Origin of the sequence: Ilumatobacter fluminis (assembly GCF_004364865.1) — a bacterium.
Lineage (GTDB): Bacteria > Actinomycetota > Acidimicrobiia > Acidimicrobiales > Ilumatobacteraceae > Ilumatobacter > Ilumatobacter fluminis.
In genome coordinates this window covers 227,590-285,260 of record NZ_SOAU01000001.1, presented here as the reverse complement: position 1 = coordinate 285,260, position 57,671 = coordinate 227,590, and the positions used below count along the sequence as shown (strand labels likewise).

At 69.5% G+C, this 57,671-nt stretch carries 55 protein-coding genes (2 of these 55 only partly in view); 22 read left to right on the top strand and 33 right to left on the bottom strand.

Features of this window, described 5'->3' with window-relative positions; all coding sequences use genetic code 11:
• From BDK89_RS01240 to BDK89_RS01195, 11 genes are all read right to left on the bottom strand, one after another.
• Positions 1 to 755 carry the 5' end (the start) of a LysM peptidoglycan-binding domain-containing protein gene (locus BDK89_RS01240; protein WP_133867225.1) on the bottom strand. The gene continues 2,491 nt to the left of window position 1, outside the view, so 755 of the gene's 3,246 nt are visible here — the first part of the coding sequence; its start codon is at positions 753 to 755; its stop codon lies beyond the left edge, outside the window.
• Between the two features lie 70 nt (positions 756 to 825).
• Positions 826 to 1,281 (bottom strand): hypothetical protein, encoded by a 456-nt coding sequence (locus BDK89_RS01235; protein ID WP_133867224.1) that lies wholly within the window; start codon positions 1,279 to 1,281, stop codon positions 826 to 828.
• Positions 1,278 to 1,700: a hypothetical protein gene (locus tag BDK89_RS01230; RefSeq protein WP_133867223.1), complete on the bottom strand. Its 423-nt coding sequence runs from the start codon at positions 1,698 to 1,700 to the stop codon at positions 1,278 to 1,280. Before BDK89_RS01230 ends, BDK89_RS01235 begins: the two co-directional genes overlap by 4 nt.
• Positions 1,697 to 2,191 (bottom strand): TadE/TadG family type IV pilus assembly protein, encoded by a 495-nt coding sequence (locus BDK89_RS21540; RefSeq protein ID WP_279586759.1) that lies wholly within the window; start codon positions 2,189 to 2,191, stop codon positions 1,697 to 1,699. The genes BDK89_RS01230 and BDK89_RS21540 overlap by 4 nt, the downstream gene beginning before the upstream one ends.
• Positions 2,080 to 2,316, bottom strand: coding sequence for a hypothetical protein (locus tag BDK89_RS21535; RefSeq protein WP_166657296.1), 237 nt, complete (start codon positions 2,314 to 2,316; stop codon positions 2,080 to 2,082). The genes BDK89_RS21540 and BDK89_RS21535 overlap by 112 nt, the downstream gene beginning before the upstream one ends.
• A 64-nt stretch (positions 2,317 to 2,380) precedes the next feature.
• Positions 2,381 to 3,256, bottom strand: coding sequence for a type II secretion system F family protein (locus BDK89_RS01220; RefSeq protein ID WP_133867221.1), 876 nt, complete (start codon positions 3,254 to 3,256; stop codon positions 2,381 to 2,383).
• Complete coding sequence (locus tag BDK89_RS01215) at positions 3,253 to 4,098, bottom strand: type II secretion system F family protein (RefSeq protein ID WP_133867220.1); 846 nt, start codon at positions 4,096 to 4,098, stop codon at positions 3,253 to 3,255. Before BDK89_RS01215 ends, BDK89_RS01220 begins: the two co-directional genes overlap by 4 nt.
• Positions 4,095 to 5,492: a TadA family conjugal transfer-associated ATPase gene (locus tag BDK89_RS01210; protein WP_133867219.1), complete on the bottom strand. Its 1,398-nt coding sequence runs from the start codon at positions 5,490 to 5,492 to the stop codon at positions 4,095 to 4,097. Before BDK89_RS01210 ends, BDK89_RS01215 begins: the two co-directional genes overlap by 4 nt.
• Positions 5,489 to 6,250, bottom strand: coding sequence for a CpaE/TadZ family protein (locus BDK89_RS01205; RefSeq protein WP_133867218.1), 762 nt, complete (start codon positions 6,248 to 6,250; stop codon positions 5,489 to 5,491). The genes BDK89_RS01210 and BDK89_RS01205 overlap by 4 nt, the downstream gene beginning before the upstream one ends.
• Positions 6,250 to 6,879 carry an SAF domain-containing protein gene (locus BDK89_RS01200; RefSeq protein WP_133867217.1) on the bottom strand — a complete coding sequence of 210 codons (630 nt, stop codon included), beginning with the start codon at positions 6,877 to 6,879 and terminating at the stop codon, positions 6,250 to 6,252. Before BDK89_RS01200 ends, BDK89_RS01205 begins: the two co-directional genes overlap by 1 nt.
• Positions 6,876 to 7,475, bottom strand: a complete 600-nt coding sequence (locus BDK89_RS01195; protein ID WP_166657295.1) for a prepilin peptidase — start codon at positions 7,473 to 7,475, stop codon at positions 6,876 to 6,878. Before BDK89_RS01195 ends, BDK89_RS01200 begins: the two co-directional genes overlap by 4 nt.
• Before the next feature lie 257 nt (positions 7,476 to 7,732).
• Between BDK89_RS01195 and msrB the strand changes: the two genes are divergently transcribed.
• The 3 genes from msrB to BDK89_RS01180 all read left to right on the top strand — a co-directional run bounded on the left by msrB (position 7,733) and on the right by BDK89_RS01180 (position 10,170).
• Complete coding sequence (msrB, locus tag BDK89_RS01190; protein WP_133867215.1) at positions 7,733 to 8,137, top strand: peptide-methionine (R)-S-oxide reductase MsrB; 405 nt, start codon at positions 7,733 to 7,735, stop codon at positions 8,135 to 8,137.
• A gap of 75 nt (positions 8,138 to 8,212) precedes the next feature.
• Complete coding sequence (locus tag BDK89_RS01185; RefSeq protein WP_133867214.1) at positions 8,213 to 9,322, top strand: alpha/beta hydrolase family protein; 1,110 nt, start codon at positions 8,213 to 8,215, stop codon at positions 9,320 to 9,322.
• Between the two features lie 65 nt (positions 9,323 to 9,387).
• Positions 9,388 to 10,170: a hypothetical protein gene (locus BDK89_RS01180; protein ID WP_133867213.1), complete on the top strand. Its 783-nt coding sequence runs from the start codon at positions 9,388 to 9,390 to the stop codon at positions 10,168 to 10,170.
• Between the two features lie 360 nt (positions 10,171 to 10,530).
• Here the strand turns inward: BDK89_RS01180 and BDK89_RS01175 are convergent, their stop codons facing one another.
• Entirely contained in the window at positions 10,531 to 12,747 is a 2,217-nt protein-coding gene (locus BDK89_RS01175) for an Hsp70 family protein (protein WP_166657294.1), read from the bottom strand.
• Between the two features lie 62 nt (positions 12,748 to 12,809).
• Positions 12,810 to 13,289, bottom strand: coding sequence for a hypothetical protein (locus tag BDK89_RS01170; protein ID WP_133867211.1), 480 nt, complete (start codon positions 13,287 to 13,289; stop codon positions 12,810 to 12,812).
• 161 nt (positions 13,290 to 13,450) lie between these two features.
• Here BDK89_RS01170 and BDK89_RS01165 point away from each other — a divergent pair, with 161 nt between their 5' ends.
• The 5 genes from BDK89_RS01165 to BDK89_RS01145 are packed head-to-tail and all read left to right on the top strand — an operon-like array spanning position 13,451 to position 19,828.
• On the top strand, positions 13,451 to 14,743 hold the full coding sequence (locus BDK89_RS01165) for a hypothetical protein (protein ID WP_133867210.1): 1,293 nt from the start codon (positions 13,451 to 13,453) through the stop codon (positions 14,741 to 14,743).
• A gap of 2 nt (positions 14,744 to 14,745) precedes the next feature.
• Complete coding sequence (locus BDK89_RS01160) at positions 14,746 to 15,852, top strand: class I SAM-dependent DNA methyltransferase (RefSeq protein WP_133867209.1); 1,107 nt, start codon at positions 14,746 to 14,748, stop codon at positions 15,850 to 15,852.
• Between the two features lie 54 nt (positions 15,853 to 15,906).
• Complete coding sequence (locus tag BDK89_RS01155; RefSeq protein WP_133867208.1) at positions 15,907 to 16,584, top strand: hypothetical protein; 678 nt, start codon at positions 15,907 to 15,909, stop codon at positions 16,582 to 16,584.
• On the top strand, positions 16,581 to 18,398 hold the full coding sequence (locus BDK89_RS01150) for a dynamin family protein (RefSeq protein WP_133867207.1): 1,818 nt from the start codon (positions 16,581 to 16,583) through the stop codon (positions 18,396 to 18,398). Before BDK89_RS01155 ends, BDK89_RS01150 begins: the two co-directional genes overlap by 4 nt.
• Entirely contained in the window at positions 18,395 to 19,828 is a 1,434-nt protein-coding gene (locus BDK89_RS01145; RefSeq protein ID WP_133867206.1) for a dynamin family protein, read from the top strand. The genes BDK89_RS01150 and BDK89_RS01145 overlap by 4 nt, the downstream gene beginning before the upstream one ends.
• Positions 19,829 to 19,838: 10 nt before the next feature.
• On the opposite strand, the gene BDK89_RS01140 is transcribed toward BDK89_RS01145, so the two are convergent.
• A complete protein-coding gene (locus BDK89_RS01140; protein WP_133867205.1) occupies positions 19,839 to 20,147 on the bottom strand; it encodes a hypothetical protein in 309 nt (102 codons plus the stop codon).
• Positions 20,144 to 21,544: a helix-turn-helix transcriptional regulator gene (locus tag BDK89_RS01135; RefSeq protein ID WP_133867204.1), complete on the bottom strand. Its 1,401-nt coding sequence runs from the start codon at positions 21,542 to 21,544 to the stop codon at positions 20,144 to 20,146. Before BDK89_RS01135 ends, BDK89_RS01140 begins: the two co-directional genes overlap by 4 nt.
• 287 nt (positions 21,545 to 21,831) lie before the next feature.
• Between BDK89_RS01135 and BDK89_RS01130 the strand changes: the two genes are divergently transcribed.
• The 8 genes from BDK89_RS01130 to BDK89_RS01095 all read left to right on the top strand — a co-directional run bounded on the left by BDK89_RS01130 (position 21,832) and on the right by BDK89_RS01095 (position 33,847).
• Complete coding sequence (locus tag BDK89_RS01130; protein ID WP_133867203.1) at positions 21,832 to 22,290, top strand: hypothetical protein; 459 nt, start codon at positions 21,832 to 21,834, stop codon at positions 22,288 to 22,290.
• Positions 22,291 to 22,363: 73 nt separating this feature from the next.
• Positions 22,364 to 24,277 (top strand): hypothetical protein, encoded by a 1,914-nt coding sequence (locus tag BDK89_RS21530; RefSeq protein WP_166657257.1) that lies wholly within the window; start codon positions 22,364 to 22,366, stop codon positions 24,275 to 24,277.
• 89 nt (positions 24,278 to 24,366) lie between these two features.
• Positions 24,367 to 24,876 carry a hypothetical protein gene (locus BDK89_RS01120; RefSeq protein WP_133867202.1) on the top strand — a complete coding sequence of 170 codons (510 nt, stop codon included), beginning with the start codon at positions 24,367 to 24,369 and terminating at the stop codon, positions 24,874 to 24,876.
• Between the two features lies 1 nt (position 24,877).
• Positions 24,878 to 28,648 (top strand): hypothetical protein, encoded by a 3,771-nt coding sequence (locus BDK89_RS01115; RefSeq protein WP_133867201.1) that lies wholly within the window; start codon positions 24,878 to 24,880, stop codon positions 28,646 to 28,648.
• Positions 28,649 to 28,771: 123 nt separating this feature from the next.
• A complete protein-coding gene (locus BDK89_RS01110) occupies positions 28,772 to 31,447 on the top strand; it encodes a hypothetical protein (RefSeq protein WP_133867200.1) in 2,676 nt (891 codons plus the stop codon).
• Between the two features lie 10 nt (positions 31,448 to 31,457).
• Positions 31,458 to 31,970 carry a hypothetical protein gene (locus BDK89_RS01105; protein WP_133867199.1) on the top strand — a complete coding sequence of 171 codons (513 nt, stop codon included), beginning with the start codon at positions 31,458 to 31,460 and terminating at the stop codon, positions 31,968 to 31,970.
• A gap of 110 nt (positions 31,971 to 32,080) precedes the next feature.
• Positions 32,081 to 32,992: an MBL fold metallo-hydrolase gene (locus BDK89_RS01100; RefSeq protein WP_133867198.1), complete on the top strand. Its 912-nt coding sequence runs from the start codon at positions 32,081 to 32,083 to the stop codon at positions 32,990 to 32,992.
• Between the two features lie 390 nt (positions 32,993 to 33,382).
• Entirely contained in the window at positions 33,383 to 33,847 is a 465-nt protein-coding gene (locus tag BDK89_RS01095; protein WP_166657293.1) for a pyridoxamine 5'-phosphate oxidase family protein, read from the top strand.
• A 129-nt stretch (positions 33,848 to 33,976) separates the two neighbouring features.
• On the opposite strand, the gene BDK89_RS01090 is transcribed toward BDK89_RS01095, so the two are convergent.
• The 4 genes from BDK89_RS01090 to BDK89_RS01075 form a co-directional block, all read right to left on the bottom strand.
• Entirely contained in the window at positions 33,977 to 34,840 is an 864-nt protein-coding gene (locus BDK89_RS01090; protein WP_133867196.1) for an LLM class F420-dependent oxidoreductase, read from the bottom strand.
• Positions 34,841 to 34,908: 68 nt separating this feature from the next.
• Positions 34,909 to 36,696: a DUF2207 family protein gene (locus tag BDK89_RS01085; RefSeq protein WP_133867195.1), complete on the bottom strand. Its 1,788-nt coding sequence runs from the start codon at positions 36,694 to 36,696 to the stop codon at positions 34,909 to 34,911.
• A gap of 18 nt (positions 36,697 to 36,714) precedes the next feature.
• Positions 36,715 to 37,140 (bottom strand): cupin domain-containing protein, encoded by a 426-nt coding sequence (locus BDK89_RS01080; RefSeq protein WP_243839064.1) that lies wholly within the window; start codon positions 37,138 to 37,140, stop codon positions 36,715 to 36,717.
• A gap of 588 nt (positions 37,141 to 37,728) precedes the next feature.
• A complete protein-coding gene (locus BDK89_RS01075) occupies positions 37,729 to 38,328 on the bottom strand; it encodes a class I SAM-dependent methyltransferase (RefSeq protein WP_133867193.1) in 600 nt (199 codons plus the stop codon).
• 75 nt (positions 38,329 to 38,403) lie between these two features.
• Here BDK89_RS01075 and BDK89_RS01070 point away from each other — a divergent pair, with 75 nt between their 5' ends.
• The 4 genes from BDK89_RS01070 (at position 38,404) to BDK89_RS01055 (ending at position 42,464) form a co-directional block, all read left to right on the top strand.
• Positions 38,404 to 39,198, top strand: coding sequence for an esterase/lipase family protein (locus BDK89_RS01070; RefSeq protein WP_133867192.1), 795 nt, complete (start codon positions 38,404 to 38,406; stop codon positions 39,196 to 39,198).
• 105 nt (positions 39,199 to 39,303) lie between these two features.
• Positions 39,304 to 40,707 carry an NAD-dependent malic enzyme gene (locus tag BDK89_RS01065; RefSeq protein WP_133867191.1) on the top strand — a complete coding sequence of 468 codons (1,404 nt, stop codon included), beginning with the start codon at positions 39,304 to 39,306 and terminating at the stop codon, positions 40,705 to 40,707.
• Positions 40,708 to 40,857: 150 nt separating this feature from the next.
• Positions 40,858 to 41,559 (top strand): hypothetical protein, encoded by a 702-nt coding sequence (locus BDK89_RS01060; RefSeq protein ID WP_133867190.1) that lies wholly within the window; start codon positions 40,858 to 40,860, stop codon positions 41,557 to 41,559.
• Between the two features lie 407 nt (positions 41,560 to 41,966).
• Positions 41,967 to 42,464 (top strand): hypothetical protein, encoded by a 498-nt coding sequence (locus BDK89_RS01055; RefSeq protein WP_133867189.1) that lies wholly within the window; start codon positions 41,967 to 41,969, stop codon positions 42,462 to 42,464.
• 131 nt (positions 42,465 to 42,595) lie between these two features.
• On the opposite strand, the gene BDK89_RS01050 is transcribed toward BDK89_RS01055, so the two are convergent.
• The 11 genes from BDK89_RS01050 to BDK89_RS01000 form a co-directional block, all read right to left on the bottom strand.
• Positions 42,596 to 46,843 carry a beta strand repeat-containing protein gene (locus BDK89_RS01050; protein ID WP_133867188.1) on the bottom strand — a complete coding sequence of 1,416 codons (4,248 nt, stop codon included), beginning with the start codon at positions 46,841 to 46,843 and terminating at the stop codon, positions 42,596 to 42,598.
• Positions 46,844 to 46,854: 11 nt separating this feature from the next.
• Entirely contained in the window at positions 46,855 to 47,367 is a 513-nt protein-coding gene (locus BDK89_RS01045) for a phage tail protein (protein WP_133867187.1), read from the bottom strand.
• A 9-nt stretch (positions 47,368 to 47,376) separates the two neighbouring features.
• The gene (locus BDK89_RS01040; RefSeq protein ID WP_133867186.1) at positions 47,377 to 47,901 is read right to left on the bottom strand and encodes a phage tail protein; all 525 of its coding nucleotides are present in this window, start codon (positions 47,899 to 47,901) and stop codon (positions 47,377 to 47,379) included.
• 7 nt (positions 47,902 to 47,908) lie between these two features.
• Positions 47,909 to 48,433, bottom strand: a complete 525-nt coding sequence (locus BDK89_RS01035; RefSeq protein ID WP_133867185.1) for a phage tail protein — start codon at positions 48,431 to 48,433, stop codon at positions 47,909 to 47,911.
• Positions 48,430 to 48,879 carry a DUF6916 family protein gene (locus tag BDK89_RS01030; protein WP_133867184.1) on the bottom strand — a complete coding sequence of 150 codons (450 nt, stop codon included), beginning with the start codon at positions 48,877 to 48,879 and terminating at the stop codon, positions 48,430 to 48,432. The genes BDK89_RS01035 and BDK89_RS01030 overlap by 4 nt, the downstream gene beginning before the upstream one ends.
• Positions 48,876 to 49,385, bottom strand: a complete 510-nt coding sequence (locus BDK89_RS01025; RefSeq protein ID WP_133867183.1) for a GNAT family N-acetyltransferase — start codon at positions 49,383 to 49,385, stop codon at positions 48,876 to 48,878. Before BDK89_RS01025 ends, BDK89_RS01030 begins: the two co-directional genes overlap by 4 nt.
• On the bottom strand, positions 49,382 to 49,714 hold the full coding sequence (locus BDK89_RS01020) for a DUF6916 family protein (RefSeq protein ID WP_424955272.1): 333 nt from the start codon (positions 49,712 to 49,714) through the stop codon (positions 49,382 to 49,384). Before BDK89_RS01020 ends, BDK89_RS01025 begins: the two co-directional genes overlap by 4 nt.
• A 239-nt stretch (positions 49,715 to 49,953) precedes the next feature.
• Positions 49,954 to 51,108 (bottom strand): glycogen synthase, encoded by a 1,155-nt coding sequence (glgA, locus tag BDK89_RS01015; RefSeq protein ID WP_133867181.1) that lies wholly within the window; start codon positions 51,106 to 51,108, stop codon positions 49,954 to 49,956.
• Between the two features lie 92 nt (positions 51,109 to 51,200).
• A complete protein-coding gene (locus tag BDK89_RS01010; protein WP_133867180.1) occupies positions 51,201 to 51,947 on the bottom strand; it encodes an amino acid ABC transporter ATP-binding protein in 747 nt (248 codons plus the stop codon).
• A 24-nt stretch (positions 51,948 to 51,971) separates the two neighbouring features.
• Positions 51,972 to 52,856, bottom strand: a complete 885-nt coding sequence (locus tag BDK89_RS01005) for an amino acid ABC transporter permease (protein ID WP_208293915.1) — start codon at positions 52,854 to 52,856, stop codon at positions 51,972 to 51,974.
• 41 nt (positions 52,857 to 52,897) lie between these two features.
• Positions 52,898 to 53,863: an ABC transporter substrate-binding protein gene (locus BDK89_RS01000; RefSeq protein ID WP_166657292.1), complete on the bottom strand. Its 966-nt coding sequence runs from the start codon at positions 53,861 to 53,863 to the stop codon at positions 52,898 to 52,900.
• A 116-nt stretch (positions 53,864 to 53,979) separates the two neighbouring features.
• Here BDK89_RS01000 and BDK89_RS00985 point away from each other — a divergent pair, with 116 nt between their 5' ends.
• Positions 53,980 to 55,788, top strand: a complete 1,809-nt coding sequence (locus BDK89_RS00985) for a DUF4185 domain-containing protein (RefSeq protein ID WP_166657291.1) — start codon at positions 53,980 to 53,982, stop codon at positions 55,786 to 55,788.
• A 56-nt stretch (positions 55,789 to 55,844) separates the two neighbouring features.
• Positions 55,845 to 56,501: an O-methyltransferase gene (locus tag BDK89_RS00980; RefSeq protein ID WP_133867175.1), complete on the top strand. Its 657-nt coding sequence runs from the start codon at positions 55,845 to 55,847 to the stop codon at positions 56,499 to 56,501.
• 20 nt (positions 56,502 to 56,521) lie between these two features.
• On the opposite strand, the gene BDK89_RS00975 is transcribed toward BDK89_RS00980, so the two are convergent.
• The 3 genes in view from BDK89_RS00975 to BDK89_RS00965 are tightly spaced (at most 44 nt apart) and all read right to left on the bottom strand, a layout consistent with a single transcriptional unit that may run on beyond the window.
• Positions 56,522 to 56,869, bottom strand: coding sequence for a type II toxin-antitoxin system PemK/MazF family toxin (locus BDK89_RS00975; protein ID WP_133867174.1), 348 nt, complete (start codon positions 56,867 to 56,869; stop codon positions 56,522 to 56,524).
• The gene (locus tag BDK89_RS00970; RefSeq protein WP_133867173.1) at positions 56,863 to 57,096 is read right to left on the bottom strand and encodes a ChpI protein; all 234 of its coding nucleotides are present in this window, start codon (positions 57,094 to 57,096) and stop codon (positions 56,863 to 56,865) included. The genes BDK89_RS00975 and BDK89_RS00970 overlap by 7 nt, the downstream gene beginning before the upstream one ends.
• 44 nt (positions 57,097 to 57,140) lie before the next feature.
• A protein-coding gene (locus BDK89_RS00965) for a hypothetical protein (RefSeq protein ID WP_133867172.1) crosses the window boundary here: on the bottom strand, positions 57,141 to 57,671 show its 3' portion. Its footprint extends 66 nt past the window's final position; the window shows 531 of its 597 coding nt (coding positions 67–597); the start codon falls outside the window, past its right edge; the stop codon is at positions 57,141 to 57,143.

Here is a 57,671-nt window from a genome sequence, read left to right as displayed (position 1 = left end):
GCGTTCGAGAACATCTGGCCGTCGACCATCCGTTGCCCGAGGTTGAGGTCGAGGATGCTGTTCGCCAACGCCGAGATCGACGCCTGATCGGGGCCTGCCAGTCGCTCGGCGATGCCGTACACCGAGTCGCCCGGCCGGACCGTGTACGACCCGGTGGCGTCGGAAGCCGGTGCCGACCGTCCCGGTGCAGGCGCTGCCTCGACGTTGCCACCCACCGCCGGCGCAGCAGCGACGGTCGGCGGAACGGCCGAGTCGATCCATGCGTTGTCCGGACGCGCCTCGACCGTTGCCGGCGCACGCCCCTCGGGCAGGCGCAGCGGCGAGTCGTCGGCGATCGCCGTCGACGACGAGAGCATCGGCACGACGACCAACAACCCGGCGGCGATGATCCGGGCCAGGTCTTGTGATGGGCCGAGACCGCGCACCCGCGGCATGGCGATACCGGCGTGGCGCACCATGTGCACCAGTTCGGCGACCACGGTGACGAGCAACACGATCACGACGAGCCACACGACGGTCAGCGACGAACGGATCACGATGTCGGCGATCGTCGACTCCGACAGCCGCTCGGTGAGCGCATCGCCGATCGTCGATGCGCTCCAGTCGCCGACCGGCGGCATCGCCGACCACGGCGCCGGCCCACCGAAGCGCCGGTTCGCCGCCCAGATCAGCAGCCACGGCACGACGACCGCCACGAGTACGAGCAGGACGAGGGCGCGGAGGAACGAGGAGAGCTTCGAGGTCGTCGAGTTCATCCCATGGCACCTCGCGGAGTCGGTCGTTCACCCACAGGAAGGTGATGAGGAACCCGAAACGGAAAACGAATCATCCGCCGACCTCGGCGTGAGCGACCCCGGTGACCGACAGCGACCCGTCGGTGTTGTCGCCCGGGTCGGCGTTGAGCGCCAGCGTGACCGCCCAGGTGTCGGCGCGACCGTTGTCGTAGCCCTGCGCGATGATGCGCGCCTCGAGGCCGTATTGCGATGCGAGCAACTCGGCCGTCTCGCTCGCCGCTTCCCGAGCGGCACCCTCGTCGATCACCAGCGCCTCACCGGTACCACCGCGGAGCCCGCCGACGTCGATCTGTTGTGCGCCCGACCGTGCCGCTTGGAAGGCGACCGATTGCAGCGCCGATCGGTCGGACACCCGCTGGTTCACGTCGCGAGCGAGCCAGATCGCCGCTGCCCCGGTGAAGGTGAACATCACGACCAGCGCCACCACGAACGCCTGGCCGCGGTCGCCGCGAAGTCGGCGGTCATCCGACGGAGCGACGGCGCTCATCCGCCGGACCTGAATCGATCGACCGTGGCGTGCGCCACGACGGGATCGCTGAGTTCGCCGTCGCCCCCGCCCGGGCACCCGACGATGACCGTGACCACTCCTCCGGACATCGCACCGGCGTCGACCGGCACACCGCTGTCGTTCGCATACGACGTGTCGGCACGCGGTCGGTCGGGCTTGCAGATCGAGTCGTCGGCGAACATGTCGTCGACGAGCCGTTGCGCGGCCGCTCCCGCCGAGGAGACGTCACGCTCCAGCGCAGCGGCTTGCGCGGCGGCCTCGGCAGCGGTGCGGAGTTGAGCGTCGGTGTCGACGGCTCGGCCCAGTGTGACCACGAGCAGGGCGAGGCCGATCGACGCCGGCGCGATCAGGACGAGTCCCAGGGCGTTGGCAACGCCGCGGTCACGCCGGACGTTCACGGCCGGTATTCCTCCACCGGCACGGCCTCGGTCACCTCGAAATCGGACGACGTGCCGGTGATGATGCCGTGGGCCGTCGCAGCGATGGTCACACGGACCGTGCCGGACGCCTCGACGATCGTGACCTCCCTCAGCTCGAGCACCGACTTGTCGTCGAGCGACTCGCTCGTCGAGCGTCGGACGTCTGCGGGTTCGGCGCCGAAGCGGCCGACCAGGACCGCCGCATCGCGCGCTGCGGCTCGTGCCTCGGTGCGGGCGTGGGTCCACATCGCTGCCTGGAACGCCATGAACGCGACCACCGTGAAGATGGGCGTCAGGAGCACCAAGGTCAGTGAGGTCGAGCCGCGGTCGCGACCCGACGCTGACAGCGGGGGCTCGGTCAGGGGGCGACCGGCTGGTCGATGTTGTCGGTCTCGTTGGCCGTGTCGATGATCTGCGTCCAGAGGATGGCCGCCACCACCGCGACGCTCACGCCGACGGCGACGAACCACAGCACCTGCTCGAGCGAGACGGCGCCGCGGTCGCGTCGCTCCAGCGCCTCGTCGGTCGGGTCGGCGTCGTCGGGGACGAGGCGCAGCAGGTTCGAGTAGAGCTGCTGGGTCGCAGCCTGCATCATCAATCGCATGGTGGTTGCTCCTTGTGGTGACTGGGATCGGGACGTGCGCTCGGCTGCTCATCGGTCAGGTGAGGCTGAGCGCCGGGTAGATGACGAGCGACATGAAAATCAGCGCCATACCCACGATGGGTGTGGTGAGGCGGCTCGTGCGGAGGCGGGCCTCGGACTCCTGCTCCGTCGCGAGGGCGGAGCGGAGGGTGGCGCACTTGGCGGCGAGGGTGCGGGCAACGGGGGCGCCCTCGGCGGCGCTGAGCGCGGCCGTGCTCGCCACTTGCTGGAGCTCGTCGAGTCCGAGTTCGTCGCCGGTGCGATCGAGTGCATCGGTGAGGCTGGCGCCGCGAGCGCCCGACTCCCGCATCCGTCGTCGGAGCTCGACGAAGAGGCGACCGTCGCCTGCGGCGGCAGCCTGCTCGAGCGCTCCCTCGTAGCCGGTGTTGCCGGCGAGCAGCATCGTGACGACGTCGAGGTAGGCCGACACCTGATAGCGGAGATCGCTACGGATCCGTTCCGCCTCCTCGACGGTCGCCGTGTGGACGACGAACGGTCCGACCGCGGCACCGGCGAGCGACAAGAGCAACGGCGCGTACCAGCCGAGACCGATCACACCGGCGGATTGCAGGAGCAACACCACGAGCCCCGGCAGGACGAAGCCGACGAGGGCCGCCGTGAGCAAGAACACCGCGTGCTGTTCGACGGGTCGACCGACGAGAGCGAGTTCGGCGTCGGTCGGGAACAGACGAGGATGGCGACGTGCGGCGTCGGACAGGGGACCGGTCCAGCGGTCGCTGCTGCGGGTGTCGGTGCGCCCGGTGGCCGGGCGTTGGAGGTGAGCGACGACGCGTTCGAGCGACGGCGCCGGCTGCAGGTAGCCGCTCGCGGCGAGTAACAGCCCGCCGACGCCGACGAGCGTCACGACCACGATCACACCGACGCCGCTCATCGCCCTCCTCCCGCCGGTTGGGTGGCGACACCGGTCAGGAAGCGGCCGGGCCGAGGGAACCGTGCCAGGTGCTGAACCCGGACGATGAGCCCGACGTAGCCGGCAAGGGCGAGCCCGAGGAAGATCTGACCGCCCGTCGTGTCGTAAGCGGCGAGGTACTCGCTGCGACCGAAGACGAGCAGGAGGAGCACGAGCGTCGCCATGATGGCGGTGAGCGCCTGCACCTCACGCCGCGTCGGCGCACGCTCGGCTTCGACGAGTCGACGGCGGTCGACCTGCTCGCGGGTCTGCTCGGCGAGCGAGGTGAGGACCGGCACCGTTCGGGCGCCACGACGGATCGCGATCGCCAGCCCGGCGGCGACGAGGTCGGCGAGCGGATCGTCGAGATCGTCGGCGAACCGCCGGAACGCGACCTCGGGATCCTGCTGACCCAGGCCCACTGCGAGGCGGCGGACGTGCGGTCGGATGACGGGCGAGCACGCTCCCACGGTCGACGTGATGGCGCCGATCGGTTGCTCACCGGCCATGAGGACGTCGCGGACGTTCTCGACCCAGCTGGCGAGTGCGTCGAGGCGCTGGATCTCGGCGTCACTGGATCGCTGGCGTTGCTGCCAGCCGCCGATTGCCCACGCCGCACCGACGCCGAGGACAGCGCCCGGCACGATCCATCCCGACACCAGTGCGACGGTCGTACCGATCGCCAGCCCGCCGAGCGCACGAATGGCGAGACGACGCGTGCGGCGCGGGTCGGACGGCACCGACGGCGCATCGCTCGGTGGGATGACCGCGATCGCCACCCCGACGACGAACACCACGGTGGTGAGCACGACGAGCGCGATCACGACGGTCCGCTCCCGGGTGCGAACGAGCGCGGGTCGTAACCCGCGAGCCGAAGTCGTTGGAGGTGACGCGTAGACAGCGGGGCGACCTGAGTGAGTCGCCCGCTGTCGCCGATCGACCACACCTCGGTCGTGGCGAGGCCGCCCCGTTCGCCGAGTCCACCGATCTCGATGATGGAGGTGACACGCCGCTGCGGCACGGCGTCGTCGTCGGCTTCGTTGCGGACGAGGTCGATGTGGACGATGAAGTCGACGGTCTGGGCGATCAGGCTCCACACCGCGAACTCCGGCAGGCTCGTGTTCGACTTCGACACGTAGTAGGCCAGCCGCTGCACCACGACGTCGGAGGTGTGCGCGTGGATCGTGGCGAGCGAGCCGCGCTTGCACATCGACGCCACGTCGAGCATGTCGAGTGCCTCGTCCTCCACCAGCTCGCCGACGACCACGCGGTCGGGATTCAGGCGACGGGTGAGTTCGACCAGCTGGCGGGTCGTGATCTCGCCCTCCCCTTCCGCGTTCGCGTGGCGGGTGTAGAGCGCCGGCGCGTCGGGGTGCCGGGGGTCGTCTTCGAGCTTGAGCTCGAGCAGGTTCTTCTCGACGGTGATGATGCGCTCGCGTGGCGACACGGCACCGAGCAGCTCGGTGAGCAGCGTCGTCTTGCCCGCGCCGGGAGGTCCGCTGACGAGGATGGTGAAGCCGCATCGGACCATCGCCTCGAGCTGGCTCACCATGCCGGTCGGGAACATGCCGCGGCTGGCCAGCCCGCCGAGTCCCTCACGCTGCAGGACGAAGCGTCGAATGGCGATCCGGGGGTGCGTCGACACGCCGTGCTCACTACGGCCGCCGAGCACCATGACCACGCGAGAGCCGTCGTCGGCCTGGAACGTGAGCATCGGCGACTGGGTGTCGAGGCGGCCCTCACCCGTGCCGGTCATCCGCCTCGCCAACCGCTTCTGATACGCGGTGAGCGATGCGGGCGACTCCCAGAGCGCACCGACGTCGACCTTGCGGCCGTCGGTGTAGGTGACCCACGTCGACGTGTGCGAGTTGACGTCGATCTCCTCGACGGACGGATCGGTCATGTACGGCTCGAGCGGACCGGTGCCGGTCAGTTCGGCGACGACACGGGCACGAATGTCGCGGTCGGCCATCTCCGACAGCGGCGAGGCGCCGCGACGAAGACGGTCCTGGTTGACCTGGGCGATCTCCTCGCTCAGCCACGAACCGACGAGCAACTGCTGACGGCGGGCGTCGCCCGACAGCGCCGGCGTCGAGCCGTTGCGCTCGGCGCCGTCGTGCTCGTCCGCCTCGATCGCCTCCACCAATCTGCCGGCGACCCGGTCGGTGACGAACCGGACGAGCGCCGCGCGTTCCTCGGCCGAGTCGATGGTGGTCATCGCGCCGTCTTCCAAAGTGGGTCGGCGGTCGCCTGGAGCGACCGATCGACACTGACGGCCAGGTCGCGTGCGGCCCGGATCAGCGGGAGCCGACCGAGCCGCTTGGCCGACACGCCGGTCCGGCCGGCGAGCACCGCAGCCGCCAACTCGTCGACGGGGAGACCGACCACCGGTGTCGCGCCGACGCCATCCGCGAGGAAGCGCTCGATCTCGGCGATCGAGAACGGCTCGGCGCCGATCACGGCGACGACGACCGACGACGTGGATCGTCCGGCACGGTCGACGTGCTCGATGAGGCGCTGCAATCGAACGGCCGCCGCTCGCGCCGACTGGGTCGACTGCCGGTGGACGACCACGGTGATGGCCGCTGCCCCGAGGAACGGGTTCGGGAGCGGGGCGTGACGACCGACGTCGACGATCGCGACCGGCGTACGCATGGCGGAGAGGACGGGCACGACGGTGCGGGCCGCCTCGTCGACCGCCTGGGTCGCCTCGGCCAGCGACGACGGTGCCGGCAGGACGCGCAGTCCGTTGCCGGCCAGGCGGGTCAGCCGCTCGATGTCGGGCCAGGCCCCGTCGAGCACCCGGGTCACGACGCTCGAGAGCGACGGTTCGACGGGCATGTCGAACCAGGCAGCGGCGTCACCACCGGAGGGGTCCGCCTCCACGAGGACGAGATCGTCACCCGAGGCCCAGGCCGCCGCCAGCGCGACCGACGTCGTCGTCGACGCATCCCCGGTCACGGCGACGATCGACATCAGCTGCCGTTCGCCTCGGTTGCGGGGTCGACCTGCGGATCGAGCAGGGCGACGAGAAAGTCGTCTCCACCGGCGACGATGGCTGCGTCGGCTTCGGCGACCTCGACCGACAGCGAGTCCGCTCCCCCGACGTCGTTGCGGGCGATCGAGACGACACGCCCCTCGATACCGCCACCGTCCGGCAGGACGAGCCGGACGCGGGACCGCTCGGTGATGCCGGTCGGGACGAGCCCGTCGGCGGGCGCCACCGCCACGACCGCCGTTCCGGCCGTCACGAGTGGATCCGGTTGGACGACATAGATGGAGGCCAGCGAGCCGGACGGGATGAAGGTGCGTGCGTACTGGTTGACGATGCTGCCGAGCTGGTCGGCGGTGACGAGATCGGCGCCGGCGACGTCACCGTCGATCTCGACGAGTCGCACGTCGGCGCTGCCGATCCGCTCCCCGGCTCGCACGTTGTCGACGAACTGGACGACCTCGGTCGAGTCGCTGAGCGAGGTGTAGATGAGGACGTTCGCCAGGACAGCGGCCGCAGCGATCGCCACACCGGCGGCGATGCGGGCACGCCGTCGCGAGCCGGGACGGAAGCCGCGGGCCTCACCGTCGACGTGGGCGGAGTCGTTGGTCATGCGAGGGGGCTCCTGGTGGCGACGGCGAACACGAGGGTGACGCAGGTGCCGAGGAACAACGACGGGCCGAACGGCACCTGCCGGCTGCGGACGGCGACGGCGCCGAGCACCGCAGCGGCGCTGGCGACCGTGAGGGCCGTCATGGCGAGGAAGAGCCGGTCGCCGACGTCGATCCCGACGATGCCGAGCAACCCGCCGATCGCTGCTGCGTACTTCACGTCGCCGAACGCCATCGAGCAGGGCGAGGCGAGATGGAACGCGAGCAGCGGGGCGCCCAGCGCGAGTGCGCCGGTGAGGAATGCGATCGCACCGCCGGCGCCGTCGATGATGACTGCCGCGGTCAAGCCGAGCACTGCGATGAGCGCGACCAGTCGATCGGGCAACCGGCCGCGGCGGAGGTCGTCGCCGGCGGCAGCTCCGGCAGCGACGAGGGCCGACGCGAACCAGAGCGCCGTCGTGCCGCCGAACGATGTGAGGAGTCCGGCGGCGGCAAGCCCGGCAACGGCGCCGAGCATCGGGGCGCGCCGGATCGGCTTCCCGCCATCGCCGAACGAGTCGACGATCCGGACGTCATCGCGCGAGGTCGTGGTGGACATAGGACTGAACGTCGATCGGATCGGGGTCATGGTAGACGGTCGGTGAGACGTCGGTCACAGGCCGTGAAGGACACCTCGTCGACCACAGGAAGGTGACGGGAACGCACGAACGGAAACGAGGTCGCGAATTTCCCGATCGTGACGCAGAGTTCCCGACGCCGACTCCATCCGGATGTTGTCGCCGGAACGTCCGAAACAGTTCGCGAACTCGCGTGCCCGACGGTTTGGTGGGCCTCCGGATGCGGCATCCTGGGTGCATGGCTGATCGACCGGACGTTCCCACCACCGAGGAGCTGAAGCTCAAGCTGACGCCGATGCAGTTCCACGTCACGCAGGAAGCGGGCACCGAACGTGCCTTCACCGGCGAGTACTGGGACACGAAAGACCCGGGCACCTACGAGTGCATCGTGTGCGGCATCGACCTGTTCGACTCCGACACCAAGTACGACTCGCACTGCGGCTGGCCGAGCTTCTTCGACGCGCTCGACTCCGACAAGATCGAGTACATCGAAGACCGCAGCCACGGCATGGTGCGCACCGAGGTCCGCTGCAACAACTGCGGCGCCCACCTCGGCCACATCTTCCCCGACGGCCCCGAGCCGACCGGCCAGCGCTACTGCATCAACTCGGCGAGCATCAACCTCCAGAAGCGCGACGCCTGACGCCGTCATCGCCGCTGTCGCGAACCGGGAATCTTCCCGATGTTCCGGGATCCGGGCATCGGGTTCGATCTGGGTATGCGTACGAGCGGCGGTTCCCGATCATCCATCCTGACCACCCGGCTGTCGGCCGGGCTGGCCGTCGGCCTGTTGGCGGTCGGCTGCCAGCCCGGCCTGCGGGGTGAGGCCACCGAGGCGACGGCGACGACGGCCGGTCTGGCCGTCTCCACCACGGCGTCGGTTGCCGACGTGACGGCGCCGGCGCACCGCAGCGCCGGGCGCAACGGTGTGGTCGAGCTGTTCTACGAAGACGTGACCGGGGCCGACCGGGCGGTCCGGTTCGAGGTGCGGATGCCGGCCGCCGTCGGCGACGCCGTGGACGCCGACGGCGAGGTGCCGGTGGTGGTCTGGTCGCACGGCGGGAGCCGCGGCAAGGACGACCCCGGCCGGGTCGGCGAGACGTGGGGCAAGGCGTTCAACGAGGCCGGTTACGCCTTCGTCGCCGTCGCCCACCCCGGCCGTTCCGCCGAGGAACGCGAGGCCGTGTGCGACGCCGTCGGAGCGTCGCCGTGCGAGCTGTACAACACGCTCTACTGGGATCGACCGCACGACGTGCAGCAGGTGTTCGACTGGATCGACGAACGCGGCGCCGAAGCGGGCATCGACGCCGACCGGATCGTCTACGGCGGACACTCGGCCGGAGCGATCAGCACGATGGTGGTCGCCGGTGTCGACTGGGTGTTCGACGACGAGCTGGCACCGCCGAGCGACGACCGCCCGATCGCGTTCGTGACCGCCTCCCCGCCCGGTGTGGAGGCCCGTTCGCTGACCGAGGACCGGTTCGACGAGCTCGACCGGCCGATGCTGTTCCTGACGGGTAAAGGCGACTCCACCGGGTCGACCCAGGCGACCGATCGGCGTGCCACGTTCTCGCTGCTCCCGGACGACCCGACCAGCTTCATGCTCTGGGTCGACCACGGCGCCGCCCGCCACGACGCGTTCAACCTGAGCCGGAGCGGGTGTCAGCGGGCCGGCGGCAGCGCAGAACAGTGCCGCACGATGGTGCGCACGATCGCCCGGGTCGGCACCGAGTTCGTCGACACCGTCACCACCGACGGCGACCCCAGCACCTACTTCGACCTCGTCGACCAGAACCTCTCCGGCCCCTTCGACTGGCACCACACCTGAGCCGATCCGGCCGGGACGAGTCGACGGTGTCCGACGAGGCGGACGTCATCTGACATCCTGACTCGATGATCGAGCTGCGGGTCGGTGACCTCCCGGCGGAGGTATGGCCATCTCCCAAGGACAACATCCCGGAGCGTCGGCGCGCCGATCTCCACGACGACCTCTGGGAGCTGGTCCGCGACGGGTTCGCGCCGATCGCAGACGTCGTCGACGACGCCGATGTCGAGAAGTTCCTCCTCGGTGCCGAGGTCGGCATCTACCTGTTCGAACAGGGTCGCTGCCGTGCCGTGTTCATGGTCGATGCGATCGAGCTGGCTGCCGGGCGAGTGCTCTATCTGGCGCTCGCCGCCGTGCACTCGAGCCTGCGCGGCAGCGGCTTCTACCTACCGATGGTCCTGCTCCGCATGGCGCTCGGGCGGGCCTGGCACTGCACGTGGTGGGCCACTCGCACCGCCAACCCGATCGTGGCCGAGACGTTCGGCCGCTTCGACCCGTACCCGTGGCGGGACGACCGAGCGTCGCAGGCCGCCGCGGCCGAGCTCGGGGCGGAGCTCCGTGCGCGATTCAGCGTTGGAGACACACCCGCGCCTCACGAGTTCGACGTGCGAACCGGCGTGCTGACCGCCGCCTACCCGATCGCTCTGTACGACTCGTTGCCGGCAGGCGGCGGACCCCGGGTGCGGGACCACTTCGCTCGCCACCTCGAGCTCGAGCGGGGCGACGCACTCCTGCTCCTCGGTCCGCTCGATGACGCGATCGACCAACTCGCGCCGCGCTGCGACGAGCTGCTCGGCCGCCCGTTCCCGTCGCTCCTCGATTCGCTCGCGTCCCTGCACCCCGAACCCTGACCTGGCCCGATCGCAGGTCGGGTCAGGTGCCACAGGTGACGGGTGAGGCACAGCCGAACCCGTTACCGACGGTCACCCGACCCGGGGTCCTGTGGGTCGCACCGACGGCTTGAGCTCTTCGGTTCGCACACCGTTCCCGGGTCAGGTGATCTCCGGTAACGGCTCGTTCCTCGCCGTCACCTGCGACACCTGACCCGCACGCTCTCCGACACCCGGGCCGCTGACTCTCGACCGACACGGGTCAGGTGCCACAGGTGACGGGTGAGGCACAGCCGAACCCGTTACCGACGGTCACCTGACCCGGGGTCCTGTGGGTCGCACCGACGGCTCGAGCGTTCGGTTTCGCGCACCGTTCCCGGCTCAGGGGGCGGTGAGGGTGATGATGTTGGTGTCGGTGGAGACGATGGCGGGGCCGTTGCCGGTGGGGCTGGTCGCCAGGATCGACGAGACACCCTCGAGTGGGGTGCCGGCGATCGGTGCGGCACCGGTGTAGGTGCCGTCGATCTCGACGACGTGGACGAGCTGATCGGTGAGGTCGATCACGCACCAGCGGCCGTTGCACGAGGCGACGCCATCAACCGAGCCGAAGCCGTCGACCACGTTCCGGTTGTCGACCCGGTCGTACACCCAGAGCTGCACGGCGCCATCGGCCGTGCCGCCGACGGCGAGCTGCTCGGTCGAGCCGGCGGCAATCGCCGTGGCGAGGAGGCCCTCGAAGGTGCTGTTGTCCCGCTCGGAGCAACCGTCGGCCTCGGCACGCAGGCGCAGCACCGTGCCGTCGACGATCGGGAACGACACACCGTCGCTGTTGACCGTGAGCGGCCCCGTGAGCAGATCGCACTGCACGACGTTGCCGGTGGAGCCGTTCACGATGACGCCGCCGGCCGGTGTGGCCACCGCCATCGCGTCGCCCGCCGCGGCGGCGCCGTTCGGCGAGTCGAGCAGGGTGACACCGGTCGGGATGCGAGCAGTCAGGTCGAGCGAGCACGGGTCGACCGTCGCGCCGTCGAGGTTCGACACGCCGTCGTCACCGACGGCGACCAGGGCGCCCGACTGGAACACGACGCCGAGGATCGACGAGTCGGCCGGGCCGCACTCCTGGATCGCCACGTCGACGACGGGCACGTCGGGAGCCGTGGTGGCGGGAGCGTCGGTCGACGGGGTCGTGGTGGCGGGCGGTTCCGTCGTCGGCGGTTCGGTGGTGGGTGGGTCGGTCGCCGGCACCGTCGTCGCTCCGGGCACGGTGGTGGCCGGCACGGTGGTGGCACCGGGCACGGTCGTGGCCGGCGCGGTCGTCTCGACCGACGCTTCCTCGTCGTCGTCGCCACCGCCGGCGAACGCGAAGTACCCGCCGATGGCGGCGAGCACGAGCACGACGATGCCGACCGGCAGCAGCCAGCCCGGACGACCCGACCCCGACGACGCATCGTCGCCGGCGGCCCGGGCGGCGGCAGTCGCCGCTCCCGCTGCCACCGGGGCGGCGGCCACCGGCGCGGGCTCGAGCCCGCCGGCAGCGACCATCGCCGTACCCATCGAGATCGCCAGGTGGGGCGATGTCGCCGTGACGACGGGGCGCCCCGTGTGCTCGCTCACCGCCTGGGCGACGGCGGGGATGTTCGACGATCCGCCGACCAGGAGCACCGACGAGATCGCCTCCCAGCCACCGGCGGAGGCGACCACCCGGTCGAGCACGGCGAGCGAGTCGGCAAGGCGAGGGCGCACCATCGCCTCGAACTCGGCGCGGGTGATGCGCACGGTCGTCTGCAACGACGGGAGCGAGACGTTGACGTCGGCGTCGCTGTCCTGGCTCAGATGCTCCTTGGCGGCCTGACACTCGGCCCGCAGCCGCATCAGCGCGGAACGGGCCTCGGGGTCGGACGAGTCGAGGGCGAACACCTGCCCGTCGAGCACCGAGTCGACGTGGGCCATGATCGCCTGGTCGAAGTCGATGCCGCCAAGACGCTCGACGCCTTCGGGCGTGCCGACCACCGACACCTCGGCGCCCGCTGTGGCTCCCATCTGGACGACGGCGGCATCGAACGTTCCCCCGCCGAGGTCGTACACGGCCACCCGTGAATCGGCCTCGACCCGGTCACGGTTTGCGACGGCGGCGGCGACGGGCTCGGGCACCAGCACGACCTCGTCGAGGCCGGCGTGCCGTCCGGCGTCGCGCAACAGATCGAGTCGGAACGGACCCCACGACGCGGGGTGCGCCAGACCGACGACGGCGGGGCTGCCGCCCTCGTTGCGCTCGACCCGCTGCAACACCTCACCGAGCAGATGCCCGGTCAGCACCTCGGCGCCGTAGGTCTCGGAGCCGAGCACGATCGGTGTCGCATCGCCCAGTCGGCGCTTGAACTCGCGGGCCGTCGTCTGCGGGTGCGACACGAGTCGACGCTCGGCGGCTTCGCCCGCGACGACGCCCTCGTCGGTGATCGACACGACGGAGGGGATCGTCTGCGACGTGCCGGTGAGCTGCACCACACGGGCGCGTTCACCCGGCGGTTCGCTGACGGCGGCGCAGGTGTACGTGGTTCCGAGGTCGACTCCGACGGCGAAGCGTGGTCCGGCTGGCATGGCGCCCATCATGGCCGACCGGCTTCGGCCGGGCTTCAACCACGTCGCCAGAGGCGCCGCCGTCAGGGCTCCGAGGTGGCGGCGGCGAGGATCACCTCGACGAACCCACGGATCGACGGCGCGACCTGAGTGATCGCCACGGGACCCGGCTCGTAGTGGCCGTTGCGAATCGTCGACGGCGGCAGCATCCAGACCGAACCGTCGGCGGACAGGACGAACCAGTCACCACCGCCGCTCGACCCGAACGGTGTGCACGGCCCGAATCCGTCGATCTCCGTCGGGACGTCGGACCTGGGCCGTCGACGGTCGGCCGGATGGACGAACCAGCCGTTGCCGACATCGGCCGCCCGGATCTCGCTGCACTGGCGGTCGAACCGCGCGACGTCGCCGAGGTCGTCGTCGACATCGTTGCCTGCATCGGCAGCGCCGGTTGCCCAGACGACTCGGTTCGCCGACCGCTCGGCCCACGGCACTGCCTCGGCGATCGCAGCGAGCGCCGCGTCGAGTCGATCGAGCAACTCTCGATCGACCGGCGCACCCATCGCCTCATCGTCGCACGACCGGAGGTGGCCGGGCACCGAAAGAGTTCCCGAAGGTCGTCTGATTGTGTGGATCGGGAGGATTCCCGATGCCGCATCCCGCGTGGCTCGGGATGATGTCTTCACACACGGAGCGGACGCTCCGACGAGGAGAGGAGCCCACCATGCCCGAACTGCCCGACGACGACATCCAACGCATGCCCGACGCCGACCGGATCCGCCACCGCATCCGCGAACGTCGTGAGTCGGAGCAGACGGAGCAGACCGGCGACGGTGTGAAGTTCGAGGCGCCGAGTGACGATCCGACCTCGACGAATCTGAAGTGGAACAACATCGTCGATGGCGGCGACACGACCGCCATGAAGCTCGACGGCGCCGAGCATCTCGATCCGAACGACCCGGCGTCGTGGAAGGTCGACCAGGTCAAGACGGCCGACATCGTCGACGACGGCAGTCCCACCTCGTGGAAGAGCGGCGACATCGTCGATGACGGCGACGGCACCGCGTGGAAGAGCGGCGACATCATCGACCCGCTCGATCGCGACTGGAAGGTCGAGGAAGGCGAGAGCCTGCGCGACGCCGCAGCCACCGGACAGGTCAAGACCGGCGAGTTCATCGACACCGACACCGACAGCGTCGTCGACCACAAAGCCGACGACGTCGCGATGAAGCTCGACCGGCCCGAGACCAACTTCGAGGAGATCAAGGTCACCTTCGACGGCCCGATCTCCCCCGCCCACAAGGCCGGCGAGATCACCGATCCCATCGACCCGACCTGGAAGGTCGAGGAAGGCGAGAGCCTGACCGACACCGCAGCCACCGGACAGGTCAAGACCGGCGAGTTCATCGACACCGACACCGACAGCGTCGTCGACCACAAAGCCGACGACATCGACGGACCCGTCACCAACGATCCCCTCGCCTACGAGGAGATCAAGGTCACCCTCACCGACCCCCTGCCCGACGGAGTCGTCGATCACAAGGCCGACGACGTCGTCGATCACAAGGCCGATGACGTGGACGGCCCGATCAGCAACGACCCGTTCAACTACGAAGAGATCAAGGTCACCTTCGACGATCCGATCACCGAGAACGGGCTCGTCGACAAGGCCTCGCCGCAGCTCGACAAGTCGTCGCCGAAGGGTCTTCCCGTCGACGAGACCGCCGACGTCACCAACTCCGACGGCAACAGTGTCATCGACGGCACCTTCAAATTCGCCGTGCCGACCGATGTGCCCCGCGAGGGCGAGTCGTTCAAGGATGTGTCCGGCATGGACGAGGCGATCGTGCCGACCGGTGAAACGGCGATGCAGCAGACGGCCGACCCCGTCGGCGATGCGCTGGCGCCGCTCGACGGTGGGGATCAGCTCGTTGACCCGGCACCCGATTCGGCCGACCTCATCGCCCAGATCGACGGAGTGCACGACGACGGACTCGACGACTCGTTCGGAGCCTGATCGTGACCGCGACGACCACGACGAGGGCGACTGCGACGCCCGTCGTCGCAGCGGATGGGCGGCGGACCCTGCGGAGCTGGCACGACGAGGTGCGAGCCCTGCATGCGGCGGGCCGCACCGGCGAGGCGATCGATCTGCTCGGTCGCCTCACCGAGGCGGTGCCCTCCGAGCCCCGCCTCCGTCACGGCCTCGTCGCGCTCCTCCGAGCCGACGGGCGCGCGGTCGACGCCGATCGGCTCGCCGTCGAGCTCGACCCGAACGACGCCGGCGCGTGGTGCCGGCTGTCGAGACACGCCCGCTGCACCCAGGATCTCGACCTGTTCGTCGAGGCGTCGCTCGGTTGGGAGGCGGCCCGACCGGGCGACCCGACCGTCGCCCACTTCGCGGCGATCGCCCGTCAGATCCGGGACGGTCACACCCACGCCCGCCCCGAAGCCGGATACATCGCCGAGCTGTTCGACCACTACGCCGACCGGTTCGAGGGCCACCTTGCGAAGCTCGGCTACCGAGGCCCCGACGTCATGGCAGACCTCGTCGCCGACCTGATCGGCGACGGCGAGCTCCGCGCCGACTCGACGCTCGCCGACCTCGGTTGCGGAACCGGCCTGGTCGGCGACCGCCTGCGCGATGCGACGCCCTGGAACGGGCATCTCACGGGCGTCGACCTGTCGCCCCGCATGCTCGATCACGCTGCAGCCCGAACGTTCGACAGTCGCCCCGTCTACGACGCCGTTGCCGAAGCCGACTTCGTCGACTACCTCGACACGGTCCCGACTGGGCTCGACGCGGTCGTCGCCGCTGACGCGTTCATCTACGTCGGCGACCTCCGCCCCGTGTTCGCGGCGACCGCACGGGCACTCCGTCCCGGTGGCTGGCTCGTCGCCACCCTCGAACGGCTCGCGCCGGGGGACACGGCGGCGACCACGGCGAACGGCTTCCGAGCCGATCTCTCGGGTCGCTACCTGCACGACGACGACTGGGTCGAGCGAGAGCTGCTCACCGCCGGCTTCGACGTGGTCGTGGTCGAACCGATGTCGGTCCGCCGCGAAGGACACCGCCCGACACCCGGCAGCGTCGTGGTCGCCCACCTCCCCCGCCACGCCCCATGAGATCGGGGATGTTCCCGATGTCGACCCCGAGACCGATCGTCTAGCTTCCGAACCATGGACCACGCTCCCGCCCCGAGCTGGCTCGACCGCCACCTCGACCACCGCCCCGGCTGGGCCGACGCGCCCGCCGACGGCGTCGAGATCGACCCGAGTACGGACGCCGCCGCCGCTGCCGCACTCGACGAGTCGCCCGCTCCCGCAGGCGACTCGTGGCTCGGCGACGCGATGATCACAGGCCTCACCGACGACGTCGACCAGATCGAGATCACCGAGGACGACCTCGCAGCTCGCGACGACGTCGACACCGAGTTCGCCGTCCCCACCGCTTCCGACACGGTGTCGGACACCGACTCCGAGCCGAGCCTGGTCGACCCGTTCGACGAGTTCGTCGCCGAGACGGAAGCACAGACCGAGGAACTCCCCGACCCGACCGTCGACACGGACGACACCGACGATGTGGTCGTCGACGACATCGCACCCGCACCCGCCGACCCATCGACGGCGACGCCCCCACCCGCTGACAGTGACGACGCCGGCCCGGCTGACACCGGGGTCGGCCCGTACGACGCGTTCGACTCGTTCGACGTCGCCGAGGATGCACCTGGCGGCGACGCCGTGGCCGATGGCGTCGGGGCCACCGACCCGTCGTGGACGTCGGAGCCGTCCGGCGACGACGCGGCCGACTCCGGCTACGACGCGTTCGACGACCTCGACGAGGGCACCGACGGATGAGCGTGGCCGATCTCGACCAGTCGCTCGCCGCAGCCGGTGAGCTGCTCCGCTCGGCTGGCCGCGCCGATCTCGCCGATCGCGCCCAGGCTGCACGTGTGCGGGCCGCTCGGCCGAACACGGTGGTGTGCATCGTCGGCGAGTTCAAGCAGGGCAAGAGCTCACTCCTGAACGCACTGATCGGCCAAGAGCTCTGCCCGGTCGACGACGACATCGCGACCGCGACCCTGACCCTCGTCCGCCACGGCGAGCAGGCCGACGCCGTCGTCCGCTACGTCGGTGACGACGAGCCGAAGGCCGAACGGATCGCCGTCGACGAGGTGGCCACGTACGTCACCGAACACGGGTCGACCAGCGACCGCCGGATCGAGCGCGTCGACGTGCTCGTCCCGAGCCCGCTCCTCGCCGACGGCCTCGCCCTGGTCGACTCGCCCGGCATGGGCGGCCTCGGTGCCGGTCACGCCAGCGCCACCCTCTCGTTCCTGCCGTTCGCCGACGGGCTGGTGTTCGTCAGCGACGCCACCTCCGAGTTGACGGCACCCGAGCTCGACTTCCTGGCCATCGCCCGCGAACGGTGCCCCGACGTCGTCATCGCCCTCACCAAGACCGACATCGCACCCGAATGGCGACGCATCCTCGATCTCGACCGGGCGCACCTCGACCGTCGCGACCTCGACATCCCGATCGTCCCGGTGAGTTCGGCGCTGCGCCAGGCGGCGTTCACCGCCCGCGACCGCGAACTCAACGAACGGAGCGGCATCCCCGAGCTGATCCAGGTGCTCGCGAAGCGGGTCATCGGACCGGCCAAGGCGAACGCGGCGACGCGTGCCGCCGGCGAGACCGCCGCCATGATCCGATCGACGGAGTCGGTGCTGCGCGCCGAACTCGAGGCACTCACCGATCCGGCTGCCGCCGAGCGACTCCGGGAGCAGGCAGACGCGGCGACACAGCGGCTCGAGACCTTGCGCGGCGGGTCGGCGCGTTGGCAGACCGTGCTCGGCGATCGCATCACCGACCTGTCGAGCGAGGTGACGCACCGGCTCCGCGGCCGGGTTCGCGAGACGACCCGGATCATCGAGGAACAGATCGAGACGCTGAAGACGGCCGAGCAGTGGGACGGGCTCGCCGCCACGTTGCAGAGCGACGTCGCCGACACGGTGACCGAGGCGTTCGTGTCGATCGAGACCGGCCGCGGTTCGATCCGGGCCGAACTCGCCGAGCTGCTCGCAGCCGACGACGTGATCGGGCCGAGCGAGTCACGCCAGTTCGACGTGCTCGACACGGCGTCGATGTGGCGGGCGCGCGACATCGATCCGTCGGAGTCGTCGGGCGGCCGTGCGTTCCGCACCGGCATCACGGGTCTGCGCGGCGCTCAGGGCGGCGTGCTCATGCTCGGTGTCAGCAGCCAGTTCCTCCCGCAGGCGGCGGCGCTGTTCATCGCGTCGAACCCGGTGCTGCTCGGCGCCGGCGCCCTGTTCGGTGGGTTCCAGCTGATGGACGACCGGAAACGGAAGCTGCAGCAACGGCGTCAGGGCGCGCGCACCCAGCTGCGCTCCTTCACCGACGAGGTCCAGTTCGAGGTGATGAACGAGATCACCCAGTTCCTCCGATCGGTGCAGCGCGAGCTGCGTGACGAGTTCATCGCACTGATCGGCGATCTGCAGACGAGCTGGACGGCCGCCGCCCAGCAGGCGCAACAAACCCTCGCGGCCGGCGAGCAGGCCGCAACCGAACGCGCTGCTGGGATCAGGGCAATGCTCGAACGGGGCGACACCCTCGCCGCCGGGCTCGACGAGTTGGCCGGAGGTGCGGCATGAGCGATCGGCCGAATCTCGACGTGGTCACCACCGTCGGCGAACTGTGCGACACCGCCGAGCGCCTGACGGCCGGCAGCCCACACGCCGACCGGGCGACGGCGATCGCCGAGCGCTTCCGCGGACCCCTGCGGATCGCGATCGCCGGACGCGTGAAGGCGGGCAAGTCGACCCTGCTCAACGCGCTGGTCGGCGAACGACTGGCGGCGACCGATGCGGGCGAGTGCACCCATCTGGTCACCCTGTACCACCACGCCGACGGCTACGAGGTGGCCGCCGATCTCGCCGACGGGCGCCGCGTCCCGCTCACGTTCAAGCGCGACGAGGGTGCGCTTGCGATCGACCTCGGTCGACACGCCGACGAGATCGACCGGCTCGACGTCGGCTGGCCGAGCCGCTCCCTCACCGAGATCACCCTCATCGACACGCCCGGTCTGGCGTCGCTCAACGACGAGAACAGCCAGCGAACCCAAGCGTTCCTCGACCACGATCGCACCAACCCGGCGAACGCCGACGCCGTCATCTACCTGATGCGGCACCTCCACAAGGCCGACGCCGACTTCCTCGGCTCGTTCATGGACCGATCGGTCGCCGGCGCCTCACCGGTGAACGCCGTCGCCGTGCTGTCACGGTCGGACGAGATCGGGGCGTGTCGCCCGAACGCGATGGAGTCGGCGCACCGGATCGCAAAACGCTACGCCGGCGACCCCGACGTGCGGACGTTGGTGTCTGACGTGGTCGCGGTGGCGGGTCTGCTGGCCGAGACCGGGCTGACCCTCCGGGAGTCTGAGTACGCACAGCTCGCACAACTGGCGGCGATGCCGGACGGCGAGCGAGTGCGGCTGCTGCTGTCGGTCGACGACTTCTGCGACGTGAACGCCAGCCCGCTCACCGCCGAGATCCGCCGCGACCTGCTCGACCGGCTCGGCATCTTCGGGGTCCGGGCGGCGATCGATGCGATCGTGACCGGAACGGTTGGTTCCGCCCGCGAGCTGTCCGACCATCTCGTCGACCTGTCGGGGCTGTCGGCACTCCGACGGCTGATCGCCGACCAGTTCATGCCGCGAGCACGGCTGCTGAAGGCGAGGACGACGCTCGTCGCGCTGCGAGGCCTGGTGGCCGAGTTGACCGCCGTCGGCCATCCGGATGCAGCGACCCTCGCCGCCGAGGTCGACCGGGCCGACGCCAGCGCGGCGGAGTTCGCGCTGCTCAATGCGGCGCACCTGGTGCTGTCGGGTGCGGTGAGGCTCCCGGCCGACCTCGCCACCGACGTCGAGCAGGCGATGTCGGGACCGGCGAACGCCGACCGTGATGCTGCACTGGCGGCGATGACCCGCTGGCGTGAGGTGGCGACCGATCCCCTCGCCGGCCCGCTCGAGATCACCGTCGCCGACACCATGACAAGACACCACGAACGCCGCTACACCACCTGACCCCTTCTGGTCAGTCGTCGAGGTCGATGATCTGGTCGGCGTCGGCGAGGGCGTCGGGGTCGAGGCCGGAGAAGGGGTCGCTGCCGTCGAGGAGTTGAGCGGGCAGGCCGCCGCTCAGGTCGGGGCTCGTGGCGTCGAGGTAGTCGCGCTGGCCCTCGTCGAGCCCGACGACCGGCGCCGCATCGGCCCACGGGTCGGGTGCGCCCGAGTCGCCGGAGGCCCCGAGTTCGTCGGCGGCGCGACCGGTCAGCGCGGCGTCGGGATCGGGGTCGAAGCCGGCATCGAGCAGCCAGCGGTCGACCCGACTCGTGTCGCTCATCCGGCCCTCCCCGCCCCGGCCAGTCCGGCTTGCGTGACGAGCACCGCGAGCTCGGCTCGCGACGAGATGGCGAGCTTGCGGTAGATCGACTGGAGGTGCGCGTCGACCGTCTTGACGCTCACGTACAACGTCTCGGCGGTTGCCTTGTTGGTGGCGCCACTGCCGACCACGGCCGCCACCCGTCGCTCGGCCTTCGTGAGGGCGGCGAGCGGATCGCCGTCGAGCGAACCGGCAGCGTCGGCGCGATGACGACGTCGCTCGGCGTCGGCGGCGTCGGGCGACAGGCGCGATGCGGCGAGCCACCACCGCCGCGCCTCGAGCGCGTCACGTCGGCGCTCGGCCGCCTCGGCGGCGAACTCGAGGTCGGATGCGAGCGACTCGTTCGGCTCGATCACACCGGCGACGAGGTGGGCGAGACGACGCTCCGCGTCCTGCGGCGCGTCGAGTGCCGCGGCGAGCGCCCGGTGGGCGCCACGCCTGCTGGCGGGGGCGAGTTGGTGGTAGGCGACGCTGCGGCGGATCGGGTGGTCGAACACGACCTCGCCGTCGGCGATGGTGATGATGCCGACGTCCTCAGCGGGTTCGAGGGCGGCGAGGTCGTCACCGAGGGAACGCAGTGCGGCGGCGATCACACGGACCTCGCCGGTGGGTTCGGCGGCGGCCAGGCACAGCGCCCGGCGCGTGTCGTCGGGGAGCCCTTCGACGCCGTGCGCGAACGCATGCCGGATCGGCGCGGCGACGGCGGCGAACGACGGCAACGGTTCGGTGCCGCGCCGCTGCGCATCGTCGAGGGAACGGGCGACCTCGACGGCGACGAGCGGCGATCCCTCGGCCAGCTGGGCGATTGCCCGTGCGACCGACGGGTCGATCGACCCGACGCGTCGTTCGAGCACACCGATCAGGTCGTCGGCCGACAGTGCAGTGAGCTCGATCGTCGTGACACCGTCGAGCCCGGCTGCGTCGTGTGTGCCGATGACGAGGGTCACCGAGGTCAGTTCGGCGCGTCGGGCGAGGTGGGTGATCGCATCGCCCGACGGGCCGTCGGCGAGATGGAGGTCATCGACGATCAAGGCGACGGGTCGGCCCGCCGACGCCCACTCGAACACGGCGATCGCGTAGCCGCCGTCGTCGTCGCCGGCGACGCCGCGGAGGACGGTGGCCAGTGCCTCGTCGCCGGTCGCCAACTCGCGCAGCAGCGCCGCCGGCACGTGCTGTTCGGCCGGTCGACCGGCGCCGGTGACGAGCGGTCGGCCGATGGCGTGGGCTTCGTCGGCGACAGCAGCGAGCACCGCGCTGACACCCGAACCGGCCGGGCCGACGACCGCGAGGGCGCCGGCACCGCCTGCGAGCAGGGCTCGTGCCTCGCCGATCACCTCGTCGCGACCCACCACGTCCATCGCCGCTCGACGCTAGCCAGTTCGACGCAGCCCGAACGGAAGGGGTCAGGCACCTTCTGTTCCACGAGTGGACGGTCATCAGAGTTCCTGAACAGAAGGTGCCTGACCCCTTCTGTTCCACGAGTGGACGGTCATCGGAGTTCCTGAACAGCAGGTGCCTGACCCCTTCTGTTCATTTCGAAAGATCACCTGAAGGGTCGTCACTACTGTTGTCGAGGTGCCGGCAACCACGGTCGGCACGTGATCACGAGTGTGTGCAGAGGCTGGCGATGGTGGACAAGCAGACGGTGCGAATTCCTTCGGGCGATGTCCCGGCGGTGCCGACGTTCGACGTCGACGTCGCCGACGGGTGGGTCGCGGTGACGGCACCCGGTGCAGTCGCCCGACTGAGCGACGAGCGTCACCCGACTCGTTCGATCACCGTCACCTCGCTGCGTGTCGACGACGAGACCGGGTTGCGCGACGTCGCCGTCCGGTCGTTCGCTCGCCAACGACAGGCTCACCCGTCGGCGGAGATCCGGGCGCAGCGGACGGGTCGCTTCGGCGACCGACTGGTGTACCTCCGCGAGGTCGCGATCGGCGGCACGACCCCGGTGGCGCAGCTGCAGGCGATGTTCCTCATCGAGTCGGGTCCGGCTCGCGATGCGTTCTCGTTCGTCGGCACCGCCCCCGTGGGCGAGCTCGACGAGTTCGGGCCCGTCTTCGTCGACGTGGTCGCCTCGTTCCGAGAGGCCGACCCGGCGTGAACCGCATCGATCTGGCCACCGATCGGGAGTTCTCCCGATGTGACCACAGCCGGTCCGGCGGGACGATGGCCACATGATGTCGACATCCGCGCCCCGACGGCTCGCCGCCTCGCTCGCAGCCCTCGCCCTGTTCGCCGCGGCGTGCGCAGGCGGCGACGACGAGACGGCGACCACGACCGCATCGACCGATGCGTCGACGACGACCGCCGCATCCACCACCACGACCGAGGCGGCGACCACGACCACGTCGTCGACCTCGACGACCAGCACGACCCTGCCCCTGGTCGAGGTGCTCGCGGCGACCGCCCGCGCCGGCGATCTGGAACTGCACGTCGAGTCGGACCAGGCGTTCATCTGGGCCACGACCGACCGCGACGACATCTGCAGCCCGGCCGAACCGGCGGTGGCCGTGTTCTCCGCCGAACTCGATGGCGTCGACCCGGACGACGTGCTCGGCGTTCGTGCGTTCTTCGAACGGGTCGACCCGGACGCCGACACCTCGACGAGCACGACGACCAGCTCGACGACCACCAGTACGACCACGACGACGGCGGAGGACGATCCCGTCGTGACGACCACGACCGAGCCGGACGGCGACGCCGGTCGGCGTCGCAGCCTCGATTTCGCCGTCGGCGACGACGGGGTGTGGCGGGCGATCGTGGGCCCGATCGAGGCGACGAACCGGCGCGATCGGGCCATGGCCGTCACCGTCGTCGCCCGCACCGTCGACGGCGACGAGGTCGTAGCCGACCTCGGCCTCACCGTTCGAGCACCCGAGCCGTGCGACGGCACGAACGAGAACCGGAGGCGGAGCCTGCCCGGGCCGGTGTCGCTCCAGGTCACCACCAACCCGGCCGACGGCGTGATCGTCGGCAAGGAAGTGGCCGACTGCTTCGATCGTCCGACGCAGGTCGGCATCCGGGTGCAGGCGTCGGGCGCCGTCGTCGGGATGACCGCCACGGGCACGCTGCCCGACGGATCGACCGTGTCGCGCTCGATGCAGGCCCGGGGCGAACGCGACTTCAGTGTGCAGCTCGGACCGTTCGGCTCCCCGCCCGCCGGCGAACAGGTCGTCGTGACGTTCACCGTCACCGCCACCGACGTCTACGGCACAACCGCCATCAAGACCGTGTCGGTGACCCTCGTGCGGCCGTGCGTCGACCCTGCCGACACAGTGCCCACCGACCCGGACGGCTCGATCCCGGACGACACGACGCCCGACGAGCCGACCGATCAGGAGTTCACCGTCACGGCGACGCCGAACCCGCTCGAGATCTGGGCGACCGGTTCGGGCTTCTGCCCGGGCGGCGCCACCACGTTCACCATCGCCGCGACCGCCCCGCAACGGGCGTCGTCGGTGGTCGTCACCGCCCGCACCGCCAACGGCCAACAAGTCGAACGTGCCCTCGGCTACGCGAACGGTGCATGGCGCGGCACGCTCGGCCCGTTCGACGGCTGGGCCGGCATGCCCGACCGATCGACGCTCGGCGTGCAGATCCGAGCCACCGTCGACGGCCAGACACGCACCCTGCAGCAGGAGGGCCGACTCCGCCGCCCGTCCGCGTGCGACCCGGGTGTCACGACGACGACGCAGGCTCCGACCGACACGACGACGACGCAGCCGCCCGCGAACACGACCACGACCCACGCCCCCACGACGACCGCGGCGCCCACCACCACGGCGGCACCGACCACCACGACGACGCAACCGCCCGCCCCGCCGACGATCACGAATGCAGCCGCCAACCCGAATCCGGCCAAGTGCGGGCAGTCGGTGGCGATCGGAGCGCAGACGACGGGCGTCGTCGATCAGGTCGGCGCACAACTCGGCGGCAGCCAGATCGCACTCGGGCGGAGTGGCAGCAACTGGCGGATCGACACGACGGCGCCGGCCAACCCCGGCGACTACGCCATCCAGATCGTCGCCCGCAACTCGGCCACCGGACAGACCGACACCACTCGCATCACACTCCGAGTCGGCTGCTGACCGAGGCGGATCGGGGATCTTCCCGATGTGCCCCGGGCGGTGGTCGTTCACGATCGACACATGAGCCAACCACCCGAAGGACCAGCACGATGACCGACACCGCTCTCCCCACCATGACCCCGCTCGTCGTCCCGAGCGCCCAGTTCTGGACGATCACGCCGTTCACCATGACGGTGCCGGAGACCTGGACCGCGAAGCAGACCGTCGACCACCTGGTGTACGCGACGTCGCCCGACGGCGGATCGACGATCGCCGTGCGGTGGCAGCGAGTGCCCGCCGGGCTCGGCCTCCTGGCCAGCGCCGACGTCCACGTCGCCAACATCCGCCGCGCCGACGGCGACGCCAAGCTGATCGAGGCGAAGCCCGGAAAGCTCAACGGCGTCAAGTCGCTGATGCGCGTCACCGAGTTCTCCACGTCGGAGCGTCCGGTGGCCCAGCTCTACATCGCCCTCCACGGACCGAAGTTCGGCGACGACCAGCCGGTCGAGCTGTTCGAGCTCGTCGCCCATCTCCCCCAGGGCGACCGTGCAGCCTTCCGTGAGGCCCTCGCCATCTGCGCCTCGTTCCAGTTCAGCCTCCAGCGCAGCGAGGAGGCGTGACATGAGCGGGAACACCACGACCGACCGCCTCGCCACCCGTGGCGAGCGCGAGAGCGAGATCGTCTCGCTGATCCAGCAGAGCAGCGGCCCCGAACACGTCGAGGTCGTCGAACCGATCCAGACCACCGAAGCGGGTGAACCCGCCACGTCGCAGTCGGGTGACTCACCCCACATGGCAGACGCGTTCGAGACGGTCATGGCGCAGCCGGCCGGCGACCGGACGCCGGACCAGGTCGCCCAAGTCGAGACCGCCATCCCGGGCGTCTCGCAACCCGAGGCCGACCCGTACCTCACCATCACGATGGAGAACGTGGTCGATCAGCCCGTGGCCGGCGGTGCCCGGGACGCAGTCGGAGCGACGGGCAACAGTGGTCCGGCCGGCTCGCAACCCGAGGCCGACCCGTACCTCACCATCACGATGGAGAATGTCCACGCCGTCGACCAGCCCCGAGCCGCCGGAGCGGGCGCGGCCGTCGCCCGCGAGGCGATGGGTAGCGACGAGGGCGACCGCCAGATCGACACGAGCCGCATGGAGCTCGTCGGCGACGGCACCATGTCCGAGGTCCGCGACAGCGACCTGGCGGTCGACACGGGCGTCGTGCGTGCCGACATGGACGCGATCGCCGAGCGACAGGAGCGCCGGGAGGCGATCGAGGAAGCGCACGCGAACGGCGACGCCTACTACGACGGCACGACGACGGTCGACGGTGTCGAGGTGCAGATCTGGTTGATGCCCGACGGCAGCACCGTCTACTTCGATCCCGAGACCGAGACCGTCGTCGACCTGAAGTGGGAGTCGAAGGACGCCAAGGACGACGCCCGCGACGCAGCGCACGACGCCGGCGACCCGTTCTTCGAGGGCACGACCGAGGTCGACGGCGAGCTCGTCGAGGTCTGGGAGATGCCCGACGGCAGCATCGCCTACGTGGCGGTCGACGATCGTGAGGTCGTCGGGTTCGAGTGGCCCGAGGGTGAAGAACCCGAGTACCAGGGCCAGGTGAGCGTCGACGGTGAGTCGTGCTCGCTGATCGAGCTGCCGAACGGCGACATGGTGATCGTCGACGGTGACGGCGACTTCGTCGGCTACCTCGACGACGTCGAACTCGACACGTACTACGCCCCGGTCCCCCCGCACGGCAACATCGAGGAGGTGTACGCGGTCCCCAAGGGACCCCCGAGCTACGACAGCGTCGTCTACGCCGCCGACAGCGACGAGGTCGTGGTCGGCTCGGACACCGGATCCACCGACCCGGCCGGAATGTTCACGTACTACGCGCCTCCCGGCGAGGATTATGTGCTCGTCATCGACAGCGACGGCAACATCGTCGACGCGTTCGAGTTGCCGCCCGACGAGGAGTGGTCGGTGCTCGGCATCGTGACCTACTACGAGGACGGTTCGGTCACGGTCGACCTGGGCGCCGGTGAGGTCACGGTGGATCTCGGCGCCGACGGCGGCATCTGGTTCTCGAGCGACGGGCTCGGCGAGCTGATCGAGGGCGCCGACTGGGTCGGCTCGGTCGAAGCCGGCGTCGCCTGGGACGAGGAAGGCATCGACGTCGACGTCAATGCCGACGTGGCCGGTGTCGGCGAGCTCGGCTACGGCCTGTCGATCGGCGAGGACGGGTTCGACGTCTACGTCGACGCTTCGCTCGACCTCGAGGTCGGCGGCCAGGGTGTCGCGTTCGACATCCACGGCGAGGCCGGCCTCACCTCGGACGGCACGCTGTACGCCGGCGCCGACGTGGAGATGGACATGACGGTGCCGGCCGGTTTCGACATCGACCTCGACGTCGAGGGCTACGTGGAAGTAGGACCCGACGGCTTCGAGGGCACCTACGGCTGGGACGGCAAGGTCGGCATGCTCGGCGCCTACGTGTCCGGTGGCGAGCAGTACTCGATCGACGTCGACAGCGATGGCGTGACCGCCACCTACGAGTACTACCGCGGCGCCGGCGCCCAAGGTATCGGCGAGGTGCGAGCGGGCGCCGAGGCGCAGGTCCACACCGACGGCACGATCGGCGGCTCGTCGGTGACCGGCGGCATCTACGGTTCGACCAACGACAAGGACGGCGACGAGACCGGCATGACCGGCGTCTACTCGACGCTCGACCAGGACGGCATCTCGAACCCAGAGGTGCGAAACGAACACCTCGACACCGGCGTCACCAAGGAGGACTACGACCGCCACGGCGACCCGGATCTCCCCGAGGACGACGTCGACGGCTCGACCGGCGTCGAGTGGCGCGAGGACGGCACGGCCGGCATCGGTGAAGCACCCGCCGACGAGTCGGACGATGACGAGTCGGACGATGATGACTCGGGCGATGAAGCTGCCGTCGGGATGCATCCGGGCCTGGAGGGTGTCCGGAAGGACTCGGGTGAAGCCCGCATCGGTGACGACGAGCGCGGGCCCACGATCGAAGGTGTCCGAAGGGACTCGGGCGACGACGCCCAGACTGCGTCGATGCCGGCGCCGCCTCCGCCGGCCGAGGAAGACGACGACGGCGACACCGGCGGCGGCGGGCCCGGCTCGGGCAGGCCCAAGATCTGGCAGCGACGAGACGGCGACGCGACCGACCCCGCCGACGAACCGGCACCGGACCCCGAACCCGACCCCGACCCCAACGGGCCACGCCCACCCCTGTTCGGCGTCGACCCCGACGACGAACCCGCACCCGAACCACCCGCCGACGGCCCCACCAACAAGCCGCCGATCTTCACCGAACGCCTCATGGACATCGACGAAGACGGCGACGGACGCCCCGACGGACTCGGACGCGACCCCATCCTCGGCGACGGCGACGGTGACCTCGGCGACATCGCCGACGGACCACCCATCCTCCGCGGCCAAGCCCAAACCGCCTCCAACCCCGCGCCGCCACCGCCGGCCGAGGAAGACGACGACACCGACACCGGCGGCGGCGGGCCCGGCTCGGGCAGGCCCAAGATCTGGCAGCGACGAGACGGCGACGCGACCAACCCCGCCGACGAACCGGCACCGGACCCCGAACCCGACCCCGACCCGAACGGGCCCCGACGCCCCCTGTTCGGCGTCGACCCCGACGACGAGCCCGCACCAGAACCACCCGCCGACGGCCCCACCAACAAGCCGCCGATCTTCACCGAACGCCTCATGGACATCGACGAAGACGGCGACGGACGCCCCGACGGACTCGGACGCGACCCCATCCTCGGCGACGGCGACGGTGGCCTCGGCGACATCGCCGACGGCCCACCCATCCTCCGCGGCCAAGCCCAGACGGCCTCGAACCCGGCACCGCCTCCCCCGTCGGACCCGGTGAACGACGTCGACCCGGTGACGACGGTTGCAACCCCTGACCAGTCGCCCGGTGGCATCGAGCGACCCGACACCGAGCCGGTGACGGCCGACGCCGGCGTCGACCAGGCGCCGAGAGGGATCGATCGTCCCGACATCGCGCCCGACTCGGTCGTGGCGTCGGGCGACAATGCGCCGGCACGCGACGGCCTGCTCGACGACGACATCACGGCGGTCCGAGCGGCGAGCCCGGCTGCGCCGGAACCGCAGGCCGCTGCGACGGTCCAGCCCGTCGAGCCGACACCGACGCCCGAGCCGGTGCTGGAACAGCCGGCCGAACCGATCGTCCAGCCGGCCGAACCGGCGATCGAACCGGTCGTGGTCGACGAGCCGATCATCGAACCGGTGGTCGAGATCGAACCCGAGCCGATCGTTCCCGTCGAGGCCGAAGCCGACCTCGAGCCCGAACCCGACCTGATGGACGAGCAGGCCTGACATGTCCAGCGTGACGAGCCGCCGGGAGTCGCGATCGGGGATCCTCCCGATGCAGCGCCGCCCGGCGGCCGTCACCATGGGCACCATGAACGGCCCGTCCCGCACCGGCACGAGGAGCACACCGTGAGCAACATCGACCCACCCGTCACCGGATCACTCGAGGGGAACGAGGCCACCCAGTACGACGGCCCGGACACGATCGGTACCGACGGTGGCAGCGGCTTCGAACGCGACCCGTTCTCCGGACTCGACAACGACGGTGACGGCGACCCCGAGATCGACGCTCCCGTCCAGACGTGGGAGGACATCCAGGCTCGTGAGCAGGGCCGCCACGAGGTGCGGGCCGAGGAGATCGCCGAGGCGCAAGCCGCTCGCGAAGCGGAGGAAGCCGAGGCGGCTGCCCGAGCGGAGGCCGCTGCGAACGGGGATCCGTACTACCTCGGCTCCGACACCCACGACGGCGAACCGGTCGACATCTACCTGATGCCCGACGGTGCTACCTACATGGTGAATGCCGACGGCGAGGTCGTCGCGGTGGCCTTCCCCGAAGATCCGGTCTACGTCGGACAGGTGTACAGCGACGACGGTGCGCTCGAGGTGTTCGAGCTCTACAACGGGGAGCAGGTCGTCGTGGCCGACGGGGAACTGGTGGGCACGCTCGACGAGGTCGACCATTCGACCTTCACGGTCGGCGGTCCCATGACCGTCGCGATGGGGCTCCCTCCCGACACCGAGGCGTTCGAGGCCTACACCGTCCCGATGGGGCCGCCGACGTACGACACCCAGGTCGTCAACGCCGAGACCGGCGAGGTCGTCTACCAACTGGACACGGGCAACGTCGCACCGTTCCAGCCCGAGGGCGAGGCGCTCGCCACCTACGACCCACCGGGCGCCGACTACACGATGTGGATCGACGACGGTGAGGTCATCAACGTCGTTCCCAACCCGGAAGAGCCGGAGTGGTCGCTACTCGGGATCATCGAGTACTACGAGGACGGCACGGTGTCGGTCGATCTGGCGATCGTCGAGGTCGACGTCGATCTGATCGGACCCGAGAAGGGGATCTCGGCATCGGTCGATCTCGTCTTCATCGAGGTCGGCGCCGGGGTCAACTGGGACAGCGACGGCAACTGGTCGTTCGAGGCCGACGCCGAGATCGACCTCGGCTTCGCCGAGGCCGGCGGCAGTCTCGACGTCGAGTGGGAGGACGGCGAGTTCTCGGCCGACGTGGATGCGTTCGTCGAGATGCAGCTCGGCCTGGTCACGGTGCAGGGCGAGGGCAGCCTCGGGATCGACGTCGGGTCCGACGGCGTCGAGATCACCGCCGACGGCGAGGTCACGCTGAACGCCTTCGGTGCCTACGTCGGTGCGGCCGGTGAGGCGGCGGTCGACGTCGGGCCCGGCGGCTTCGAGATGTCGGGCGAGGCCGGATTCGTCGCCGGCCACGCCTGGGTCGGCGACTGGGGTCTCCACGTCGGCGGCGACTTCCGCACCGACGGTACGGCCGACGGCACCGGAGCCGGCGTCGAACTCGGCGGCACGATGGAGACGCCCGACAGCGGACCGCTCGCCGATCCGTGGTCGTCGTCGATGGAGATCGGCGTGCGCGCCGACACCGATGAGGGCGTCGGCACCTACGGCGAGTACCACCACGAGGAGCGCACCGAACCGGAGTCGCAGCTCGACCTGAGCTGGCACGACGACATGGGTGTCGGTGACGAGATCGACACGCCCGACGACTCCTCTGTCGACGAGAGCGACGACGTTCGGCGCCGCGATCTGGCCGACGAGACCCGCATGCGAGAACGCCGGCTCCGCACCGACGACGACACCGCGGACGCAACGACCGCCGACCTCCCGGGTCGGGTGTCGGAGGAAGCGACGAGGGCCAGCGACCTCCCGACCCACGCGGCCGACGACACGACAACCGGCAACTTCCCGGGTCGGGTGTCGGAGGGAACGGCGAGGCCCGGCCGAGACGTTTCCGGAGATCACCCGACCCGACCCGACCCCGCTCCCACCGACCCGTTCGACGACATCGTCACGTCGACCGGCCGAATGGTCGACGAGAGCGCCGACACGACCTTCGATGAGCCGGCGGTCGTGTTCGAGGGCAACGACGAGCCGCTCGCCACCGACCGCCGCATCCGACCCGATGAACCGACGCACGACGGGACGGCCGACGCTGACCGGGCTGCACCGCTGCGTGAAGCCGAACCCGTGCGAAACCTGGCCACCGAGCAACCCGACCCGACCGACGAGCCACTCGACCACCCCATCCGACCCGACGACCGAGCACACGACCGAGCGATCGACGAAGACAACGGCGAACGGCTGCACGACCAACCGGTGCACGACCCCGCTGCCGATCGCCCTGCCCTCACCGACGACCTGCTCGACGACCCGATCACCCGAACGCCGACACCGGCCCCCGAACCCGAGACCGAACCCGCGACCGATCCAGCGCTGGCGCAGCCGACTCGCACCGGCACCGAGCCGGCAGGGCCGGCCGCCACTCCCACACCGACGCCGGAACCCGGACCTGCCCCCGAGCAACCTGCCAGGACCAAGGGTGCCGAACCGGTCGCACCGGCGGTAGCGCCGACACCCGAACCGACGCCGGTCGTGGAACCCGCACCGGAACCGCTGCCCGAACCGACGCCGGTCGTGGAAGCCGCTCCCGAGCCGATGCCCGAACCGATCCCCGAACCGCAGCTCGAGGTCGAGGCGCCGGCACCCCTGCCGGAACCCGAACCGCTGCCGATCGACGAACCGACGACCGACGACCTGCTCGACTGAAGGAGCCGCCATGTCGCAACGCCACGCCGTCCCGAGCGAGGACTTCTGGACCATCACCCCGTTCTCGTTCGAGACGCCCGACCGATGGTCGGCTCGCCAGACCGCCACCCATCTCGCCTACCTGACCGTCGACGACGAGGAAGGCACGAACTGCGGGATTATGTGGAAACGAGTATCGGCCCAGTTCGATCTCGACCTCGTCACCCGCGCCGCGATCGGCGCCCTGAAGGCGACCGACCCCGACGCCAAGGTCGGCGTGTCCCGCAAGGGGCTGTTGCACGGCCGCCCGTCGTATCTCCGGGTGGCCGAGATCACCGTCGGCGACGGCGACGACGCCCGCCGCAAGGGTCAGCTGTACACCGCGTTCTTCGGTCCGCGTTTCGGTGAGGATCGGCCGGTCGAGCTGTTCGAGATCATCGGCCACTTCGAGGTCGAGCACGAACACCGCCTTCAGGAGATCCGCGACATCATCGCCTCGTTCCGGTTCGACCTCCGCCCCCGCTCCGCCGTCGAATCCGCGTAGCCGGTCACCCCTACGGACGGGTTCAGTCCTTGCCCGTGATCACTCGACCGTCGGAGTCGCTCGCCTGGTCCGACGACGTGCGTGCCACGCTCGGCTGACACAATCGGCGCATGGCGAGTGTGGTGGATTGGGCCGATCGAGAACTCCGACTGACCGAGCACGTCTCGGTCCTGGTCGGGGCCGAGAATGGCAAGTACCCGTCGGGCAACTCGCTGCTGGTGCGGGGCGCCGGCGAGGCCGTCATCATCGATCCGTCGGTCGACGTCGTGTCGATGGGCGGCGCCCCGGCACCGATCGATGCGGTCATCAACTCGCACAGCCACGAAGACCACATGCCGGGCAACGGCCTGTTCACCGACGCGCGGGTCCACATCCACGACGACGACCTGCCGGGCGCTCGCAGCATCGACGGGCTGATGGAGGTGTACGGACTCACCGGCGAGACCCGGGAGCAGTTCGCCGCCGAGGTGATCGAGCATTTCAACTACACGCCGCGACCCGATGCCGAGGGGTTCACCGACGGCCACGTGTGGGATCTCGGGACGGTGCACGTCGAGGCGCAGCACCTGCCCGGCCACACCCGTGGCCACTCCGGATTCCGGATCAGTGACGGCGTGTTCTTCCTCTCCGACATCGACCTGACCGGCTTCGGCCCGTACTACGGCGACGTGTGGAGCGACCTCGACCAGTTCGACGAGTCGCTCGCCGCCGTGCGTGACGAGGAGGCCGAGTACTACGTGACGTTCCACCACAAGGGCGTCATCGAGGGTCGGGAGCGTTTTCTCGAGCTGCTCGACTCGTTCCACGCCGTCATCCCCCGTCGACACGAGGCGATGCTGGAGTTCCTGCGCGAGCCGCGCACCCTCGACGACATGGTGGCGCATCGGTTCGTGTACCGGCCCCACGTCGACCACACCTTCGCCGACAGCGTCGAACGTCGCTGCGCGAGCCTCCACGTCCAACGCATGCTCGAACGAGGCGAAGCCACCGAGATCGCCCCGGGCACGTACCGCGCCGCCTGACGACAGCAGCGTCGTCCGGCACCCAGGCCGTCGCCCGGCCCGTCGGGATGCTCGGCGTCAGTGGTACGGAAACCCGGACGACAGCCACCGAGAACCCACCACCCGAGAACGCGCCCGCACTTCTCGGGGCCTCTGGTACGGGACACCGGACAACAGCCACCGAGAAGCGATGGGACGGCCCCGAGAGCGCGCCGACGGTTCTCGGCGCCTCCCGTGCGGAAACCCGGACGACAGCCACCAAGAACCGCACCCGAGAACGCGCCCGCACTTCTCGGGGCCTCTGGTACGGGATCCCGGACGACAGTCACCGAGAAGTGGTGGGACGGCTCGCGGCTGATCGACGGGGAGACATGGGGTTGCGGCGTCGTGATGGCGGGTACCGAAGCGGGCATGGACGACGAACTGACGTTGGAGCAGGTGCGAGAGCGCGTCGAGGACGTGCGGGTCGCGATGGTGACCACGGTCGAGGAGGACGGGGCACTCAGCTCACGCCCGCTCACCGTGCAGCAGATCACCGACGACGGCGGGGTCGACTTCCTCGTGACCCGCGACGCAGGCTGGCGCGCCGACGGTCAGCGGGTCGACGTCGCGCTCGTCGACGAGGGCACGACCTGGGTGTCGGTGTCGGGGACAGCGCACTACGTCGACGATCCCACCGCCGTCGACGAACTGTGGGACGACGTCTCGAAACAGTTCTTCGACGACAAGGCCGACGCGATCGTGATGCGGGTCAGCAGCGAGAGCTGGTCGTACTGGGCGGCGCCGAACCGGCTCGCCCAGATCTTCGAGATGGCCAAGGCTTTCGTCACCGACGACACCCCCGACCTCGGCACCAAGGGCGAGATCGCCACCTGACGCCGCCCCCACCCCGGACCCCAAGGCGATTAAATCCACCAGGAGTCCACCGGTGGACGCACAGGCGATTTAATCGACCAGGCGTCCGCTGGCCGGACTGCGATGGCAGTCGGCGGTGGCCGCTCGTGGTCAGTCGGCGATGGCGGCCTGGTATTCGGCGATGCGGGCGAGGTGGCCGTCGACATCGGTGTCGCCGGCGTTGTGGGTGGCGATGGCGATGTGGGTCGCGCCCAGATCGGCCCACTTCTGGGCGTGGCCGCGCCAGCGGTCGGGGTCACCGCCGGCGTACTGGGCCTGGGCGCGGATCTCGAACCCGTCCCACGACTTGCCGGCTGCCTCTCGGGCCTGCTTCATCTCGGCGATGCGGGCCGCCGACTTGTCGTTCGGCGTGCCGAGCGGGAACCAGCCGTCGCCGAGCCGGGCCGCCCGATCGAGCAGTGCCGGCGCCGAGCCGCCGAACAGGATCGGGATCGACTGCGACGGACGCGGCGCGATGCAGGCGTGTTCGAAGTGGTGGTACTCGCCGTCGTAGCTGAACACGTCTTCGGTCCAGAGCCGACGCATGAGGTCGACCTGTTCTTCCTGCCGCTTGCCGCGGTTGCCGAACTCCTCGTTCAAGGCGTCGTACTCGACGTCGTTCCAGCCCACGCCGATCCCCATCACGAACCGGTTGTCGGACAGGATCGCCACCTCGGCGGCCTGCTTCGCCGCGAGCACCGTCTGGCGCTGCGGCAGGATGATGATCGCCGAGGCGAACTCGATCGTGGTGGTGCACGCCGCCATGAAGCCGAACAGCACGAACGGCTCGTGGAACTGGGTGTTCGAGTCGTACGGGCCCTCGAAGCCGCCGGGCCGGTTGCGATCGACACCGACGACGTGGTCGTACGCGAGCAGGTGGGTCATGCCCAACTCCTCGGCGCCCTGGGCGAACGCCCGGATCGCCCCGGGATCGCTCCCGATCTCGTGGTGTGGCAGGACGCAACCGATCTCCATGGACGTGTTCGTATCAGGAGCGGCGGCGGTCCGACGAACGGGGTCCCCGTCGTCCGGCAACCATGCGGTCACCAGCTGCCGCGAGAGCCGCCTCCTCCGCCACCGCCGACGCTGCCGCCTCGGAAGCCGCCGCTCCCGCCGCTGCTCGACGACGGCTTGGTGTACGACGACTGCACCGACGACATGCGGTTGGCGATGATGATCGGCGTGGCACTCATCCGGGCGGGTGGCGGTACGTTCGCCCGCTCGAGCGCCCGCGACCAGGCGTCGGCCTCGCCGAGCGCGACCGCCCACCCGGAGTACTCGCGCAGCACCCCGTGCTCCCACGCCCATTCCACGTGGTGGCCCTCGCTCTCGTGCAGGAACCGTCGGAACGACTCGGTGCGGAGCGCGAGCGCCGACCCGACGGCGCTGCGAGCGGGCAGGAGCACCCGGTACATGAAGTACGCCACGATCGTCGGGAACACGAGCCCGACGATCAGCGCCATCACCGGGTTCTGGAACCAGCCGATCACGGCGGTGAAGATCGACCCCGACCAGATCATGATGAAGACGAACACCATGATCAGACCGAACGGCGAGCCGCTGCTGCCGCCGGTGCCGAGGCCGCTGCCGGGCGGCAGGTGCTTCCACCAGCCGCTCTGCGCCAACTGCTGTTTCTGGTGCGCTCCGATCGCCGACCAGGCAGCGGCGAACTTCGAGTTGAACTTGCCGGTCGTGTACTGCTGGCCGCCCTGGAGGAGGGCGTCGAGGAGTCGTTCGTCGTCCGGGCTCAACAGCTCGCGTTTCGGTCCGCTCTTGATGATCATGTTCTTGCCGTCGTCGACGATCTCGATCGCCTCCATGCCGGCGAGTCCGGAGAGCCACGCCTCGATGGTGCCGGAGTCGGCGTGCTCGTCGAGGAGCACTCGGCCTTGCCACGGCGCCAGTCCCTTCGGTGGGACGAACTCGATCGTGGCGAGGTCGGCCATACGGGCGTCGGTGATCAGTTCGGTCGAGGTGGTGCCACCCGCCATCGCTGCCGAACCGGGCGGCGGCATCTTCCCGTACGCCGCTTCGGCCGCTCCGCCGGCGAACACCTCGTTGCGCCCCTTGCGGCGGGCCCACAGGAAGGTGCCGCCACCGCCGATGACGCCGAGCGCGAGCACGGCGAGCGTGAGCACACCGGTGTAGGTGGTGCGCCGTTCCGGCAGCGGCGGCGGCTCGACCGACACGACATCCGCCGATCCGAGGATGTCACCTTCGACGGTGACGCCCTGGTTCTCGCCGACTCCGTCGACGGTCCACCGGTAGAAACCGTCCTCCGACTCGACGAGCTCGCACTGGTTGCTCGAGCCGGCGGCGCCGACGAAGCAGAGCGGATCGCCGAGCACCCAGCCGGTCACGACGAGTTCGAACTCGTCGATCTCGGCGCCGTCGTCGCCGAGCACGTCGAGCGACAGGATGCCGGTGTCGAGCTTCGCCTCGGGCAGCGTGTAGGCGAGGGTGTACCGGTGCTGGCCGGTGATGAAGGTGTTGACCTCGCCGATGCGGATGCGGGTGTCGATGCCGAAGTCGGTCGCGGTGACGGCATCGGGTGCGTCGGGTGACTCGGCCGTGATGTCGACGGGTTCGCCGAAGTCGTTCGGGATGTAGGTCTCGTGGCCGCGCCGGTCGTTCGAACCGAAGTCCTGGTCGATCACGTGCGTGAGGCGGACCCCGTCGGCGCCGGCCGGTTCGACGACCGACTGCCACTGGTCGTACTTCTCCGGAGCGCCGCCGCCGATGATCCCGGTCGCCGTCAGGACGGTCGTGCCGACGACGGCGACACCGACCGACAGGTGCCGCAGCGGTGAGATCTTGCCGATCATGCCCATGCCGTTCTACTCCTCCGCTCAGCCCGAACCCGGGTTGGGCTGGCCGTACTCCCAGCCCGGCGGGGCCAGCTCGAACCCGTCGAAATCGAACCCGGGGGCGACGACACAGGAGACGAGCGTCCACTCGCCCGTGGTCTCGGCGGCCTGCCACGAGTCGGCCGGGACGACCGCGTGCGGGCGTTCGCCGGCGAGCAGATCGGCGCCGAGGGACACCTCCCAGTCGTCGATTCGGAGCCGGAGCGGGGCGCCGGCGTGCCAGCACCACGTCTCGGCGGCGTCGACCCGGTGCCAGTGCGATCGTTCTCCCTCGCGGAGCATGAAATAGATGAGGGTCGCCGTCGCCCGGCCGCCCTCCCCTGCCGGGCCACGCCACGTCTCGGTGTAGTGCCCGCCCTCGGGGTGTGGCTCCAACCGCAACAACTCGATGATCTCCTCCGCCGTCACACCCCCATGTTCGCAGGCCGAGCCCGACCGTTCCCGACGATTCCGTTCCACGGCGTCGCATTCGTCCTCCACGGTGGCTCCCGGCGTCTCGGAAGCTGCCCGCATCCCGGTGGACCTGGTCCACGGTGCTGGACTCACCTCACCGAGAACCGAGGCCCCGGACCAGCTCCACGCTTCTCGGTGAACCTGGTTCACGATGCCGGACTCACCTCACCGAGAACTCAGACCCAGGCCCGCTCGACCCTTCTCGGCGGCGCTCGTCCGAGATCCCGGACTCACGCCACCGAGAACCCAGATCCACGCCCCCATCGATCTCGGTGAACCTGGTCCACGATGCCGGACTCACCTCACCGAGAACTGAGACCCAGGCCCGCTCGACCCTTCTCGGCGGCGCTCGTCCGAGATCCCGGACTCACGCCACCGAGGACCCAGATCCACGCCCCCATCGATCTCGGTGAACCTGGTCCACGATGCCGGACTCACCTCACCGAGAACTGAGACCCAGGCCCGCTCGACCCTTGTCGGCGGACCTCGTCCGAGAACCCGGACTCACGCCGCCGAGAACGCTCCGGGCTGCCGGGGTCGGGGTCAGGGTCGGTGGGCGACGACGAGGGTGTCTTTGGCGACTCGTGGGCCGTCGTCGGTCTGGACGTGGCGGTCGGCGGTGTCGGCTCGGTCGACGGTGAGGGTGCCACCGATCGCGGCGACGACCTGGTCGGGGGTCGTGAGCACCTCGGCCTTGGGCGGGCCGCCGTAGCCGTGCTCGAGGTTGTCGACGTCGTGATTCACCAGCACGAGGTGGCCACCAGGCGCCACCGCCGCGGCAGCACGTTCGAGGATCGGGGCGAGCTGATCGCCCGGCAGCTGCAAGTAGGCGATGACGACGAGGTCGTAACCGCCCGGTGTCGGCACGTAGGCCGCGAGGTCGGCGACCTCGGCCGTGATGGGGATGCCGCGTCGCTCGGCGATCGCTCGCGCCTTGTCGATCGCGACGGCCGAGAAGTCGACTGCGGTCGAGTCCCACCCCTGCTCGGCGAGCCACAGCGCGTTGCGTCCTTCACCCGCGGCGAGGTCGATCGACCGCCCCGGTTCGAAGCCGGAACAGATCTCCTCGACGAAGCCGTTCGGCCCCGCCGACCACATCAGCTCGGTGTCGCGGTAGCGCTCGTCCCAGGTGCTGGCGTCCATGACACTCCAGCATATGTCCGGATATTTGGGGCGCCGAACCCGCCGCACCGACGGCGCGGGCGTTATGGTCTGACCATGGCAGAGACCGACCGGGGGGCGGCGCCGCCCAATCACTGGCTGCGCCTCATGGAAGCACGAGCCGTGTTCGAGCTCGGGTCGGTGCTCGCGGCCGCGCCGTGGCTGCGGATGATCGGCCGTGGCGACAACCACCCGGTCCTCATCCTCCCCGGCTTCCTCGCTGACGACTCGTCCACCCTCCCGCTGCGCTACATCCTGCGCGGCCAGGGCTACTGGGTCGACGGGTGGGACCTCGGCCGCAACGTCGGCCCGACCCCGCACATCGTCGACGGGCTGATCGCCAAGCTGCAGATGATGCACGACCGCCACGACTCGCCGGTCACCCTGATCGGCTGGAGCCTCGGCGGCATCTACGCTCGCCGCCTCGCTCGCAAGTTCCCGCACCTGGTGCGGCAGGTGATCACGCTCGGGAGTCCGTTCCGGATCAACCCCGAAGACCGCAGCGCCGTGTCGCGCATCTACGACCGGCTGAGCCCGCAGCACATCCCGCTCGTGGAGGAGGCGCTCCCCGGCCACGACGCGGGTGAGCTGCTCGTGCCGGCGTCGTCGATCTACACCCGCTCCGACGGGGTGGTGCGCTGGTGGCAGTGTCTCGACGACGAGGGCCCGATCCGCGAGAACATCGAGGTGTACGGCTCCCACTCCGGCCTCGGGTTCAACCCGGCCGCGATCTTCGCGATCACCGACCGGCTCGCCCAGAAGCCCGGCGAATGGAAGAAGTTCCAGGCGCCGCCCGGCACGAGCCAGTTCTTCCCGAAGCCCGCCAACTGGCGCCCCACCGTCGCCGCCTGAGCACCGCAGCTCGCAGCCGCGCCGCCGGTTGACCGAGTGCGGGTTGTTGCATCCGACACACATCCCTTTTCCGGGCCGACACCGGGGCTGAGTACCGTTTCCGGCATGTCACGGCCTCCCGCCACCCAGTATTCGATCCACCTCCAAGTCACGCTCGAGAACATCCCGGGCGTACTCGGTCGGCTCGCAACGGAGATCGGGGCAGCAGGCGGCAACATCTTTGCCGTCGACGCGTTCGTCGCAAAGGGCGCCACGCTCGACCGCGACATGGTCGTGAACTGCAGCTCGGTCGAGCACCAGCACGAGGTCGTGGCCGCCGTCGAGAACACGCCCGGCGTGACCCTGCGCGCCTGGTGGGACCGCACGTTCCGCAAGCACGAAGGCGGCAAGATCGAGGTGCTGTCGCTCTACCCGGTCGGCGACCAGGACGACCTGTCGATGATGTACACCCCGGGCGTGGCCCGCGTGTGCAACGCGATCGCCGCCGACGAGACCCTCGCCGACGAGTACACGATCCGCAAGAACACCGTCGCCATCGTCTCCGACGGCACCGCGGTGCTCGGCCTCGGCGACATCGGCCCCAAGGGCGCCATGCCGGTGATGGAAGGCAAGGCGCTGTTGTTCAAGGAGTTCGGTCAGGTCGACGCCTTCCCGATCTGCCTCGACGTGTCGACGCCCGAGGAGATCATCGAGACCGTCGTGCGCCTGGCGCCGACGTTCGGCGGCATCAACCTCGAAGACATCGCCGCCCCCGGCGCCTTCCAGGTGGAAGAAGCGCTGAAGGAACGACTCGACATCCCCGTCTTCCACGACGACCAGCACGGCACCGCCGTCGTCACCCTCGCCGCGCTGTGGAACGCGCTGCGTATCACCGGCAAGAAGATGGAAGACCTGTCGATCGTGATCTCCGGTGTCGGCGCCGCTGGCGTGGCGATCGGCAAGATCCTGATGGGGGCCGGCGCGACGAACATCGTCGGCGTCGACTCGCGCGGCGCCGTGTACGACGGCCGCGACGGGCTCAACGAGTGGAAGCAGTGGTTCGCCGAGAACACGAACACCGACCGCAAGCAGGGCGCGTTGAGCGACGTCATGGCCGGCGTCGACGTGTTCATCGGCGTGAGCGCCCCCGACGTGCTCACCCAGGACGACATCAAGGCGATGAACGACGACCCGATCGTGTTCGCGATGGCGAACCCCGATCCGGAGATCCGTCCCGAACTGGCCGAGGGGCTGGTGCGGGTGATGGGCACGGGTCGCAGCGACTACCCGAACCAGATCAACAACGTGTTGGCGTTCCCCGGCATCTTCCGTGGCGCGCTCGACGCCCGGGCCAAGAGCATCACCGAGAACATGAAGCTCGCCGCCGCGAAGGCGATCGCCGAGTCGATCTCGGACGAGGACCTGAACGAGCAGTTCATCATGCCGCCGGTGTTCGACAAGAGCGTCTCGCAACGCGTCGCCGAAGCGGTCTGCGAAGCCGCCATCGCCGACGGCGTCACCCGCGCCTGACACAGAGGGGGTCAGGCACCTTCCGTTCGGCATGCCGGGACTCCCGGTCGGTCGAGCAACGGAAGGTGCCTGACCCCCTTTGTTCGACTCCGTTCGTCTCGGGGACATGTCCCCATGGCATGGTCGGCGCGGATCGGCCATGCTGTACGGATGCGGCTGACCACTCGACGCATCCTCGCCACCACGATCAGCGCTGCGCTCCTGGTGACCGCCTGCTCGTCGGGCGACGACGAGGCCGACTCGACGACGACCGCCGCACCGACCACGACCGCCGCCCCGGAGACCACGGCGGCGCCGGAGACGACGACCACCACCGAGGCGCCGCCGACCACCCCAGCGCCGACCACCACCCCGACGACCGAGCCCGCCCCGACCACCACCGAGCCGACCCCGACCACCCAACCCCCGCCCACCACCAACCCCGGCGACCCGAACTGGGTCGCCATCATCCAAGGTCTTCTCGAGACGCTGCACGACATCAACGAAGAGCCGGACGTCGATCGGATCAACGAGTTCTGCCTTGCGGGCGAGAACGATTGCCAGTCGACCATCGGAGAGGACGTTCAAACCTTTGTAGACAATGGCTGGCGAACGCAGGGCGTACCGGAGCCGGTTGTTCGGTCCGCCGTGGTGATGGATACGGCTGAAGGCCTCCCCGCCGCTGCGACGTGGGTGTGGGTACGAGCAGTAACTGAACCCGAGAACCTGGCCAACGCGGCAATCGTCGATCAGAACGGCGATGTGGTCTTCAACGTGACCGGCGATGAACCCGCCGAAGGGGAGACGCTGGATCTGTACCTGATCCAAGGCGTCGGCGGATGGCGCGTCCTTGCGATCTCGACGGCTGAATGATTAAGCCGGCGATCCTTACCACCATTGTGGCTATCGCAGCCTGTTGGTGCCCTCAAACCGCCTTCGCTCAGGACGAAGGTTGCCGACGCGTTGGACAGCGCTACGAATGCGTCGCTGGCGACGACCCGGAGCCGAAGCCGACTGTGACGGTGGTGGAGCGACCTGGCGGATCGAACACGTCGGTCGAGGTCCCGGCGAGTCCGGTCGTTTGGAGTCGATACCACATCCCGCCGACCGCAGTCGTTGATCCGCCACCGTGTCAGCGAATCCAGGAGACTGCGGACGAGATCGTCGTCACGTATGGAGCCATTTGGCTCGTGACGGTGTACAACACTGACTCTGGGGAACTGCTTGCGATCTACACGTATTGCGAGTGGCCGGGGGAGGATCCTCCTCAGCCTCCTCCTTTGCCGCAGCCTCCTGGTGAGACCGACGTCGAGACGCAGGAGATCCTGGCGCTCGAGGTCGGGATCAACCCGCCGGTCGACGGGTTCGGTGGGCTGACTCAGCTCGACACCTGGTTCTGGTGCGACGACCCCGGCATCGTCGACGTCGAAGCGCGCACCTCCGGATCCGTCGCCGCCGCGCAGGTCGGCATCAGCGAACTCGTCTGGACCATCACCGGTCCGAGCGGCGACACCACCCGCACCTCGACCACCTGCGGCACCGAGCCCGATCCCGACGGCAACGGCGAGGGCGCCGCCGCCACCTGGACACCCACCCAGACCGGCGATCACACGATCACCCTCGGCGCCACCTGGGAAGGCACCTGGACGGCCTCACTCGCCCTCGACGGATTCGGCTGGGTCACCGCCGGGCCGTTCGACCTGGCGCCGATCTCCATCACCGGTGAACCCGTCACCTACCCGGTCGTCCAGATCCAAACCGTCGGCGGCCGTCCGTAGATCGTCGAGGTCAGTCGGTTGAGGTCAGACCCCAACCGACGGACGCAACGGCCGGACCGACCGTCATGGTTTCGTCGGTTGGGGTCTGACCTCATCCGACGGGTGGCGGTTTCGTCGGTTGATGTCTGACATCAACCGACTGGGCGGTGGCGTTTGGTGGTGATGAGGGCGAGGCCGGCGATGACCATGGCGAGGGCGATCGGCACGAGGCCGGTACCGCCACCGCCGGTTGCGGGGATCTCGCCGGCGGGCGCGACGACCGTCACCGTGAACGACGTCGAGGCCGTGTTGCCCGCTGCGTCGACCGCCTGACACGTCACGCTGTTGGCACCGACCGACATGGTCGATCCCGACGCCGGGGTGCAGGTCACCGTCACCTCTCCGGAGTTGTCGGTCGCCGTGGGCGATGTGTACGTCACCGGGCCGCTGGTGCCCGACGACAGGTTGACGGACTGGTTCGTGCCGGACGAGATCGTCGGGTCTTCGTCGTCGACGACCTCGACCTGGAACGAGTCGGTGCTCACGTTGCCGGCGGCGTCGGCGGCCTGGCAGACGACGGTCGTCGTGCCGATCGGGAAGAACGAACCCGACGCCGGATCACAGATGATCCCGCTGCCGGGCGCCGCTTCACCGAGGCGGTCCCCCGCCGAGGCGGGAGCCGGGTCGCTCGACGTGACGACGAACTCGACGACGGCCCCGGGCTGGCCGGGGTCGGTGGAGGCGACGACGGTGGCGTCGGGCACCGCCAGGACGGGACCCGTCGTGTCGTAGGTGACGGTGTCGTCGGTCGAGGTCGACGCCGGGTTGCCATTGCCGGCGATGTCGACGACGGCGTCGGCGCCGATCTCGACCGTGATGGCTCCGTCGTTCACCGCGCCGCCGACTTCGACGGTGTACTCGGTCGGGCTGACTGCGGTGACCGACACGTCCGTCGCTCCGGCACTGCCGGTGACGATCACGTCGTCGGCCGTGAACCCGGTGACTTCCCGCGAGAACTCGACGGTGAACGACACCGGCAGTTCGTTGGTCGGGTCGGCCTGGTCAATGGCCTGGTCGATGGTGACCATCGGCGAGGTCAGATCGATCGTGACGACGAAGTCGGGCGACGGCGTCGCGACGCTCGCGTTGCCCGCCAGGTCGCTCGCCGCCCCGTCCGGGACCAGGGCGACGACGTCGCCTTCGTCGGTGAAGCCGCTGACGGTCACGTCGTACACCGTCGGACCGCCGGTGACGACGGCCGTGAGCGTGCCGGGGGTCGTGCTCGTCGACAGATCGACGTCGGTCTCGTCGAAGCCGGTCACCGGTTCGGAGAACGTCACCGTGAACTGCGGGTCGCTGTTCGTCGGGTCAGGCTGACCGGCCGCCTGGACGATCTGGCTGGTCGGCGCCGTCTGATCGACGGTCACCTCGTTATCGACCGAGGTCGAGGCGAGGTTGGTGTTGCCACCGGCGTCTTGGGCGGCGCCGGCCGGCAGGTCGAGTGTGACGGTGCCGCTCGTCGAGATACCGGTGACGGTCGCCTCGTAGTCGGTGCCGCTGCCGGTGAGCGAGAGGCCGGCCGAGGTGGCGGTGCCACCGACATCGAACGCCGGACCGGTCAATCCGGTCACCGGTTCGGAGAAGGTGACCGTGAAGATCGCAGTCGTCCCGTTGGTCGGGTCGTCTTGCGTCGCAGCTTGCTCGACGGTAACGGTCGGAAGCGTTGCGTCGTACGTGACGGTGCCGTCGGTCGAGGTCGACGCGACGCTGGCGTTACCGGCCGCATCGGAAGCGGCGGCCGCGTCGACCGAGGCGGTGACGTCGCCGTCACCGGTCATCCCCGACACGGCGACCGTGTAGTCGGTGGTGCTCACCGGCGTGACGACCACCGTCGTCGGACCGGCACTGCCGCCCACGGTCACGTCGCCGTTGTCGAACCCGGTCACTGGCTCGGAGAACACGACGTCCAAGGTGATCGGCGAGGTGCCGGTGGGATCGTCTTGTCCGGTCGCCTGATCGATCGTCACGGTCGGCGCGGTCTGGTCGACCGTGACCGTCGCGTCGGTCGACGCCTGCTCGAGGCTGGTGTTGCCGGCGCCGTCGCTGGCAGCACCGTCGGCGACCGAGACGACCACGTCGCCGTCGCCGGTGTACCCGGAGACGGTCACCGTGTAGACGTCGGGGCCGCCGGTGACGACCGCGCTCAGCGTGCCGGGCGCCGTGCTGCCCGTGAAGTCGACGTCGCCGTCATCGAACCCGGTGACGTCCTCCGAGAACGTCACCGTGAACTCCACCGACGAACCGTTGGTCGGGTCGGCCTGGCTTGCCGCCTGCTCGACCTGGCTGGTCGGCGCAGTGCCGTCGTAGGTGACGGTGTTGTCGGTCGAGGTCGACGCCAGGCTGCTGTTGCCGGTGGCGTCGGTCGCCGCGGCTGCGGCAAGCGAGGGAATGACCGTGCCGTCACCGGCGGGGCTCAAGGAGATGGTGTAGGCCGTCGGGCCACCTCCGAGGGTCACGCCGATCGGCGCCGGGGCCGTGCCGCCGACGGTGAGGCCGGCGCCTGCGGTCCAGGTGACCGGCTCGGAGAACACGACGTCGAACACGACGGGCAAACCGTTCGTCGGGTCGTCTTGACTCGCGGCCTGTTCGACCGTCACGGTCGGGATCGCATCGACGTAGACGGTGTCGGAAGCACTGTCGTTGCCGGGGACCTCGTCGACGAAGCCCGGCGCCGTCGCGATGGTCGCCGTGTTGGTGACGGTTCCCTGGGTCGTGCCCGCGGTGCCGTTGATGGTGATCGTGCCGCTTCCACCGGCCGGGATGGTGACGTCCCACGAATAGTCGTCGCCGGCTCGCTGGGTCGGGGTCGGGCCGGTCGAGCTGAAGCTGTCGAACGTGACACCGGTCGGCGCCAGGTCGGTGATGATCGCGTCCGCTGCGATCGGGCCGTTGTTGGCATACGCGATCACGTAGGTGACGACGCCGCCTTCCAACACCGGATCGGCCGAGGTCAGGGTCATCGAGGTGATCTCGAGATCGGTCGCCGGGACGACGAACTGTCCGAAGACTTGTGTGTTGCCGGTGCCGGCGTCGTCGCCGATCCAGACGGCCGCGTACTGGGCGCCGCTCGCCGGGGCGACGTCGGGATGACCGGTCGAGTTGGGCGCCGTCATGTCGCTGATGACCTCCGGCGCTTCGACCACGGCAGCACCGGCGTCGAGCACCGTGTGGATCACCTCGTTGTCGCCGGGGCCGGTGAGCGTGCCGTGGTCGCCCGCCCAGACGACCGAGTAGAGCCCGGTGTCGGCGTTGTATGCCACGGCAGGGGCCTGCGGCACGTTGAGCGCGCCCCCGGTACCGCTGACGTCGACCGCGTTGGACCCGACGCTGATGCTGCCGCCGGTCGCCGTGATGGGCGCGGCGGCCACCTCGAAGTCGTTCCCGGCGCCGTTGTCGTGCTCCCACACCACCAGCGCATTGGAGCCGGTCGGGTCGCCGGCGATCGCGGGGTCGTAGGCCTCGTCGTTGACGGCGTCGGTGCTGATCAGCGTGTCGCCACCGATCTCGGTCAGATCGACTGCGTCGACGAGCTGGCCGTAGATCTCGAAATTGAACGAGAGGTCGTTGCCGTGCCAGACGACAGCGTAGGCGCCGTTCAGCGCAGCGACCGCCGGCGAACGGGCATCGGTGCCGCCGTCGCCGTCGACACCGAGGTTCGAGATGCGGGTGTCGGTGCCGAGTTCGCCGAGCGTGTTGGTCAGCAGCTGTCCGAAGATCTCGGTCTCACCGTTCACCAGTGGTGCCGTATCGTCGTCGCCCTCCCACACCACGAGGAACTCGTTCCGTGCCGCGTTGTAGGCGACCGCCGGTTCGCCGGCGTCGTAGCTGCCGCTGGCGTCGTTCGACCCCATGTCGCTGATCTCGGTGAGCGAGCCGATGAGCCCACCCGCAGGCGAGACCCGCTGGGCGTAGATCTCGAACGTCGACGTGATGATGCCCCCGCCATCGGGTGCGTCGTCACCGGCCATCACGACGACGTACTCGTTGTTGGTCGAGTTCCAGGCCACGTCGGGGTCGATCACACCAGTGGTCGGATCGCCCGATCCGAGCTGTGCGATGGTGAAGGCGCCGCCTGTCGGTGCACCGGCGCCGTCGATGATTCGGCCGAAGATGCGCGGCTCGAGCGAGCCGTCGGTTTCGGCCCAGACCACGAGGTATTCGTCGTCGGTCTCGTTGTAGGCGACCGCGGTCCGGCTCGGTGCGTTGGCGAACTGTGAGATCTGGAAGTCGTCGGGGCCGAGCTCGGCGGCGCCGGTGGGCGCTGCGCCGGACAGCGCGACCGTCGTGCCGGCGACCAGCGCGAGCGCTGTCACCGTTTGGAGCAGTGTGCGTCGTTTCATGGTGACTCGATTCAGTCCCGCGACGGGAACAATCCCTGGAGAGCGATGATGTAGTTGACGACCTGGAACGGCTGCATGTTCTGGTGCGCCTGGCCGTTGCCGAAGCTCGAGACGCTCGATGGGTGCATCGCACCGTCAGCGGTGGCGGCGAAGCCGTTCACCCCGTCGTCGGCCCACGCTGCGTTGGCCGGTGTGTCGGTCTGAGCTTGGCTCGAGGTGGCCGTCGCGAAGTGGGTGTGGTTCGGGATCTCGGCAGCGGTGAGTGTGTGCGTCTCCTCGCCCGACTTCTCACCGAGCGTTCGTGGCGTCAGCCCATTGCCCGTTCCGGCGTGGATCGGTGCGCGTCCACGCATGTCCGGGAGGGCGAAACTCGTGCGACCGTCGCCGCCGTAGGTGGTGCCGAGCAGTGAATACAGCGACTGGTTCTGGTTGATCGGCAGGATCTGGCCGTCGCAGAACGCCCACCCGCGTGGAGCGAAGTTGGCGGCGAAGATGCGGATCTCGGCGAGGAATGGTTCGGACACGATGACTCCTCAGCTGCGCGTCGGGTAGAGCCCGACGAGGGCGATGATGAAGTTGACGACGATGAACGGCTGCATGTTGTTGTGTGGCTGGTTGCCACCCACCGGCGTGAGCGCGTCGGCCGCCAGTTGCTGCCCGGTGGTGATGGTCGCCTGCGGGCGGTACTGCGGCTCCTCCGACAGTCCGGGTACGGCGCCGATCGGTGACGAGGCGTTGTTGTCGTCGCCGGTCGACTGCACGACGTGGGCGTGGTTGGGGATCTGCGCCTCGCTCAACGAGACCGCCTCGAGGCCGGTGCGTTGTCCGAGTGTGCGAACCGTCAGACCGGGTCCGCGGCCCGGGTGCATCGCGGCCCGTCCCCGGAGGTCGGGCAACGCGACCGTGGTGCGGCCGTCACCGCCATAGGTGGTGCCGAGCAGCGAGAACAGGGCCGTGTTCTGAGCGATCGGGAGGAGCTGGCCGTCGCAGAACGCCCAGCCGCGCGGTGCGAAGTTGCCGGAGAAGATGCGGATCTCGGCGAGGAATGGTTCGGACATGGCGACCTCAGTTCCTGCTCGGGTAGATGCCGAACAGAGCGATGATGTAGTTCACACACAGCGCCGGTGCGAGGTTCGTGTGCGACTGGCTGCCACCGACGTTGTCGGTCGTCTCCATCGACACGGAGCCGGGGCTGCCGGCATCGACGTTCTGGTAGCGGGCGGTGAGTGGCACCGCCGCCGGATAGTTACCGACCGGGCTGGTCGACGTACCGCCCTGGCTCGACGCCCTGACCGGATGAGTGTGACTCGGCATCTCGTTCGAGGTGATGGTCACGTTCTCGCTGCCACCTTTGAGGCCCAGCCGCCGTTCCGAGAGCCCGGGTCCGGTCCCGGCGTGGAGGGCGAGGCGACCGCGGAGGTCGGGGAGCCCGAACGTCGTTCGGCCGTCGCCTCCGTAGATGGTGCCGATCAACGAGAACAGGGCGTCGTTCTGGCTGACGGCGAGGAGCTGCCCGTCACACAGTGCCCAGCCGCGGGGTGCGAAGTTGCCGCCGAACATGCGGATCTCGGCAACGAACGGTTCGCTCATGGCGTGCTCCCTTCATCGACGGGTGTCCATCGGTTCACCATCACCTCGTACAGCGACCGTCCGACGGCGCCGCCGGCCGGGGTGACGAAGAGCGGGATCCGCCCGAACGCCCCGGATCGCAGGTCGTAGGTGGCGGCGGGCAGGTCGGTGGCGTCGCTCGAGAAGCGGGCGACGAACTGTCGTGCCGGGTCGACCATGCCGGCCGGAAGATCGAGCACCTCGACCAGCTGCAGAGTGGCGCCGGCGAGCGGGCCGGCCGTGATGCGGAAGGTCTCGCCGATGTGCTCCGTGAGGGCAGCTCGATCGAACACGTCGCTCGTTCCGGAGCCCAGCGGATTCGGGATCAACCCGAGCCCCGGACCGGCGACGGTCGCAGCGGCAGCAGCGGCGACGCCCCCGATCAGGAGTTCACGGCGCCCGACGGCGGGCGCGATCGTGCGGTTCATGTGGTGTCCTTCCTCGCCGGTGGGCGACGCAGACGTTCGTGGAGTTCGGTGGTGGCGATGGCCCGGAATCCGAGCCGGTCGTAGAGGCGGCGCGCCGGGTTGCCGTGCGCGACGGTGAGTTCGACGTCGGTGCCACGTCGGTCGGCTGTGTCGACGACCTCGGCCAGTACTCTGCGACCGATGCCACGGTGGCGATGCTGTTCGGCGATCACGATGTCGACGACCACGATGGTGGGGGCATCGTGCAGGCCGTCGACGATCAGCGCCCCGACCGGTTCACCCTCGAGTTCGATGACGAGGTGTTCCGCCGCGGGGAACTGGTGCCCGTAGCCGGCGACGCGGGCGTCGTACTGCTGGTCGCACAGGTCGGCCAGGGTCGGCTCGGGCAGCCCGAGCGGTGCGAACTCGGCTCGTTTCGTCTCGGCGAACCACGACCGTCGCAGTTCCTCGTCGGCCGTTTCGGCCGGTCGGACGGAGACCGACGCAGTGGCGGTCGGCGAGGTCATCCGTCGGCCGTCTCGTCGCGGCGAGCGCTGATGATCGCCTCGTAGGTGGAGCCGCCGTCGTCGGATCCGATCGCGACGACGAAGAGTTCGACGGTGCCGAGCGTCGGGTGCGTGAGGGTCAGGTTGCCCTGCGTCGGCTCGGTCGTGGCGGCGATGTCGAACAGCAGCGAGTACGACTCGAACGGGCCTTGCGGCGTGGGGTCGGAGACGCGTCGGAGCGTGACCTCCATCCCGTCCGCTGCGGTGAACACGTCACCCTGCGCTGCCGCCCACTGCGCGTGGGACGGCTGCCCGCTGTCCAAACCCGTACCTCGATTCCGCTGTTGCACCCCCGCTGTGGGCGCAACGGCCACCCTTCCAGACCCATAACGCCCGTGTCAACGACAGCAGCGTTCAGGTCTCGTGAAGGTCTCGAGGGGAAGGTCGGATGAGGTCAGACCCCAACCGACGAACCATGATGGTCGATCCGGCCGTTGCGTCGTCGGTTGGGGTCTGACCTCATCCGACGGTTGGCGGTTCGTCGGTTGGGGTCTGACCTCATCCGACGGTTGGACATCAACCGACTTGGCTACAAGAGCGACTGGTAGATGTCGACGGTCTTGCGGGCGGCGGCGTCCCAGCCGAACTGGTCGACGGCTCGGGTGCGGCCGGCCTTGCCCATCGCGTCGGCACGGGACGGGTCGAGGATCACGGCGTCGATCGCCTCGGCGAGGTCGCGCTCGAAGCCCTCGGTGTCGTCGGCGTCGTAGTGGACGAGGGTGCCGGTGTCGCCGTCGGCCACCACCTCGGGAATGCCACCGACGTCACTGGCGACGACCGCCGTCTCGCATGCCATCGCCTCGAGGTTCACGATGCCGAGCGGTTCGTACACCGACGGGCACACGAAGACGGTGCCGTGAGTGAGCACCTGGCGGACCTCGTCGCGCGGCAGCATCTCCGACACGAGGAACACACCGTCACGAGCCGCTCTCAGGTCGGCGATCGCCGCGTCGGTCTCCGCCTTCAGCTCCGGCGTGTCGGCGGCGCCGGCGAGGAGCACCAGCTGCGCCGACTCGTCGAGTTGGAGCGCAGCGCGCAGCAGGTGCGGCACACCCTTCTGGCGGGTGATGCGACCGACGAACACGACCGACGGTCGGTCGAGGTCGACGCCCAGTCGTTCGAGCACGGCGGTGTCGGGGTCGGGTCGGTAGAACTCGGTGTCGATGCCGTTGTGCACCACGTGCACCTTCGCCTCGTCGAGCTGCGGGTACGACGCCATGACGTCGCGCTTCGATCCGTGGCTGACGGCGATCACCGCATCGGCCGCCTCGTAGGCGGTCTGCTCGGCCCACGAGCTGACGGCGTAACCGCCGCCCAGTTGCTCGGCCTTCCACGGTCGCTGCGGTTCGAGCGAGTGTGAGGTGACGACGTGCGGGATGTCGTGCAGCAGCTTCGACCAGTGGCCGCCCATGTTGGCGTACCAGGTGTGGGAGTGGACGAGATCGCAGCCGGCGGTCCGGTCGGCCATGCCGAGGTCGGCGGCCAGGGTGCGCAGCGCGGCGTTGGCGTCGGCGAGGAAGGGTTCGTGCTCGGAGTGGGCGGTGGCACCGTCGCGCGGCTCGCCCATGCAGTGGACGTCGACGTCGACGAGCTTGGTCAGCTCACGGACGAGGAAGTCGACGTGAACACCCGCTCCCCCGTAGACGTCCGGCGGATACTCCCGAGTCAAGATCCCAACGCGCACGTCCTGAACTGTAAGCGACAGCGGGAACAGAAGGGGTCAGGCACCTTCTGACCTTCCACGCCCTGACCCCATCTGGTCATGACCCCTTCTGTTCAGATGCGGCCGGCTTCTCTCACTCGGCGGAGGAACTGGGCGGTGCGTTCGTGTTCGGGCGAGCCGAACAGATCGTTCGGTGCGGCGTCTTCGAGGACGCGACCTTCGTGGAGGAAGCAGACCCGGTCGGCGACGTCGCGGGCGAAGCCCATCTCGTGGGTGGCGAGCAGCATCGTCATGCCGCGGCCGGCCAGCTCGCGGATGACGCCGAGCACCTCACCGACCAGTTCGGGGTCGAGCGCCGAGGTGACCTCGTCGAGCAGCAGGATCTCGGGGTCGGCCATCAGGGCACGCACGATGGCGGCACGCTGGTTCTGTCCGCCGGAGATGCGGTTCGGGTATTCCTCGACCTTCTCCCCGAGCCCGAACCGTTCGAGCAACTCCCGCGCCTTGGCCTCGGCGGTCTTGCGGTCGACGCCGAGCGCACGGCGCGGGCCGAGGGTGCAGTTGTCGAGCACCGACATGTGCGGGAACAGGTTGTACGACTGGAACACGATGCCGACGCGACGGCGCACCGCGTTGGCGTCGGTGTTCTTGGCGGTGATGTCGACGCCGTCGAGATGGATCGAGCCGGAGTCGAGCGGGTCGAGCAGGTCGATGCAGCGCAGGAGGGTCGACTTGCCGGATCCGGACGGGCCGATCAGGCAGACGACCTCGTGCTCCTCGACGTCGAACGACATGCCGGCCAGCACGACCTTGTCGCCGTACGACTTGTGCACGTCTCGGATCTCGAGCTTGGCCGTCATCGTTCCTCCATCACGTCGAGCTCATCACACCAGGGTCTGGGAACGGCGGGCTCGGTCTCGGGCGACATACCAGTCGACGAAGCGGGTGAGCGGGATGCTGATCGCGAGGAACAGCACGGCCGCCACGACGTACGACGTGTAGTTGAACGTGCGGGTCGTGTAGATCTGCGCCTCGCGCACGGCGTCGCGGACACCCAGCACGGCGATCAGGGCGACGTCTTTCTGGAGCGAGACGACGGTGTTCATCAGGGCGGGCACCACGTTGCGGATCGCCTGCGGCAGGATCGCATGGCGCAGCGACTGCCACTGGGTGAGGCCGAGCGCGCGGGCCGACGAACGCTGGCTCTCGGGCACGGCGTCGATGCCGGAGCGATAGATCTCGGCGGTGTACGCCGAGTAGCTGAGCACGAGGGCGACCATGCCCCAGAAGGTGGAGCTGTTCGGCAGCCCGTCGATGTCGAGCGCCGGCACGCCGAAGCCGAGCAGCAGGATCAGCAGGATGAGGGGGATGCCGCGGAAGACGTCGGTGAAGATCACGGCCAGGAGCCGGATCGGGAAGAAGGCAGGTCCGCGGAGGCTGCGCATCACGGCGATGAGCAGGGCCACGAACGGGATCGTGAGCATCGAGTAGATGAACAGCTCGATGTTGAGCCAGAAGCCGTCGAGGACGAGCGGCCAGCTCTCCCGGAAGTCGTCCGGGTTGAAGAACTGGTCGCGGACACGCGGCCAGTTCGGGCTGTTGACGACGAGCAGGAAGCCGCCGCCGAAGAAGACGACCGTCGAGATGACGGCAACGATGCCGGCGCGCGCGCCTTCCTGGCGCAGCATGTCGGCGGTGTTCTCGAAGAACGAGCGACGACGCGGGAGCCCACCCGGCAGCCCGCCGGGCTGCGGTTCGGGTGCGCTCACCGCGTCGTCCTCATGTTCGGTGTATCTGGGTTACCGGTCGATCAGCTGTCGAAGACCGGGATGTCGCCGCCGGCGGCGAGCCATTCCTGCTCGAGCGCCTCGAGGGTGCCGTTGTCGCTCAGCGTCTGCAGTGCCGCGTTCACGCACGGCACGAGCGGGTTGCCGTCTTCGAACAACATGCCCAGTTCGTCGGGCGCGTCGCCCTCGGGCAGGATGCCGATGATCGAAGCGTCGGTGATCTCGACGGCGGTGATGTAGTAAGCGGTCGGCAGGTCGAACACGATCGCGTCGACCTGGCCGGCGTCGAACGCGGCCTTTGCGGCCGAGTTGTCGTCGTACACCTGGACCTCGCCGTCGGGATCGATGATCGCCTCGGCGTAGTCGAGGCTGGTCGTGCCGATCGCGGCGCCGATGCGCAGCGGCTTCAGGTCGGCGATGCTCGTCGCCGACGCTGCCGGCGAGTCGGCGGCGCCGATGATGGCCTGGTCGACGGTGTAGTAGCCATCGGAGAAGTCGACGACCTCGTCACGCTCGGGGGTGATCGAGTACTGCTGGATGTTGAAGTCCCAGTCCTTCGAACCCGGGGCGATGACCTCGTCGAAGCCGGTGCGCACGAAGGTGACCTGGTCGGCGGTGAAGCCCATCTCCTCGGCGAGCGCGAACACGAGGGCACCCTCGTAGCCGGTGCCGGTGCTCGGGTCGTCGAAGTCGTCCTCGCCGGCGCCCATCCACGGCGGGAACACGGTCTCGCCGGTCGCGACGGTGAGCATGCCTTCCTGCACGAGCGGAAGCGGGTTGCACTCGCCGGCTGCCTCGGTGGTGGCCGTGGTCGTCTCGGTGGACGGCTCCTCGGCGGGTTCCTCGGCGGGTTCTTCGCTCGGCTCCTCGGCGGGTTCCGGTGCCGCCGTGTCGACGGTGTCGTCGGCGGTCGTGTCGTCGTCGTCACCGCATGCTGCGGCCACGAGCGACAGCGCCAACACGCCTGCTGCCAATGATCGTGCCTTCATGGTTCCTCCCTAAATCGGCCCAATCGTGAAGTGCCGGAGTGTAATGGCGGCCACGACGGATGAGCCCGGCCGCATTTCGGGAAAGCCGTCGGGCCGAGCGCGCTACCTTCTTCTCCATGCGTGGCGGACGGATGACAGGGCTGATGGTCGCGTCCGCGCTCGCCCTCGCCGCCTGTTCCGGTGGCGACGACTCGGCCGAGACCGGCGGCCCCACGGGCACCGTCGACGCGACCACGGCGCCAGCCACGTCACCGAGCGGCACGGAGCCCGCCACGACTCCGACCACCGCCGCGCCCACCACGGCGCCGCCGACGACCACGGTGCGATCGACCGTTGCCACCACGCCCCCGTCGACGAGCGAACCCGAACCGTTCGTGCCGCCGAGCCGCACTCGCGTCGTCGTGACCGGGCCGGAGGAGATCGTGTTCGACTGGACCGACGACCGCTGCGAGGATGCCAACATCCCCGACATCGCGGCGCGTGCGTTCCGCTCGGCCGACGGTCGGGTGAACCTCACGATCGGCCACTGGGACACGTACGCCATGGTCGGCCCGTCGCTCGGTGAGGTCGTCAGCGATTGTTCGGCGCCGATCCTCTCGTCGCCGTACGGCCCCGACCCGGCAACGTTCACCGATTCGTGGTGGATCGGCTCGCCGTACACCGACGACGGCACCACCGTGTACGCCGTCGTGCACAACGAGTACCGCGGCGACACCCATCCGGCGACCCGGCCCGACCAGTGCCCGTCGGGCGAGCGACTCCCCTGCCTCGACACCTCGTTCGTGATGGTCGTGTCGACCGACGGCGGCCGCACCTTCGCGCCGGTCGCCGATCCGCCCGGCCACATGATCGCCACGCTCCCCTACACGTACCGCGACGACACGGTGCCGTCGGGCATCCGCCAGCCGAGCAACGTCGTGCGTCACAGCGACGGCTTCTACTACCTGTTCGGAAACGTCAGCGACCAGCCCGACGAGCGCCAGTGGGTGTGCGCCATGCGGACCGACGATCTGGCCAACCCGTCGGCGTGGCGCTACTGGGACGGCTCCGGCTTCACGGGTGAGTGGCTCGACCCGTACACCGAGACCGCGACCGCCGGCGACAAGTGCGCGCCGCTGGCCGACGCCGAACTCGGCGGGTCGGTGCAGGAGAGCGTCGTCTACGACGAGGCGCTGGGCGGCTACGTGATGGTCGGCATCAGCGCGAACACTGTCACGTACGACGACGAGTGGGGCGTCTACTACGCCACCAGCGAGAACCTCGTCGACTGGACGCTGCGTGAGTTGCTGATCGAGCTGCCGTCCGGTCTGGCGGTCGCCGACCCGGCGAACGAGCTGGTGTACGCCTACCCGTCGATCATCGACCCCGACAGCGCCAGCCCGAGCTTCGGCACGAGCGACGGCGAGATGTACCTCTACATCTCGCGGTTCAACTTCGGCGGCAACAGCCTCGACCGCGACCTGGTGCGCTATCCGATCGCCGTCGTGGAGGAGGAGATCCCCGCCCCGGCGTGGACGTTCGACACCGATGGCGACACCGAAGGCTGGTTCGCCGACAACGACCTCGACGCGTTCGAGGCGGTCGACGGTGTGCTGCGGATGGAGTCGACCGGCGACGACCCCTGGTTCCTGTCGAGCGAGATCGTGCTCCCCGCCGTCTACGACCGCATGACGATCCGCATGAAGGCGCCCGGTGCCGACGGCGAGTACGCCCAGCTGTTCTGGACCGAGGCAGGCGTCGGCGAGACGACCGAGGCGCAGTCGACGGTGTTCGAACTGCGTGACGTCGACGACTTCCGCGACATCGTCGTCGATCTCGGCGGCATCCCGACCTGGCAGGGCACGATCCGAGCGCTGCGCCTCGACCCGGTCGAGTCGGCCGGTCGCACGATCGAGATCGACAGCATCACGTTCTCGAACTCCTGACGCGTCGACCTCGACGCACCGGTGGCACCGGGCCCTGTCTGTGGTAGCCAGTCGGCATGCGTTGGATCCAGATGGACGATTCGGTCTTCGAGTACGTGCAGCGGCACGCGAACCCGTCGCACGACCCGGTGAGCGAGCAGCTCGCCGCCACGACCCAGGAGCGCTGGGCCGACCGCGCCGGGATGAACATCGGCCCCGATCAGGGTCACTTCCTGGAGATGATGGTCGCGATCACCGGCGCCGAGCTGGTGGTCGAGGTGGGCACCTTCACCGGCATGTCGGCGCTGTGGATGGCACGAGCGCTCCCCGAGCACGGACGGATGGTCTGCTTCGACATCACCGACCAGTACCTCGACATCGCCACCGAGGCGTGGGACGCGGCCGGGGTCACCGATCGCATCGAGATGGTGATCGGCCCGGCGGCCGACCGCATCGCCGAGTACGACTTCGACCGACCGATCGACCTCGCCTTCGTCGACGCCGACAAGCCGGGCTACCAGTCGTACCTCGACCTGCTCCTCCCCCGCCTGTCCGACCGTGGCGTGATCGTGGTCGACAACGTGCTGTGGAGCGGCGCCGTGGTGGGCGACGAAGCACAGGACGAGTCGACGGTCGCGCTGCGCGCCTTCAACGACGGCGTCGCCGAGCGCGACGACGTGGTCGCCGTGATGCTGCCGATCGGCGACGGCGTCACGATGATCCGCCGCCGCTGATCGATCGCACCACTCGCGTTTCAGTCGAGAGCGAGTGCGAGGCGGAGGCCAGCGTCGAGTTCGTCGAGCTTCGCGAGCGACAACTCGCCCGAGCGATCGGTGAGCGTTCGCTTGTCGAGTGTCGTGAGCTGACTCACGTTGACGACGGAGTCGTTGTCGAGCCCGACGTCACCTCGGTCGAGTTCGACGTTCCCGGGTGCAGCGGCGAGGGCCGTGTTCGAGGTGATCACGGCGACGAGCACCGTGCCGATCCGGCTCCGGTTGAACGAGTCGGACGACACGACGACCACGGGTCGCCGACGCCCCGGGCCGGATCCGGCGGGTTCGCCGAGGTCGGCCCACCAGACATCGCCCCGTCGAATCACCACGGCTCGGCTGCGAGCGTCGAGTTGGCGACCGCCACGATCGGATCGACCGGCACCGACGAATCGGCATACAGCGCATCGAGTTGTCGCGTGACGTCGTCGTCACCGGCCGACGCCAGGAGCATCGCCAGCGCCTCGGCGTAGAGCGCTGATCGGCTGACGCGGCGCTCGCGCGCCAAGGCGTCGGCCGCCTCGAACAGTGCATCGGGAATCGACACCGCCGTTTTCACGGTTCGAGTATAACTCGGTATGACCACGCAGGTGACGGACAGCATCACGCCGCCCATCGGAGGCCATCGCTGCGCACGATCGGCAGGCGGGCGTCGACCACGGGACAGCCGCCGACCGTGATCGCGTCGGCCAACTCGGCCATCAGACGCTCGATCGCCAGCTCGACTCGCACGACGTCCATCACGTTGTCGGCGTCGACGACGACGGCTCGGGCCACGACGCGTCGGCCGTCGGTGAAGCGTTCACCGCACCACCCGGATCGCAGCAACCACAGCGCCCAGTCGGTGACGTCGAGTTGCTCGAACGAGTGCTCGCAGTCGTCGCCACACCGCTCGGCATGGACGTCGTACCACCGCTCTTCGAGTTCGTCGAACAGCCCGCTCGCCTCGGCTCGTGCCGCCGAGCGGACGGCATGCCACCCCTCGAGCAGGATCGGAGCGTTCGGCCCGACGACGACCTGATCGAAGATCAGCACGTCACCGTTCGCACATCGATTCGTGACGGCGTCGCACCAGGCGGCGAGGTGGCGCGTCGCCACCTCGAGGGTGACGCCGGCCGCAGCGGCGACCAGCGC

Coding starts and splice junctions, on each gene's coding strand:
- BDK89_RS01235 (WP_133867224.1), bottom strand. CDS start 1,281: ATGAGCGCCGTCGCTCCGTCGGATGACCGCCGACTTCGCGGCGACCGC.
- BDK89_RS21535 (WP_166657296.1), bottom strand. CDS start 2,316: ATGATGCAGGCTGCGACCCAGCAGCTCTACTCGAACCTGCTGCGCCTC.
- BDK89_RS01220 (WP_133867221.1), bottom strand. CDS start 3,256: ATGAGCGGCGTCGGTGTGATCGTGGTCGTGACGCTCGTCGGCGTCGGC.
- BDK89_RS01210 (WP_133867219.1), bottom strand. CDS start 5,492: ATGACCACCATCGACTCGGCCGAGGAACGCGCGGCGCTCGTCCGGTTC.
- BDK89_RS01205 (WP_133867218.1), bottom strand. CDS start 6,250: ATGTCGATCGTCGCCGTGACCGGGGATGCGTCGACGACGACGTCGGTC.
- BDK89_RS01200 (WP_133867217.1), bottom strand. CDS start 6,879: ATGACCAACGACTCCGCCCACGTCGACGGTGAGGCCCGCGGCTTCCGT.
- BDK89_RS01195 (WP_166657295.1), bottom strand. CDS start 7,475: ATGTCCACCACGACCTCGCGCGATGACGTCCGGATCGTCGACTCGTTC.
- msrB (WP_133867215.1), top strand. CDS start 7,733: ATGGCTGATCGACCGGACGTTCCCACCACCGAGGAGCTGAAGCTCAAG.
- BDK89_RS01185 (WP_133867214.1), top strand. CDS start 8,213: ATGCGTACGAGCGGCGGTTCCCGATCATCCATCCTGACCACCCGGCTG.
- BDK89_RS01180 (WP_133867213.1), top strand. CDS start 9,388: ATGATCGAGCTGCGGGTCGGTGACCTCCCGGCGGAGGTATGGCCATCT.
- BDK89_RS01175 (WP_166657294.1), bottom strand. CDS start 12,747: ATGCCAGCCGGACCACGCTTCGCCGTCGGAGTCGACCTCGGAACCACG.
- BDK89_RS01170 (WP_133867211.1), bottom strand. CDS start 13,289: ATGGGTGCGCCGGTCGATCGAGAGTTGCTCGATCGACTCGACGCGGCG.
- BDK89_RS01165 (WP_133867210.1), top strand. CDS start 13,451: ATGCCCGAACTGCCCGACGACGACATCCAACGCATGCCCGACGCCGAC.
- BDK89_RS01155 (WP_133867208.1), top strand. CDS start 15,907: ATGGACCACGCTCCCGCCCCGAGCTGGCTCGACCGCCACCTCGACCAC.
- BDK89_RS01150 (WP_133867207.1), top strand. CDS start 16,581: ATGAGCGTGGCCGATCTCGACCAGTCGCTCGCCGCAGCCGGTGAGCTG.
- BDK89_RS01145 (WP_133867206.1), top strand. CDS start 18,395: ATGAGCGATCGGCCGAATCTCGACGTGGTCACCACCGTCGGCGAACTG.
- BDK89_RS01140 (WP_133867205.1), bottom strand. CDS start 20,147: ATGAGCGACACGAGTCGGGTCGACCGCTGGCTGCTCGATGCCGGCTTC.
- BDK89_RS01135 (WP_133867204.1), bottom strand. CDS start 21,544: ATGGACGTGGTGGGTCGCGACGAGGTGATCGGCGAGGCACGAGCCCTG.
- BDK89_RS21530 (WP_166657257.1), top strand. CDS start 22,364: ATGATGTCGACATCCGCGCCCCGACGGCTCGCCGCCTCGCTCGCAGCC.
- BDK89_RS01120 (WP_133867202.1), top strand. CDS start 24,367: ATGACCGACACCGCTCTCCCCACCATGACCCCGCTCGTCGTCCCGAGC.
- BDK89_RS01115 (WP_133867201.1), top strand. CDS start 24,878: ATGAGCGGGAACACCACGACCGACCGCCTCGCCACCCGTGGCGAGCGC.
- BDK89_RS01105 (WP_133867199.1), top strand. CDS start 31,458: ATGTCGCAACGCCACGCCGTCCCGAGCGAGGACTTCTGGACCATCACC.
- BDK89_RS01100 (WP_133867198.1), top strand. CDS start 32,081: ATGGCGAGTGTGGTGGATTGGGCCGATCGAGAACTCCGACTGACCGAG.
- BDK89_RS01095 (WP_166657293.1), top strand. CDS start 33,383: ATGGACGACGAACTGACGTTGGAGCAGGTGCGAGAGCGCGTCGAGGAC.
- BDK89_RS01090 (WP_133867196.1), bottom strand. CDS start 34,840: ATGGAGATCGGTTGCGTCCTGCCACACCACGAGATCGGGAGCGATCCC.
- BDK89_RS01085 (WP_133867195.1), bottom strand. CDS start 36,696: ATGGGCATGATCGGCAAGATCTCACCGCTGCGGCACCTGTCGGTCGGT.
- BDK89_RS01075 (WP_133867193.1), bottom strand. CDS start 38,328: ATGGACGCCAGCACCTGGGACGAGCGCTACCGCGACACCGAGCTGATG.
- BDK89_RS01070 (WP_133867192.1), top strand. CDS start 38,404: ATGGCAGAGACCGACCGGGGGGCGGCGCCGCCCAATCACTGGCTGCGC.
- BDK89_RS01065 (WP_133867191.1), top strand. CDS start 39,304: ATGTCACGGCCTCCCGCCACCCAGTATTCGATCCACCTCCAAGTCACG.
- BDK89_RS01060 (WP_133867190.1), top strand. CDS start 40,858: ATGCGGCTGACCACTCGACGCATCCTCGCCACCACGATCAGCGCTGCG.
- BDK89_RS01050 (WP_133867188.1), bottom strand. CDS start 46,843: ATGAAACGACGCACACTGCTCCAAACGGTGACAGCGCTCGCGCTGGTC.
- BDK89_RS01040 (WP_133867186.1), bottom strand. CDS start 47,901: ATGTCCGAACCATTCCTCGCCGAGATCCGCATCTTCTCCGGCAACTTC.
- BDK89_RS01035 (WP_133867185.1), bottom strand. CDS start 48,433: ATGAGCGAACCGTTCGTTGCCGAGATCCGCATGTTCGGCGGCAACTTC.
- BDK89_RS01030 (WP_133867184.1), bottom strand. CDS start 48,879: ATGAACCGCACGATCGCGCCCGCCGTCGGGCGCCGTGAACTCCTGATC.
- BDK89_RS01025 (WP_133867183.1), bottom strand. CDS start 49,385: ATGACCTCGCCGACCGCCACTGCGTCGGTCTCCGTCCGACCGGCCGAA.
- BDK89_RS01010 (WP_133867180.1), bottom strand. CDS start 51,947: ATGACGGCCAAGCTCGAGATCCGAGACGTGCACAAGTCGTACGGCGAC.
- BDK89_RS01000 (WP_166657292.1), bottom strand. CDS start 53,863: ATGAAGGCACGATCATTGGCAGCAGGCGTGTTGGCGCTGTCGCTCGTG.
- BDK89_RS00985 (WP_166657291.1), top strand. CDS start 53,980: ATGCGTGGCGGACGGATGACAGGGCTGATGGTCGCGTCCGCGCTCGCC.
- BDK89_RS00980 (WP_133867175.1), top strand. CDS start 55,845: ATGCGTTGGATCCAGATGGACGATTCGGTCTTCGAGTACGTGCAGCGG.